Genomic DNA, 56,038 nt, shown 5'->3' with positions numbered 1-56,038 from the left:
AGGCAAACTCCTCCAACTGCTTCTCGCTCATCGATTTTTCCATTTCCTTCGAAGCGCCCTTGAGGTCGCTTTTCTTCGTTTCGCCACGCTTTGCCGAAAGGGCTGCGCCCGCGGCTTTCTGCTGTGCTCGTGATTTTGCCGGCATGTCAGCCTCTCAACTTTGATTGCTCTTATTCCGAACATCGAGGGGACGATTTTCGTTCCATTCGACAAGCGCGGAACCTCTGCATCGGCCAAGGGTTTTCACCGGAAGCCCGCTGCATTTGCGCAGGCGAAAACCCGACGGGAAGGAAATGGCAATGAACGCCGCGAATCCGAACAAGCCTGACATCACCGATATCGAGCGCGAACAACTCGACACGACCAATCCGGAAGCGCTGAAGGAGGCGGCCCGGCTTGGCAACAAAGACGCCTATCTTGTCGAGGCTGACCTTCAGGATGCCGATCAGCGCGAGGACGGCGACCAGCCGGACGGCCGCCCCAGCCCCATGGCCAACGCCGACAATCCCGAAGCCGACTGACGGCACCGACGGAACTTCTCCGGCACCTTCCGTGTTGGCTTTCAACCAGTAAAGCACTGGGAGAAATGGAGACACGCCATGGACGCCGACACGATACCGACGAAGAATTCGGAGCCGACGACCACACAGGGCCTCGCAGGCACCGAGACTGAACGCAGCAGCCATCCCCTGCACCTGATGCCGGGGATGGAGGTAAAGGCTGCTCCGACGCTTGCCGATCCCGATGCGGAAGCCTTCGTTTCCGAAGCACTGGAAGACCTGGTCGCCTGCCACATCCCGTTTCTGCTCGCGGGCACATTCGCGATCAGCGCCTATACCGGCATCACGAGGCCGACCAAGGATCTCGATATTTTCTGCAAGGCTGGCGACTACACCCGCATCCTCGCTCACTTCAAAGAGAAGGGTTACGAGATCGAGGTGGAGGACGACCGCTGGCTTGGCAAGATCAAGAAGGGCCGGCATTTCTGCGATGTCATCTTCGCTGCCTCCAACGGCACGATGCCGATCAGCGACAGCTGGTTCGAAAACGCCCGCCAGATCGAGATGAATGGCCACAAGGTGCGCATCATCGCCCCGACGGAGCTGATCTGGTCGAAATGTTTCGTCCAGCTTCGCCACCGTTACGACGGCGGCGACGTGGTCCACATGATCCTGCGCGCCCATGACCAGATCGATTGGCAAAAGCTGCTCAACTACATGGAAGTGCATTGGGAGGTTCTGCTCATTCACCTCCTGAACTTCCGCTGGATCTACCCGACCGAGCGCGACAAGGTGCCGGACTGGCTGCTCGATGAACTACTGGACCGCCTGAAAGCCCAGCGCGAATTGCCCCTGCCGCAGATGAAGATCTGCCGCGGCCGCATGTTCAGCCGCGTCGATTTCGAGATCGACGTCAAGGAATGGGGCTTTGCCGATGTCGGCGGCGAAGGCGACCTGCGCGACGGCGTGGACGAGGAAACCAGAGAAGGAGGCCCAGCATGAGCAAGGCGCCCGAGAAAAAGCCCAACGGCAAACAGCGCATCGCCGCCGTCGGCGACCTTCACGTCAAGGAACACGGATCGACTTCCTACAAGGAGCTGTTCGCCGAGATCTCGCAAGAGGCTGACATTCTCGTGCTGACCGGCGACCTCACCGATCTCGGCAAGCCGGTGGAGGCCGAATTGCTCGCCGCCGACCTCCGCTCCTGCTCCATCCCGATGGTCGGCGTTCTCGGCAATCACGATTACGAATGCGGCCATGTCGATGAGGTGAAGGCGATCATCAAGGATGCCGGCGTGCATCTGCTCGAAGGCTCCGCGACCGAGATCAACGGCGTCGGTTTCGCTGGCGTCAAAGGCTTTGCCGGCGGCTTCGGCCGCTACATGCTCGGCTCCTTCGGCGAACCGGCGATCAAGGCGATGGTGGCCGAAAGCGTCGAAGAAACGATGCGGCTCGAAAACGCCCTGCGACAGGTGAAATCCGAACGCGCCATGGTGGTGCTGCACTATGCGCCGATCCAGCAGACGGTCGAAGGCGAACCGCCGGAAATCTTTCCGTTCCTCGGCTCCTCGCGCCTTGCCGAAACCATCGATCGCTTCCCGGTCAAGGCCGTCGTCCACGGCCACGCCCATCGCGGCACCTATGAAGGCAAAACGCCGGGCGGCGCGCCGGTCTACAACGTAGCCTCCCATATCGAAAAGCCGACTGGCAAGGCTTACGCGCTGCTGGAATTGTGACGGTACGTCTCCACCTCCAAATAACGCGCCCGGAATGGAACAACCGGGCGCGTTTTCCGTTTGCCGGTCTCGTTCACCAGCGAGGGACCGGATCGCATGACGGGCTTGCATTCCGCCGAGGAGTTTCGCGTTTTTCCAAAGACTTGGGGAGCGGAATATGTCGCTCTCGGCGAGGTGCGTTTCCGGCTGTGGGCACCGGGCGAGAAGGCGGTAAGCCTGCGCCTTGATGGCGAAGACACGGAGATGAGCGCAAGCCGCGACGGCTGGTTCGAAATTCTGGCAACCGGTGTTTCTGCCGGCACCGAATATAACTTCGTCCTCTCCGATGGCACCGTAGTTCCCGACCCCGCCTCCCGCGCCCAAAAGGATGACGTCAACGGCCCGTCGCTCGTCATCGACCCGACCAATTACGATTGGCAGGACACCGACTGGACAGGCCGCCCCTGGGAAGAAGCGGTCGTCTACGAACTGCATTTCGGCACATTCACGCCAGAGGGCACATTCCGCGCCGCGATCGAAAAGCTGCCCTATCTCGCCGATCTCGGCGTCACCATGGTCGAGGTCATGCCGCTCTCCCAGTTCGGCGGCAAGCGTGGCTGGGGTTATGACGGGGTGCTGCTCTACGCCCCCCATTCGGCTTACGGCCCGCCCGAGGACTTCAAGGCCTTCGTCGATGCCGCCCACGGCCAAGGCATTTCCGTCGTGCTCGATATCGTCCTCAACCACTTTGGGCCCGAGGGCAATTATCTGCCGCTTCTGGCGCCCGACTTCTTCCACAAGGAGCGCATGACACCCTGGGGCGCGGGCATCGCCTATGATGCCGATGCCGCCCGCCGCTACATCGCGGAGGCTCCGCTCTACTGGCTGGAAGAGTACCATCTCGACGGCCTGCGTTTCGACGCCATCGACCAGATCGAGGATCCGTCCGACAAACATATCCTGATCGAGATCGCCGAACGCATCCGCGCCGAGATCACCGATAGGCCGATCCACCTGACGACCGAAGACTGCCGCAACGTCACCTTTCTGCACCCCCGCGACGAGGATGGCTCCGTGCCGCTTTTCACCGGCGAATGGAACGATGATTTTCACAATGCCGTCCACGTCTTCGCCACCGGCGAGACCCATGCCTATTACCAGGATTTTGCGCAGAACCCGGAAAAGCTTGTCGCCCGATGCCTGGCGGAAGGCTTTGCCTATCAGGGCGAGGTCTCACCGCAATCGGGCGAGAAACGTGGCACCGACAGCACCGGCCAGCCACCCGTCGCCTTCGTCGATTTCATCCAGAACCACGACCAGACCGGCAACCGCGCCCAAGGCGAGCGCCTTATCTCGCTGGCCGGCGATACACGAACGAAAATTCTGCTCGCCACCCTGCTTCTGTCGCCGCATATCCCGCTGATTTTCATGGGCGAGGAATATGGCGAGACCAACCCGTTCCTGTTCTTCACCGATTTCCACGGCGATCTGGCCAGGGCGGTGCGCGAGGGCCGCGCGAAGGAATTCGAAGGCCATGCCGGCCATGGCGAGAAGGTGCCGGATCCAAATGCGAAAAAGACCTTCGAAGCCTCCAGGCTGGATTGGGGAAAGCTTCAAACGCCGGAAGGGCGGGATTGGCTTGAGTTCACTCGAGATCTGCTGAAACTGAGGCAAGAGATCGTGGTCCCTCTTCTGGCAACGGCAAAAGGCGGTACCGGCCGAGTAATCGAAACCGACACCGGATATCTCGCCGTCTCATGGGATTTCCCGAAGGGTCGCCTCGCGATCGCGCTCAACATCGGCAGTGATGCAAGACCGCTGCCGAATATGCCAAGCAAGGCGGTTTATGCGTATCCGAAGAAGGACCATCCGGAACGGATGAGCGAACTGCCCCCCAACTCCATCCTCTTCAGCTTTGAGAAGGCATGAGCCGCCGCATGATCCCGACCGCGACCTACCGTATCCAGTTCCGCAACGGCATGACCTTCGACCGCGCCGCCGGTCTCCTGCCCTATCTGAAACGGCTCGGCATCAGCCATCTCTACGCCTCGCCGATCTTCACCGCCACGACCGGATCGACTCACGGTTATGACGTCACCGATGCCAACGAGATCGATCCTGCTATCGGCGGCCGCGAGGGTTTCGATCGCATGGTCGCGGCGCTGAAGGCGGAAGGCCTCGGCCTGATCCTCGACATCGTGCCGAACCACATGGCGGCCTCGCTGGAAAACCCGTGGTGGCGTGATGTCATAGAGCAGGGCGAAAAAAGCCTCTATGCCAGCCATTTCGATATCGACTGGTCGCGCCGCCTCACCCTGCCCTTCCTTGGCGATACGTTCGAAAAGGTGCTGGAGGCCGGAGAAATATCGGTGAAGCCGGATCCGGCAACCGGCAAACCGGCCCTCGCCTATTACGATACCTTCTACCCGCTGAACCCGGATAGCTATGCCGAACGTGAAGCGGACATTCTGCAGCTCACCGACAAGACCGCGATCGCCGATCTGCACGCGCAGCAGCCCTATCGGCTGATGTCCTGGCGGGATGCGCCGCGTGACCTCTCCTATCGCCGCTTCTTCGAGATCACCGGCCTTGCAGGTGTCCGGGTGGAAGACGATGGCGTCTTTGACGACACCCATCGCCTTATCCTTGAGCTTGTCCGCTCCGGCGCGGTGGACGGATTGCGCGTCGATCATGTCGATGGCCTTGCCGATCCCAAATCCTATCTCGAACGTCTGCGGCAGGAGACTGGTCCCGATTGTTACATCACAGTCGAGAAGATCCTTGGTGAAGGCGAGGATATATCGCCCGACTGGCCGGTCTCAGGAACAACCGGTTACGAATTCATCGCAGCCATCAGCGACGCGCTGGTCGATGGCGATAGGTTGAGCAAGCTTCATGAGGCCTATGCATCGGCAACCGGAACCTCCCCGGATATGCACAAGGAGCTGCGCAGCGCCAAATTGCTGATGGCGGACAATAACTTCGCCGGTGAAGTTGCAACCCTCGTCAAGCTTGCTGAATCGATACATGAAGAGCTTCAGAGCACATCCCCCCTTTCATCCGGGTCGATCGCATCCGGCCTTAGGGACCTGCTCGTCGCCTTCCCCGTCTACCGCACCTATGGCACCGCTGGCGGCATGCCACCCGAAGGCAGGCAGATGCTGGAAAAGGTCATGGGCGATATCCGGCGCAACCAGCCGGCAGCCGACCTAACTGCATTGCCATTCCTGGCGCGGATCATGAACGGCGACGTTCCGGCTCCGTTGTCTGACAAGGCCTCGACATTTCCTACCCGCTTCCAGCAACTGACCGGTCCCCTGATGGCAAAGTCAGTGGAGGACACGCTCTTCTTCCGCCATCACGCCCTGCTTGCCCTGAATGAAGTCGGCGCCGAGCCTCTGCCTCGAGAGTTTCGCCTGGACCACTTCCATTCGCAAATGACCGAGCGGCAGAAACGCCAGCCGGATGGCCTGTCAGGCACTTCCACCCATGACACAAAACGAGGTGAAGACGCCCGTGCGCGCCTTTATGCGCTGAGCGAAGCACCGCAGATCTGGGCGGATGCAGTCGCGCGTTGGCGGCGGATGAACAGTGCCGCCGTGGCCCGGCTTGACGATGGCCCCGCTCCGGAGCCGGCTGTGGAATGGATGCTGTATCAGGCGCTTGCCGGTGTCTGGCCGCCCGAGCTGTTGCCAGACGACGCAGATGGCCTTGCGGAACTGGAAGAACGTTTCCAGGCCTATGCCGAAAAGGCCATTCGCGAGGCGAAGCTACGGACGAACTGGGCTGACGGAAACACAGCCTACGAGACCGCCGTAAGGGAATACGTCCATGCGATGCTCTCGCCCGAAAATCAGGCTTTTCTCGGTGATTTCGTCGCCACCCTTCGCCCCTTTATCCGAGCCGGCAGTGTCAATTCCATCACCCAAACGATCATCAAGCTGACAGCACCCGGCGTGCCGGACATCTATCAGGGCAGCGAGACCTGCGATCTGTCGCTTGTCGATCCCGACAACCGCCGCGAACCGGATTTCGAAATGCTGATGGAACGGTTTTCAGAACAGGAAAGGCTGAACTCCACCGAGGAAGAGGACTGGCTGAGCGGCCACCTGAAACAACAGGTCATCGGCAAATTGCTGAAGCTTCGCAACAACCTGCCGGACCTTTTCCGCAATGGCCGATATCTTCCTCTCGAAGCCACCGGCATAAGAGCCGGAAACATCGTTGCTTTCGCGCGGAGTGACGATCGAGACGCGGTGCTGGTCATCGCTCCACGGCTTGTGCTGGAGGCGCTGCAGGATCTGGCCTCAGCTCGCTCCGCGCACTGGGCTGAAACGCGTGTCGCCCTACCGCCAGTGCTTGCCGGGCGGCGCTGCCGGGACATTTTTACGGATAGGGCCTTCGACTTCGGTGAGGACGCGTCGGTCAACTGGGCCTTCGCCGATCACCCTTTCGCTGTCCTCGTCGCGGAGTAACTTAAGGCAGCTGAATAAAAGAAACCGCCGGACGTCTTAAGCCCAGCGGTTTTCTGTGTCGCCGTCTCCGGTCTTCGCGTTCAACGAAGCCCGAAGAAGGAAAGGATGGCAAGGACGATAACAACGGCTCCGACGAGCCAGATTATGCTGTTCATGATACTCTCCTGAAAGGTTTGACACCGTAAGGCGGGTCGGCCTCGGTCATGCAAAACCGACAAGATTGAGAACCGCGATAACGATCACGACTGCTCCGACCAACCAGATGATGCTGTTCATGACGTTCTCCTTTTGATGTCGCAAAAGTGAACGGCCGCAACCTCAAAAGGTTCCCGGATTGACACGCTGTTTGGCGATCATTTTCAGAAGCGTAGAACCAGCCGGAAAGACCTCAAGGTCCGTCCCGTCTCAAGCCCGAGTTGCGATCGAGCTTTCCGTGTTCCGCCTTGTAGAAATACTGGTTCGACAACAGCCAGCCCTTGAGCGGTCTGAGCGGAAGGATGCAGGTCAAAAGCAGAAATGGCAGCGATGTGAAGAAATGCATCCAGAACGGAGGCTGGTAGACGATCTCGATCAGCACGGCGAGCGCCACGCTCGGCACGCAGGCGAAACAGACGACGAAGAAGGCAGGCCCATCGGCGGGATCGGCAAAACCGTAATCCAGCCCGCAAACCTCGCAACTCGGCTTCATATCAAGAAAGCCGTCGAACAGATGGCCCTGCCCACAGCGGGGGCAACGACCGCGCAATCCGGTGGTAGACGGCGAAAGTGTCGGCCAATGTGCATCATGTCCCATGGATCCGGCTTCCTCTCGAAGTTCATCTGGAGAATGCCTAACCCCGAACATTAGCAATCATCAAGGCAACAAGATGTAGCGCGTCAATCTGCCCATCCCGAAAGATGCATTCGTCAAAACCGCAACTTTAGTTGGAGATTAGTCCCAGAAACGCTCCCGCTTCACATAGCGGTCGACGATTTTCAGGCTGCGATCCGGTTCGATCATGTAGGTTTCATGCACCTCCCGGCCCAGCTGGTTGGTGAATTCATGCGAAAACGTGCTGCCGACAGGCGATCTGGTTAGCTTGGTGCGCGGCTGACCACCATAGGTGATGCTGCCTGGTATGGGTGCAAGACCCGGCCCGCTGTTGAAACTGTAGCCGACGGTAGTGGCCGAGGCCGAGCAGCCCGCGAGAGCGAGCGCCAGGATGGATAAGACAAGAGCCGGTTTCATGGCATCATCCTTGAACGGAAGGATCGGCGAGGCGACCCCTATCTGTGTTTCTGACGATGAAATAGGGCTCTGCGGATAATTCCGCTACCCTTGCCGGAGATATCGGCTACATCTTTGAGCCAGCCATTCCAATGAAGCCAATCCGTTTAAGGAAGCATTCGTGAGAAGACCTGTTTCCGGCATGTCCGTTGCCGAGTTGTCGATGTTGATCCACTCGGGCGTCATGAGCCCCGTCGAGGTAACCGAAGCGGTCTTCGACGCCATCGACCGCCACGCCGACAAATCCATATTTATATCGCTCCTGAAAGACCGCGCGATGGACGAAGCAGCGGCCGCTGCCAAGCGTGTCGCAGACGGCCGTTCACTCGGCTTGCTGGATGGTATCCCGATCGCCTGGAAGGATCTGTTCGACATCGAGGGACTGGCAACCACGGCAGGCTCCACCGTTCTGGCGAGCAATGCACCAGCGACGAAGGATGCCGCGGTGGTCGAATTCGTGCGGCAGTCCGGCATGGTCGCGATCGGCCGCACCAACATGAGCGAGTTCGCCTTCTCCGGCATCGGCATCAACCCGCATTACGGCACGCCGCACAATCCGAAAAGCACGGATGTCCCGCGCGTTTCCGGCGGTTCGTCGTCCGGTTCGGCGGTCGCTGTCGCGGCAGGCCTCGTTCCGGTCGCGATCGGCACCGATACCGGCGGCTCGATCCGCATCCCGGCCGCCTTCAACGGCATCGTCGGCTATAAGGCAAGCCGCGGCCGTTATGCGATGGATGGCGTCTTCCCCCTGGCAAAGAGCCTCGATTGTCTCGGCCCGCTCTGCCGCACAGTCCAGGACGCCATCTGGGTCGATGCCGCCATGCGCGGCGCAACCCGGCCGGAAATTACCCGCACAACGGACGCAAGGCTTGATATCGTCGTGCCTGAAAACGGTGTCTTCGACGGCGCCGAGCCGGGCGTCATCGAAGCTTTCGAAGCGGCTATTTCGCGTCTCGAAAAAGCCGGCGCCCGGATCGAGCGCATTCGTATCCCGGCATTCGATGCCATCACCGATCTCGTCAAGGCGCGCGGTGCGCTTGTTACAGCAGAAGCCTTTGCCCTTCATCGCGAACGACTGACAGGCGCCATTGCCGATCAGATCGACCCGCGCGTCGTCGCCCGTATCAAACTCGGTGAAAAGACAAGCATGGCGGATTACATCGACATACTCGATATCCGCCGCCGCCTGACCGAAGAAACAGAAGACCTGCTCGCCGGACGTCTGGTGGCCTTCCCTTCGGTCGCCCATGTCGCGCCTGCAATCGATCCACTGCTCGCCGATGACGACCTGTTCTTTGCCGTGAATGGCAAGACATTGCGCAACACCGGCTTCGGCAATTTCCTCGACTGGTGCGGCGTCTCCATTCCCTGCGGCACCGGCGATGCGGGAATGCCAGTCGGCTTGCTGCTCTCGGGCGTTGCCGGAGATGACGAAAAGCTGCTCACCGCAGCGCTTCGATACGAGGATGTCATAAGGGGATGATGACCGGCCTGGAGGGGTAAAGCCCCTCCGCCACAAGCCTTACGCCACATCTCCGGTCGCTTTCGCGGTCACGAAGACATCATACCGGGTGCTTTTTCCGATGATCTGATGGCTGGGTTTTCGAATGCCCGGCATCGGATCGGCACGCAGGGGCCATTTCAGAACCACTCTTTTCTGCGCGTTTTCCAGTGCGACCTGCATCAGCTCGAGTGAATCCGGATCGTCGCCGACGATCTCGCGGATCAATCGCATCTCCTTCTTCACCAAAGCCGTCTTGTCGCGCGGCGGGTGCATGGGATCGATCAAGATGATCTGAGGTTTCAGCTGCGGAATAAGCGCGCAGGAATCGCCATGCAACAGCGTCATCCGCGCAACCGTCTCCGCATGACGCCCGCCTTCCGCTTCAGCCCGCTTCAGCCCTTCGGCAAGCAGAGCATGCATCGTCTCGGAACGCTCGATCAGCGTCACGTTTGCGCCAAGCGATGCAAGCAGAAACGCATCGCGGCCAAGCCCTGCCGTCGCATCGACGACTTGCGGCGCCGTATTGCCGGAAAATCCGACAGCCTTCGCCAGTCCCTGCTTGCGTCCCTCGTTGGAGCGAAACCGGTGACCAACCGCCCCACCGACGAAATCGACAGCCAGATCGGATTTTTCGAATTTCTGCACGATGGACCGATCTCAGAAAGGGGTTGGCGCTGTAAACGTCACGTCCGAACCGTCGGGCTTGCGGAAGCTCAGTTCCTCGGCATGGAGCAGCAGGCGGTCGCTAGCTGCCAGTGCCTCGCCATCCGCGTAAAACTCGTCGCCGAGAATAACATGTCCGAGCGCTTTCATATGCACCCGCAACTGATGGGTCCGACCGGTCATCGGAAACAGCCGAAGCCGCGTCCGGTTCTCAGCCCGGCCGAGAACCTGCCAGCGGGTCAGCGCAGGCTTGCCATGCTCGTAATCGACCCGGTGACGAGGCTTGTTGTCGGGGTCGATGGCAAGCGGCAGATCGATTATCCCCTCCTCGCCCTCAACCCTGCCCCATACTTCCGCGACATAGGACTTTTTCGTCTCCCGCGCCTCAAACTGCGCAGCCACGAACGCATGCGCCTTGCGGTTCAGCGACATCAGCACGATGCCGGACGTATCCTTGTCGAGCCGGTGGACGATCAGCGCCTTCGGAAACTCTTTCTGCACCCGCGTCAGCAAACTATCGCTCAGCGCCGGATGCCGGCCCGGAACAGAAAGAAGGCCGCTCGGCTTGTCGCAGACCAGAAAATCCCGGTCACGGTGCAGAATGGTCAGATAGGGATCGAGCGGCGGATGATAGATCGGAGAAACATCGGAAAGCACAGTCGTCACGATGGAGCCATCCGGGAAATGCGAGCCGTAAAATCCGAAATTTACAGCTTGGAGAAAATTGGTAGCGGGGGGCGGAATTGAACCGCCGACCTCAGGGTTATGAATCCTGCGCTCTCACCAACTGAGCTACCCAGCCACACCAACGAAGCTGCTTTTAAAGCGTCCGCTCCGAGGAATGAGCGGCTTATAAAGGCAGGCCGCGAACCTTGTCAAGCATATGACAGGAGAAAAACTGAGGAGTTTCAAACCTCCGTTTTCGTCCAGTTCCCTGCCCTTGAAAAGCAGGGAACTCAGAGAGCTCAAGCCGCAACCGGCTGTGCAAGAAGCTGCTTCAGCGAAGCTTCCGCCTCTTCCGCACGCTCCGAGCGCTCGATGAAACCACCGCCATAAACGCGCGCATCAGCACCGGGCGCCGAATAGAGCACGCAGGCCTGGCCCGGTGCGACACCCGCTTCACCGATCGACAGATCGACATAGACGCCGCGCTCGTCCACATGCAGCGTGGCCGGCGTCGGCGGGCGGGTGGAGCGAACCTTGGCAAAACAGGCAAAGCCCCCGCGCACATCGTTTTCCAGCGACGAATCGCCGAGCCAGTTCATATCGCGCAGATAGACGCGATGCGTATCGAGCGCTTCCTTCGGCCCGACGATGACACGGCGCGAGCGTGCATCGAGATAGACGACGTAAAGCGGCTCGCCTGTGGCAACACCCAGCCCCTTGCGCTGGCCGATCGTGTAGTGAACGATCCCTTCGTGACGGCCGAGCACGCGCCCGTCCATATGCACGATATCGCCGGCAAGCGCCGCGTTCGGCTTCACCTTGTTGATGATGTCTGCATATTTGCCGGCAGGCACGAAGCAGATATCCTGGCTGTCGGCCTTCTTGGCAACGACGAGGCCCATCTCTTCGGCAAGCTCGCGCACCTGTGCCTTCGACATACCGCCGAGCGGAAAGCGCAGATAATCGATCTGCTCCTGCGTCGTCGCAAACAGGAACCAGCTCTGGTCACGGTCGCTGTCGATCGGGCGATAGAGCGCGCGGCGGTTCGGGTTTTCGTCCGTCGGGTTGGCGGCCGAGCGGATATAGTGGCCGGTTGCCAGCGCATCGGCACCGAGTTCCTGAGCGGTTGCCAGAAGATCGGCAAACTTGACCGTCTGGTTGCAGGCAACGCAGGGAACCGGCGTCTCGCCCATCGCATAGGCTTCGGCAAACGGATTGATCACCGTCTCGCGAAAACGCTTTTCGTAATCGAGCACGTAATGCGGAATGCCGAGGGTTTCGCAGACGCGGCGCGCATCGTCGATATCCTGGCCGGCACAGCACGAACCGGCGCGGTGAACCGCAGCGCCATGATCGTAAAGCTGCAGCGTGATGCCTAAAACATCATAGCCCTGTTGTTTCAGAAGCCCGGCCACGACAGACGAATCCACGCCGCCCGACATGGCGACGACCACGCGTGTATCTTCCGGCTTCTTGTCAAAATCCAGCGTATTCACGGGACAACTCTCGCTGCAATATCTTATGCACCGCATCCATCAGCGGCACGTTGCGCCCGAGGCGGGATCGGCCGCCTGCCGGGCAATGTCGAGCGGATATAGAAACTATTCCGACCGCATGCAAGCTCCAGCGAATCACGACTGCAATGCAGCCTGATGCGCGGCATGCACCGAAGCAACCCCATTGCCGTCGAGCGGCCGGTCTGTACGAACCTTCGGCAGCGCCTGCGGATATTCCCGCTGGACGAAATCGACCAGCTTCTCGCGCACCTCACAGCGGATATCGAACACCTTTGGCGCACTGCTGGAAGAGGCGAGAATGCGGATCTCCATAACGCTCTCGCGAAAATCCGTCACCTGCACCGCGACCACCTTTTTATCCCAGAGTTTAGAGGCCGCGACGATATCCTCGACCTTGGAACGGACGACCGAGACCGGGATCGAATAGTCGAGATAGATCATCACTGTCCCGATCAGCGCCGAGCTTTCGCGCGTCCAGTTCTGGAAAGGGTTCTCGATAAAATAGGAAAGCGGCAGGATCATCCGCCGCCAGTCCCAGAGCTTGACCACCACATAGGTCGATGTGATCTCCTCGACATTGCCCCACTCCCCTTCGACGATCAGCGCGTCATCGATGCGGATCGGCTGGGTGATGGCGAGCTGAATGCCGGCAAAGATGTTCTTCAGCATCGGCTGCAGCGCCAGGCCGAGCACGATACCGGCAACGCCCGCCGAGGCGAGTACGCTGACGCCATATTGCTGTACGGCCGGAAACGTCATCAGCATGGCGGCAACGGTCAGCACAACGATCATCGCACCGGCGATGCGTTCAGCAATCCGCGATTGGGTCACATGGGTGCGCGCAAGCAGATTGTCTTCCGCATCCAGCTTGAAGCGACGCAGGTAGACGGTCATCCAGATATGCAGCGCCGCCTTTGCCGACCATCCGAGAAGGAGGATGAAGGCGATCAGCAGCACATGCCGGATGATCTCCGCCGGGCGCGCTGCAAGCGGCGCAACGGTGACGCCAAAGGAGAGCGTGAATGTCAGAATTGCGAGCTTGAGCGGTCGCTTGCCTCTCGATACGAGAGAGCGCCAGAAGAGGTCCTTATTTTCGACCACCCGCGTGAGGATACGGAAAGTCAGACGATGGATGGCAAGGCCGATCACGATGGCGGCGGCCAAGACCCCGAGGCTCACCATCCAGTTCGGCAGCCAATCTGTATATTGGCGAAACTCTGCGATAAACTGGTCCATCCGCGCTCAGTTAGGGTGCAGCGCAGCATAGGAAAGTGCGGCCGCAAAAATATCATCTTTCTCCGACTTCATGCCGCAATTGGGGTGAGGAGCGATTCATGAACGAACAGTTTTTACCTTTCGATCTCACTCGCTTCGTCGAGGCACAGGCATCCATCTACAATCAGGTGGTTGCCGAACTGCGTGACGGGCAGAAGCAAAGCCATTGGATGTGGTACATATTTCCGCAATTCCACGGGCTGGGCGCCTCGGCCATGTCGCAGCGTTTCGCAATCCGCTCAAAGGCGGAGGCTGTCGCCTATCTTCAACATCCCCTGCTCGGCTGGCGGCTTGGAGAATGCACGGCGGTCATGCTCGGGCATGAAGGGCGAAGCGCAGGTGATATTCTGGGCGCGACGGATGAGCTGAAATTCAGAAGCTCGATGACCCTCTTTCATCTGGTCAGCGAAAAGGGCTCGCCTTACGAGCGAGCCCTTCACATTTTCTACAAAGGGGAGCACGACGGGCGAACCGCCGAACTCCTTGGAATTTAGGCGCCTTATGCGGCGGACTGGATTGCCGAAAGCTTCCAGTCGTTGGCCGGCTTGCGCACGAAGGTCCAGACTTCCACCGTTTCAGTGATTTCGTTCGGATCACCTTCGGCAACTTCGCCGGTATTACGATCGCGCAGGAAGTCGATCGAGGAATAGCGCATGGCAACCGTCGCATATTCCTGGCCGTTTTCGCGCCATGCTTCTGCAAGGTCACCCTGCAGCAGCGTGACGTCGCGAACTTCGTTCTTCACACCATTGGTCGCGTTTTCACCCAGCTCTTCGGCAAGGTAGGACATTGCTTCCGGCGTCGTGAGATCACGAAGCTTGGCATAGTTTTCGTCCGCATAAGCACCCTGCACTTCGGTCAGCAGCTTTTCGAACTGACCAAGATCGCGGCTGGTGATGCCGATCTCGTCCGTATCCGGGCCAGCCTGACGCTGAACGGCCTGCTGCGCACCGCCGAAACCTGCGGCACCGGCGCCGGAGCCGATCTTCGGGATCTGGAAACCGCCCTGGTTCTGCTGCGGTGCCTCATAGGCGTTATTCTGCTGGCCGTAACCATCATTGCCATTGCCATTACCGCCATCGCCGTAAGCGCGGGCATTACCAGCCGGGCCTGCTGCCTGCTGCTGCTGGCGACGGGCGAAGAAACGGAAGGCGAGCATTGCGAGACCTGCGATTAGCGCGATCTGCAGAAGCATGCCGAAGAAACCGGCCATGCCGCCGAAACCACCGCCCATCAGCATGCCGAACAGACCGCCGAGTGCGAGACCGCCAAGAATGCCGCCGAACATACCACCGAACATGCCGGGACGACGCTGCTGCTGGGCTGCCTGGGCGCCCATGCCGTTGGCAGGGCTTGCTGCGTTCTGTTGTGTATTCGGGGTCATCGAGCGGTTGATGCCGCTGGCTGCACCCGGTGCCGTATTCGTCGTCGGCGGAGCCGCGAATGTACGGGTACCGCGGCTGCCGAAGCTGGAACCACCGCCGGCGCGACGCGCTTCCGCGAAATCGACGGCTGTTAGCGAAACTGCCATTCCGATCGCTGCGATCGCGAAGAGTTTCTGGAAACGCCGAAGCTTGAACAACATCAATTTCTCCTCTGGCCGCCCTATGCGGTCCGTGACCCTGATATGGGGAGCCGTGGCGCTGTTTTCAGTAGTCCGCCCACTTTTTCCCGCCTTAGTAGTTACAAAAGTTCAAGGCGGGAGCCAATTGACGGAAATACAACCAGCAGGCGTTTTTAACGGTAAAGCGATCACATAATCGTCAGACGCAACAAAACGGGCCTGGCGCTTGCCGCACCAGACCCGTTCTGCATCTTCCCTGGGAGGAAAAGGCGGGGTCAACAGACCCCACCGAATGAAGGCTTATTCGACGTTGAACACCAGCGGGCGGGCCTGGCGGATGGCCGGGTTTGCCGTCAGCTGGGCAAGCACATCTTCAGATACCGGTGCATCGACATAAAGCAGCGCAATCGCGTCACCGGCTTCCTTCTCGCGACCGAGCTGGAAGTTGGCGATGTTGACGCCGGCATTGCCGAGCGTCGTGCCCATGAAGCCGATCATGCCGGGAACGTCGGTGTTGGAGATGTAGACCATGTTGGCGCCGACATCGGCGTCCATGTTGATGCCCTTGATCTGGATGAAGCGCGGCTTGCCATCCGAGAACACGGTGCCGGCAACCGAACGAGTCTGCTTGTCGGTCTTGACCGTCAGCTTGATGTAACCGTCGTAAACGCCGGTCTTGTCACGCTTGACTTCGGAAAGGACGATTCCCTTTTCCTTGATCATGATCGGCGCCGAAACCATGTTGACGTCGGCCACCTGGTTGCGGATCAGGCCGGCCAGAAGTGCGGAGGTCAGCGCGCGGGTGTTCATGCTGGCCGTCTGGCCATCGAACAGGATTTCGATTTCTTTGATCGGATCATCAGAAACCTGACCGACGAATGCGCCGAGAACGTCGGCGAGACGAATGAACGGCTTCAGGATCGGCGCTTCTTCAGCGGTGATCGACGGCATGTTGATGGCGTTGGAGACGGCACCCTTGACGAGGTAATCCGACATCTGTTCGGCCACCTGCAGGGCAACGTTTTCCTGCGCTTCCGTGGTCGAAGCGCCAAGATGCGGCGTGCAGACGACGTTGGGAAGGCCGAAGAGCGGGCTCTCGGTCGCAGGCTCGACTTCGAACACGTCGAAACCGGCACCAGCAACGTGACCGGACTTGATGGCGTCAGCAAGTGCCGCCTCATCGACCAGACCACCGCGGGCGCAGTTGATGATGCGAACACCCGGCTTGGTCTTGGCGAGATTTTCTTTGCCGAGAATGCCGCGGGTCTTGTCGGTCATCGGAACGTGCAGGGTGATGAAGTCGGCACGTGGTAGAAGTTCTTCTAGCTCGACCTTTTCGACACCCATTTCCTGTGCACGCTCAGCCGACAGGAAGGGGTCATAGGCGATAACGTTCATGCCGAGACCGATGGCCTTCCTGCAGACGATGCCGCCGATATTGCCGGCACCGATGACGCCGAGCGTCTTGCCGGTGATTTCGACACCCATGAATTTCGACTTTTCCCACTTGCCGGCCTGGGTCGAGGCGTCAGCCTGTGGCAGCTGGCGGGCAACGGCGAACATCAGCGCGATGGCGTGTTCGGCAGTCGTGATCGAGTTGCCGAACGGGGTGTTCATGACGATGATACCGCGCTTGGAAGCAGCCGGAATATCGACATTGTCGACGCCGATACCGGCGCGACCGATGACCTTGAGATTGGTCGCGGCAGCGATCAGCTTCTCGGTCGCCTTGGTGGCGGAGCGGATGGCGAGGCCATCATAATTGCCGATGATTTCGGCAAGCTTGTCCTTGTCCTTGCCGAGCTTCGGCTGGAAATCGACTTCAACGCCGCGATCGCGGAAAATCTGGACGGCGGTTTCCGACAGTTCATCGGATACGAGTACGCGAGGTGCCATTGTCTGGGCTCCTGATAAAGGGTTCAGTCTCTGAATGCGGGATGAGAAGGTGCCGCCGTCAGCGGCACCGGAAATCAATCAGGCAGCAGCCTTGGAAAGCGTGGCTTTCTGCGTTTCGAACGCATAGGTCAGCCACGGCATCAGGGCTTTCATGTCTGCCTCTTCGATCGTGGCACCGGCCCAGATGCGCAGACCGGACGGAGCATCGCGATAAGCGCCGACATCGAGTGCAACGCCTTCCTTCTCGAGGATGGACGTTACGCCCTTGGCGAAAGCAGCCTGTGCATCCGCATCGAGAGCGACAACCTCGGCGTCGACGATCTTCAGGCAGACGGACGTGTTGGAACGCGTCTCATCGACCTGCGCCAGATTTGCGATCCAGTCGTTTGCGGCGACGAAATCGAAGATGACCTTGGCGTTGGCATCGGCGCGGGCGATCAAGCCCTTCAGGCCGCCGACCGTCTTTGCCCATTCGAGCGCATCGATATAGTCCTCGACGCAGAGCATCGACGGCGTATTGATCGTTTCGCCCTTGAAGATGCCTTCGGAAAGCTTTCCGCCCGAGGTCATGCGGAAAATCTTCGGCAGCGGCCAGGCCGGAACATAGGTCGTCAGGCGCTCGACGGCGCGCGGCGACAGAATGATCATGCCGTGACCGCCCTCACCGCCCAGAACCTTCTGCCAGGAGAAGGTGACGACGTCGAGTTTCGAAAAGTCCATGTCCTGCGCGAAAGCGGCCGAAGTCGCGTCGCAGATGGTCAGGCCCTTGCGGTCTGCCGGGATGAAATCGGCGTTCGGAACGCGAACGCCGGACGTGGTGCCGTTCCAGGTGAAGACGACGTCACGGTCGAAGTCGACTTCATTGAGGTTCGGAAGGAGGCCGTAATCGGCCTCGAACTTGCGAACATCCTTGAGCTTCAGCTGCTTTACCACATCCGTGACCCAGCCGGCACCAAAGCTTTCCCAGGCAAGCATATCGACACCGCGCTCGCCGAGCAGCGACCACAGCGCCATTTCGACAGCGCCCGTGTCGGACGCGGGAACGATACCGATGCGGTAATCCGCCGGGACGTTCAGAATTTCACGGGTAAGATTGATGGCCTGTGCCAACTTGTCCTTGCCAACCTTGGCGCGGTGCGAACGACCGAGCGGGGCATCGGAGAGAGCGTCGAGCGACCAACCGGGGCGCTTCGAGCAGGGGCCAGAAGAAAAATGAGCATTATTCGGACGTACGTCCGGCTTTGCGGCGGCGTTGGCCATATAGATACCCTTCCAGGTAATTAGCCTCTCGTTGGGGAGAGGTGTCCCGCCGTCGTGGATATGCTTGTCGCCAAAATCAGTCAAGCGGAATGTGTGGCCTCGTGAAAGAAGACGCCATTTACCTAATCAACTCCCCGGCAAACACCTCACAGATAACCTGTCGCCATAAGGGTCGAACCCAGGTGCATCTTAACGTTTTGACAATTATCAGCTTTCAGCACCGCCATCACGTTCCCGTGAAATCAGGAGTGACAAAGACCATAAGAATAGAGGCTGGAGAAATACTTTGCGCGAGATGCATTTATTGTTGCCGTTTTGCTACAGCTTTCTCTCAGGACTCTCTTTATGTCGCCCTCCATCATAAAGGAGTACGACATGTTCAAGACTATTGCTCTGGCTTCGGCCCTCGCCCTTTCCGCTTCCGTTTCGGCCATCGCTGCAGACGCCGTCGACCAGATCCCGGCTGCGCCGGTTGCCGTTGACGCACCTGCATTCAGCTGGAATGGCGTTTATGGCGGTATCCAGGGCGGCGCAGGCTGGCTCGACGGAGAGTTCAGCGCAACCGGCCTTGGTAGCGCAAAGCAGGACTTTGACGGCGGTGTTGTAGGCGGCTTCGTCGGCTACAACTGGCAGCTCAGCAACGGCTTCGTTGTCGGTCTCGAAGGTGACGTCGATTACAACTTCAACGAAGAGAGCGCTGCCGGCATTGATGTTGGCACCGACTGGTCGGGTTCTGTTCGTGGCCGCGTCGGTTACGCCTTTGACCGCGCCCTGGTTTACGGTGCAGCCGGCTGGACCTTCACCAACGGTTACGTCGACGGCGCTGGCGTCGACGAAAACGAAACCTTCCACGGCTGGACCGTTGGCGCAGGCGTCGATTTCGCTGTGATGGATAACGTATTCCTGCGCGGCGAATATCGCTACAACGACTTCGGCGACAAGGACATCCTGCCGGGCCTGAACGTCGATCTCGACCAGCACGTCGTGAAGGTCGGCGTTGGCGTAAAGTTCTGATCCTACGTGACAGCTTGAAAAAGGGGCTCGAAAGGGCCCCTTTTTTTATTGCCCGAACAATGCGAACGACCACCATTTCAACCGCCACAGACCGACCGGCTGAATGGTAGCCACGAAAAAGCCGCCCGAAGGCGGCTCTGATGCTGATAGAATGGCTTACTTGTAGACGATAGGCTGAGGCTCCGGCTCATAAGCCACCGGCGCATCGCAACCGCCGAACATATAGCGCGCACCGACGCGTGCCTCGTGGCTGTGAAAACCCTTGTCACGACCCTGAGCGCCACCACCGCCGGCAAAGCCGAACATGTTTCCGCCATCGATATACCGGTAGCGATAGCCGACGTCGGCTTTCAGATTGCAGGTTACGTCGATTGTCGTACCGACCATCAGCGCAGCGCTGGCGCGCCATTTGCTCTTGCCGCCATGGTCATCACCATAACATCCCGGTGCGCCCGGATCGTCGCAGATCTGGTTGCGCAGCTTGTTCCACTTCACGTAGGACGCACCAAGACCCGCGCCGACATAAGGCGTGAAATAGGAATATGTGCCGAGATCGACATAGACGTTCGCCATCAGCGAATAGGCGGTCATCGACGACCTGTCGGACGAGGTGCAGAAGGTGACGCCGTCAAGGCAGAGGCCGGTCGTGCTGCCGCGGAAGTCGGCCGAAGTCAGGCGATCGAATGTCAGATCGGTGCGCAGATAATTGTTGATCTGGTAACCTACACCGGCGCCGAACATCCAGCTGTCGTCAAGCTTGGCGGAGGTAAAATCCGTTTCGAATGTCTGGCCGCCCTGAAAATATTTCGCGCCGCGCATCTTGTTGAACGAATAACCCACATCGCCGCGAAGATACCAGCCGGTTGCTTCCTGCACCGTCACTTCGGGCGCGTCCATGAGCGGTTCAGGCTGGGGCTGATAAAGGTCTGCCGACTGGGCAACGCCGGCCGACAGCATTGCCACAGCAACCGTGGTCGCAAGGCGCATCTTCATGTTCGCTTCTCCAAGCTTCATCATGCATGGCGTGCCACATGCACCACCACCCTATTTGGCATGGAGAATGAAGGATAAAGGTTAAGCCCCACTTAACCATAGCCGTTTACCGTTCTGCCTCATTGCGGAACAGACGTTTACTTCGCGCTGAACTTGAGATCGGCAACATCGGACTACGGCGCATAAGAAAAAGCGCCGTCCGGAGCACGGACGGCGCCTTCGTGTAAAAATCACGCGATGGCGGCCTTAACCGCCATGAATATCAGGCAGCTTCCGAACGGACATTGCCGATCACGTCGATGAGACCGTTGACGATTTTCTCGACCTGCGCACGATCGTCACCCTCCGCCATCACCCGGATCAGAGGCTCGGTACCGGACGGGCGGATGACGAGACGGCCCTTGGAACCGAGTTCGGCTTCCGCGTCGGCAATAGCCTGACGGACTATACCGTCTTCCAGCGGCTTGCCGCCGGAGAAGCGGACATTCTTCAAAAGCTGCGGCACAGGTTCGAAACGGCGGCAGACTTCACTCACCGGGCGGCCGAGCTTCTTGACACAGGCAAGGATCTGCAGCGCGGCCACCAGACCGTCGCCGGTCGTGCCGAAATCGGAGAGAACGATATGGCCTGACTGCTCGCCACCAACATTGAAATCATGGTTGCGCATATGCTCGACAACATACCGGTCACCGACCTTGGTGCGGGCAAGCGTCAGCCCCTTGTCGCCGAGAAAACGTTCGAGGCCGAGATTGGACATGACGGTCGCAACGATGCCGCCGCCCGTCAGGCGCTGATCCTGCGCCCAGCTTTCGCCGATGACGGCCATCAGCTGGTCGCCATCGATGATCTCGCCGTTTTCGTCGACGATGATCACGCGGTCCGCATCGCCATCGAGCGCAATGCCGATATCGGCTCGAACTTCGTGCACCTTCTTCTGCAGTGCCTCTGGGCTTGTCGATCCGCAATCGAGATTGATGTTGGTGCCATTCGGCTCGTTGCCGATCGTCACCACCTCAGCGCCGAGCTCCCAAAGCGCCAGAGGTGCAACCTTGTAGGCCGCGCCATTGGCGCAATCGATCGCAACCCGAAGACCATGAAGCGTCACATCGCGCGGCAACGTGCGCTTGGCCTGCTCAATGTAACGGTAGATATCGCCCTCGACGCGCTTTGCCCGGCCGATATCGGCGGATTTGGCAAGCTGCGCGTGCAGATCGCTGTCGAGCAGATCCTCGATGCGCATCTCCAGCTCATCGGAAAGCTTGTAGCCATCGGGGCCGAACAGCTTGATTCCGTTGTCTTCAAAAGGATTGTGGGATGCAGAAATCATCACGCCGACATCAGCACGCAACGAGCGCGTCAGCATGGCGACGGCAGGTGTGGGGATCGGGCCAAGCAGGAAGACATCGAGGCCCGCAGCGGTGAAACCGGCCACCAGGGCATTTTCGAGCATGTAGCCCGACAGGCGGGTATCCTTGCCGATCACGACGCGGTGGCGATGGCTGCCGTTCCTGAAAATCGTCCCGACCGCGATGCCGACCCGCATGGCGAGGTCAGGGGTCATCGGGAAGACATTCGAATGTCCACGGATACCATCGGTACCGAAATAGCGGCGTGCCATGTAATCTCCTTCGTCATCGCGCGATCCGCGCGCTGCGGGTGGGTATCAACCAAGAGGCCCGCTGCCGCGTCATTTGGGATCGGCATTCATACGGCTATTGCCACAGTCGTGTGGCGCAAGCACGTCAATTAGCGTCAAAGCCGATCATATGCCGTGACCGGATAAGCCATCGTTAACATAAAAGACCGCCGCGGACGGGTCCACGGCGGTCCTTGTAACTCAGTAAAATTGCCTCAATGCGGCTGCGGCTCGAGACCCGCCTCGGGCTCTCCGCCCTTCGGCTCGTCCTTCTTGGCACCGGTCGAGGGTACGGCCGAACCACGGCTCGGGGTCGAATCGTCACCGAGATCGCGGGCGGGCTTTTCACCCTTCAGCAGCGCCTTGATCTCTTCACCGGTCAGCGTCTCATATTCCAGCAGACCTTCCGCGATCGCCACGAAACCATCGTGATGATCGGTGAGGATCTTGCGAGCTTCCTGATAGGCTTCGTCGATCAGGCGACGCACTTCCGTATCGATCTTCTGAGCTGTCGCTTCCGAAACATTCTTCGACTGCGACACCGAATGACCGAGGAAGACTTCCTGCTGGTTCTCACCGTATGCGACCTGACCGAGAACGTCGGAGAAGCCCCACTGGGTGACCATGGCGCGGGCAAGCTTCGTGGCCTGCTCGATATCCGAGGATGCACCGGAGGTGATATTTTCCTTGCCGAACGTGAGCTCTTCGGCAACGCGGCCGCCCATCATGATGACGAGGCGCGAGACCATCCACTTGTAGCTCATCGAATAGCGGTCGCCTTCCGGCAACTGCATGACCATGCCGAGGGCACGGCCGCGCGGAATGATCGTCGCCTTGTGCAACGGATCGGCAACCGGAACCTTGAGCGCCGTAATGGCATGGCCGGCTTCGTGATAGGCGGTAAGCTTCTTTTCGGCCTCGGTCATGGCGGACGAGCGGCGTTCCGCGCCCATCATGATCTTGTCCTTGGCGTCTTCGAATTCCTGCATGGTGACGAGGCGCTTGTTACGGCGCGCAGCCATCAGTGCAGCTTCGTTGACGAGGTTCATCAGATCCGCACCCGAGAAGCCGGGCGTACCGCGAGCCAGAACCTTGAGGTCGACATTCGGAGCCAAAGGCACGTTACGGGCATGCACCTTGAGGATGCGCTCGCGGCCGACGATATCCGGGTTCGGCACCACGACCTGACGGTCGAAACGGCCCGGACGCAGCAGCGCGGGGTCAAGTACGTCAGGACGGTTGGTGGCGGCGATCAGGATCACGCCTTCATTGGCTTCAAAGCCGTCCATCTCGACCAGCAACTGGTTGAGCGTCTGTTCGCGTTCGTCGTTACCGCCGCCAAGGCCGGCACCACGATGGCGGCCGACAGCGTCGATTTCGTCGATGAAGATGATGCAGGGCGCATTCTTCTTGGCCTGTTCGAACATGTCGCGGACACGGGACGCGCCCACACCGACGAACATTTCAACGAAGTCCGAACCGGAAATGGTGAAGAACGGAACATTGGCTTCGCCGGCAACCGAACGGGCGAGAAGCGTCTTACCCGTGCCAGGAGGGCCGACGAGCAGAACACCGCGCGGAATACGACCGCCGAGACGCTGGAACTTCTGCGGGTCGCGCAGGAATTCGACGATTTCTTCCAAGTCCTGCTTGGCTTCATCAACGCCGGCAACGTCTTCAAACGTCACGCGACCATGCGCTTCCGTCAGAAGCTTGGCCTTGGATTTGCCAAAGCCCATGGCGCCACGCGAACCGCCCTGCATCTGGCGCATGAAGAACAGCCAGACACCGAGGATCAGGAGCATCGGCAACAATGTACCGAGATAGCTCAGGAAACCGGACGAGCCGTCCGTTTCGGGACGCGCAACGATCGTGACGTTCTTTTCCTGCAGACGCGACATCAGCGAGTCGTCGATCACAGGCGAATAGGTCTGGAAGTTCTGGCCGTTCTCGGCATAGGTGCCCATGACACGGTTGCCCGTCACCACGACATCGCGAACACGGCCCGAATCCACATCCTTCAGGAACTGCGAATAGGGAACATCGCGGGAACTGGTTTGCGACGGCGCCGTCTGGAACATGCTGAACAAGGCGATCAGCAATAGGGCTATGATAGCCCAGAGGGCAAAATTACGAAAGTTTGGGTTCATCGAACTCCCCGGACTGCCATTGCGGCCGCTGAGGCGGCCACCTTTTCTGGTCCATAACATAAGGTTGCGTTACGCCCTTGCCAAGGCAAGGCGGCACCTCCGTTTAGCTTTTCCGCTCGAAAACCTTAATCGGAATAGCGGGAAGCGCGTCGCATCCGAACAAAAGCGCAAGCTCGTTGCCGAGATTAAGCTCAAACTGCGGCAAAAAACGGTCGTAGGGAGCAAGGACTGGCTCGACGATCACACTCGCTTTATCGATCGTGATCGATGACGCAAGGACAGGATGGATATCCGGCATCACGGTCATGGCCCGCATGGCGACAGCCGGCGGCGCATCGGGGAACATGATGGTGGCCATTCGGCGCTCGGCAGCAGTTGGGCCGATCTTGATGGCCACCTCGCTTCGATTTTCAATCCGATAGCGCTCATCCCAGCTTTGCGTTTGTCCTTTTGCAATCTCAATAGCCGTAAGGTCGCGATTTTCGCGATGCAGGAAGAGCCCTTCCCGCCTGACATCGAAAATGACGCGCCCTGCCGTCATGCGTCCCATCACGCGCCGATCGAGCATCGCCATGACGCGATCCATCGTCGCCGATGCAGGCAGGTACTGGCGTCCGCCCAGGATGGCCGCAAGATTTGCCAGCAAGTGGCGAAGGATCTCGGGCTCTTCGTTCATAACCTCGGGCGCGAGCTGGGCTAAAACACCATGGGTGACCCGCAAATAGCGGCGAGCAAGATCTGCCGCGTTATCCGCAAGCTGGCACCGCCGCCGCGCGGCCAACCGAATAGTCTCGGTCGGCATGTCGGATCGATCCGCAAGCCCTTCCCTCACACGGACACGTTCATAGTGGAGATCACAATTGCTGGGATCGTCGATCCACCCCCTGCCCGACTGCCGCAGAGTATCTCGAATGGCTTCACACCGCGTCGCAAGAAACGGACGCATCAGCCAGCAACTGCGATCGAGCAACACCGCCTCCGCCATGCCGGCCAGGCCGAGATTGGCATCTGCTTCGCTGCGGCTGGCCCGCATAGCCACCGTCTCGATCTGGTCATCGAGCGTATGGCCGGTAACGATGACATCCGCACCGAACCTGTCGGCAGCCTCCATCAGCAGCCGGTAGCGCGCCTCCCTAGAGGCCGCCGAAATGCCCGAATTGGGCTTCTCGCCAGACCAGCGGAGGATGACATGAGGGATCGACAGCTCTCGGCATTGCCGTGAAACCGTCTCGGCTTCACCGGCGGCCTCCGCCCTGAGTTCGTGATCAATGGTTGCGGCAACAAGCGTGTGTCCCATCGCCTCAAGCGCGGCAGGCGCACCATGGAGGCTGAGAAGCAGGCCAATCGAATCACTCCCGCCAGAAACCGCGACGAGGATACGACATGGCCTTGTCAGCCTTTCGAGAAACGATTTCACCGCCTCCTGCGGAGACAGTGACAAGTCTTGGAGCACAGCCACGATAGACCCGCTTAGCAGCCGAGGCGCTTCTGCTCGCTGCTCACCTTGGAAAGCACGGCCTTGGCCGCACTCGGATAGCGGCGCGGCACTTCCTTGAGTGTGGCGCAGGCGGTCTCATTGTTGTCGAGCGCGGCAAGCGACATGCCGAGCTTCAGAAGCATTTCAGGAGCCTTCGGCGATTTGCCATAGGTCTGGTGGGCATTGAGGAAGGTCTTGGCCGCTTCGTTATATTTGGCCTGCGAATATTGTGCCTCGCCGAGCCAGAAATTGGCGTCAGGCAGACGGCTGCTCTTGGGGTAAGCCGCAATGTAGCTGGTGAACTCGGTTTCGGCGAGCTTGTAGTCGCCTGTCAGCACATGGTCGTAGGCGATCTTGTAGGCATCGCTCTCGCTGCCGAGCGACGCAGTCTGCTGCGGATCGCGGCCAGCGCGGGGAGATCCTGTATCGACGCCGGGAAGAGCTGACGAATTGCGGGCACTGTCGTTGCGGCTCGCACCGATCGGGTTGCCGTTCTGATCGAATTCCATCGAACCGAGCGTGGTCGGTGCCGGCGCGGAATTGCTCTGGGAAGCACCATTGTCGGATGGCGTCTCGATGATGCGGGAAATATCGTCGCCACCTGCAGGGGCGGCCTGAGAGGAAGACGAGGAGGAAGGGCGGCTGGACGCCACGGCCGGTTGCCCGCCCGTGTCGCCCAAGTCGCTTCTCTTCTTCTTTTCCAGCTCCTGGAAGCGGAATTCGTTATCTTCCTGCGTCTTGCGCAGTTGTTCCTGCATCTGCAGCAACTGATAGCTCATTTCCTCGATCCGGCCATTGAGCTGCCGGATTTCTTCCTGGAGCTGCTGGTTACGAACGGCATCATTGTTCTGCGCCAGGATGATTTCGCCCTGTTCGGGCTTTGCCTGTTGCTGAACGCTCTGCTCGCCCTGGAAGAGTTTCGGCAATGTAAGTTGGAAGGCGCCAGCTGGGCCTGCCATTGCCGCCAGCCCCAGCATTGCTGCCAAGACAATTTTCTTCATGTCGTTCGTCCTGCTTCTCTGATTTGCGTCGGGATGACGCGAGACGGATTTTTCTTACCTGCCGCCAAAAAGCAACCAAGCCGTCATTCAAAATCTAGGGAATCGGGGCCAAACTAAGGAAAAACAAAAAAGGTGGCCGAAAGACCACCTTTTCTAACGTAATTGTCATCTTCGCCGAGGCAAAAGCCGCGGCCAGGATTACATGCCGGCGCCACCGAGAACGGTAACGGCGCGGCGATTCTGCGACCAGCAGGAGATGTCGTCGCAAACGGCGACCGGACGTTCCTTGCCGTAGGAAATCGTCTTGATGCGGTTGGCCGGTACGCCGCGCGAAGCAAGATATTCCTTGGTGGAGGCTGCACGGCGTGCGCCGAGCGCCAGGTTGTATTCGCGGGTACCGCGTTCGTCGGCATGGCCTTCAACGGTGATCGCGTAGTTCGGGTAACGGGCAAGCCACTGAGCCTGACGATCGAGCGTCTGCTGTGCGTCCGCGCGGATCGAGGTCGAATCGGTGTCGAAGAAGATACGGTCGCCGACATTGACGGTGAAGTCCTGCGTCGAGCCCGGCGTGGCCGAACCTGCACCGCCGAGACCAAGTTCGCCTGCGCTGTTGGGCAGGTTCTTCTTGTTGGCGCAGCCGGCGAGCGCCAGCGCAAGCGTGAGCGCGATGACGGCTGGATTGCGAGCGAGGTTCTGCATGCGGCTCATCGCCTGGGTATCAGTGCGGCTCATGGCCGGTCTCTCCTTGGATCATGAAATTCAGAGTTGCCAGACTCTAACCTAATTGAGTTAACCATGTTCAAATGCGTATGGTTAACCAAACCTTCCGGTGTCCCGTATCTGCCCCATTCCCGCGAGATTGGGGCAGGAAAGAGGCAAGCTTGCCTCACTCTTGATTGCAGTCGTTCACACAACAGCACCGTGTGCTGCCGACTATTCGAGCAGCGGCGACCAAGCCGGGTCCGAACCGTAGGACGGTGTCTTGACCATCTGCTCGTTGTAACCGGTCAGGTCGATCGAATAGAGCTGCGGACCGCCGGCACCGGCGCCCTGACGGAAGAACATCAGCACGCGGCCGTTCGGCGCCCAGGTCGGGCCTTCGTTGTGGAAGCCCGAGGTCAGGATACGCTCGCCCGAACCGTCCGGCTTCATCACGCCGATCGAGAACTTGCCGCCCGACTGCTTGGTAAACGCGATCAGATCGCCGCGCGGAGACCAGACCGGTGTCGAATAGGAACCGTCACCGAAGGAAATACGGTTCTGGCCCGAGCCGTCGGCATTCATCACATAAATCTGCTGACGTCCGCCGCGGTCGCTCTCGAAGGCAATCCGTTGACCGTCAGGCGCATAGGACGGTGCCGTATCGATCGCAGCCGTCGAGGTCAGACGGGTCGTCGTGCGCGAGCGCAGGTCCATCGTGTAGATATTGGCATTGCCTTCCTGCTGCAGGCTCATGATGACCTTCTGGCCATCGGGAGAGAAGCGTGGCGAAAACGTCATGCCCGGGAAGTTGCCGACCACTTCGCGCTGTCCGGTTTCCAGCTGCAGCAGATAGACGCGCGGCTGGTTGCCTTCGAACGACATATAGGTGACTTCCTGACGGCTCGGCGAGAAGCGCGGCGTCAGAACGATGTCCTTGGCGTTGGTCAGCATGCGGACGTTGAAACCGTCCTGGTCCATGATCGCAAGCTGGCGCTGGCGGGCAGTCTTCGGGCCGTTTTCGGAGACAAAGACAACGCGGGTGTCGAAATAGCCCTTTTCACCGGTAATGCGCTCGTAGATCGCATCGGCGATGATATGCGCCAGACGCCGCCAGTTGTCCGGCTGGGTAAAGAACTGCTGGCCGGTCATCTGCTGGCCGGCATAGGTGTCCCACAGGCGGAATTCTGCGCGAAGACGGCCGTCTCCCTCACGGGTCACGCGGCCGACGACCAGCGCCTGTGCGTTGATCGCCGTCCAGTCCTGGAAGCGCGGAGCCTTGTTCGGATCGGAAATCTTCTCGATGAACGCCGCCTTGTTCACCGGAGCGAACAGGCCGGAGCGCTGCAGGTCGGCAGCAACCACCTGGGCGATCTGCGCGCCGAGATCATTGTTGGACTGGAAGTCCGTGATCGCGATCGGCAACGGCTGGACATTGCCCTTGTTGATGTTGATTTCCACCGCCGCATGGGCCGGAGCGGAAACCGTCATCGCCATTCCGGCAATCGCCATCATGATACCGATGAGGGAACGTTTGATCATATCGCTAAAGCCTCTCAGCTATTTGATTCTCTAGAGCCCCAACTCACTGGGGTCGAAATTGACGGCGACTTCGCTCCAGGCGTCGTATTTTTCGGCCGGCAACCCCTTGAAGGGCTGCGACTTCAAGACTGCGCGCAGCGCACCACCTTCCATCGTCCGGCGCGCCATGGACGAACCGCCGGTCGAGGTCACCTCCGGTTCACCGATAATCATGCCCGACCTGTCGAGCTGAAACGTCACGCGGATCACCATGCCCTGCAATCCTTCGATACCGGCAATGGTCGACCAGTTGTTCTGGATCTGGCCGCGCAACGCATCCATCTCGCTAAGGCTCAGCTTCGCGCCGGTGGAAGGCTTGGTGCTACCGGTGGATGCCGGTGAGGTAGAGCGCTTCGCACCGCCGCCGGACGATTCCTGCTTGTTGAGCAGCGAAGCGATCTCGTCTGCGTTGAAATCGCTCTTCTGCGAAGAGGAAGATTTTGCCGTTTCCTGCTTCTTGCCTTCCTTCTTGTCGGTCGGCTTTGCAGTCTCGGCAGGCTTCGTCTCCGGCTTTTTCTCGACAGGTTTTTCAACCGGTTTTGCCTGTTCCTTCGGCGGTTCCGGCTTCGGCTTGGCAGCCGGCAGAGGAATGGAAGACGGAAGCGGCATTTCCTCCGCCTGGGTCGGTGCGGGCGCAGGTGTCGGTTCCGGCGCCGGAGTGGGTTCCGGTTTCGGCGGCGTCGGCTCGGGCTTCGGCTGCGGAAGTGCTGCCATCTCTGTCGGCTTCGGCGCGGTCTCTTCCGGCGCGATGTCCTTGACTTCGTTCTGCTCTGGCGTCGGCGTCGGTGTCGGGCGCTCAGCCGGCTTCGGTGCAGCCGCAGCCTCCACCTGCACCGGCCTCTTGGCGGGTGTCGGCGGTGTCTTCAGATCGACGTCGTTCTCGCCGGCATTTTCAGCGCCTTCGACGATCTTCTGATTAGTGGTCGGCTTGGCAGCAGGCTTTTCGAGCATGGGCGCCGTTTTGTCGCCCTGCATCATCATCGTCATATCTTCGATCGGCACGATGTCGACGGGCAACGCCTCGACGTCGGCCACGGTCATCGGCGCCGGCGCACTGAGCGAAACCATCGCCCAGGTCAGAACCAGCGTATGAAGAACCAGCGATGTGCCGAGACTTCCCTTCATGGCAGCCGATTACCTGTCCTGTTCCTGAAGGGTAACGAGGCCGATATTCTTGTAACCGGCAGCAGAAATACGGGCCATGACCTTCATCACGACGCCATAGGCGGCAGCCGTATCGCCACGCACATAGATGCGCTCGTTGTAACCGGTCGTGGCAATCGCCTCGAGCTTCGGCACGACTTCGTCGATCGCGATCGGGGTTTCCTGCAGATAGATTTCGCCCGTCGGATTGACGGAGATGGTGATCGGCTGGGTATCGGAATTCATCGCCTTCGCCTGCGTTTCCGGCAGGTCGATCGGCACGCCAACAGTCATCATCGGTGCTGCGACCATGAAGATGATCAGAAGCACCAGCATGACGTCGACAAGCGGCGTCACGTTGATTTCGCTGATGGCACCGCCACGACGGCGACCGCGACGTCCGCGGCGACCGCCACCCGATGCATTCGCTCCTCCAGCTGACATGCCCATGATCTAGCTCTCCTTCGTCGCGCGGCTTATTGCGCGGCCTGGCGCGGCTGCAGCTTCTCGTCGATCTGACGAGACAGGATGGCCGAGAATTCGTCGGCAAAGCCTTCCATGCGGGAATTGAGCTTGCCCGCTTCGGCCATAAACTTGTTGTAGGCGATAACGGCCGGAATAGCGGCAACAAGGCCGATAGCGGTGGCAAGCAGCGCTTCCGCGATACCCGGAGCAACGACCGCAAGGTTGGTCGACTTGGAACCGGCAATCGCCTGGAACGAGGTCATGATACCGACAACCGTACCGAAGAGGCCGATGAACGGACCGGCGGAACCGATCGTGGCGAGCGAACCCAGACGCGCCTCATAGGCTTCGCCTTCGCGTGCCATCGTCACGTCCATTGCACGGTCGATACGCATCTGCAGGCCGATCGGCGAACGGGCGCCGCGCTCGAAACTCTTTTTCCACTCGCGCATGGCGGCGACGAAGATGGCGGCAAGGCCGTTGTTCTGGCGCTCACCGAGCGTGCGGTAAAGCTCTTCCAGCGACTGTCCCGACCAGAAGACCTGTTCGAACTGGTCGAACTGCTTGCGTGCTTTGTTGAAGCTCACATACTTGTCGAGCACGATCGCCCAGGTCCAGACCGACGCACCGATCAGACCGATCATGACCAGCTTGACGATAAGTCCTGCCTGCATGAAAAGCGCCCACAGACTGACGTCATGCGTCGCGGCTTCCAAAGCTACCTGTTCCATCAACTATCCCCGAATCCAAACGCCCGGCATGGTGACCGGGCGGGTTCCAAAGCGCATGCTCGCGAATATCTGTCTGACCACCGAGAGCGCAGCCCTAACCCCAAGATGTCCTGAGTTTTCTGCTTGGCTTCTCGCCTTCAAATTTGGTCAAAGGAAGGCGTGCGTTGTACAAATTCCTCAGGTCTGAGTAAGACAACATTATCGTTAATAATGCGTTACAGCACCGCACCCCATCCCTCTGAAACGACTCGACAATTGACCAGAGTTCGCGCCGGCCATTCGAGTGGTGTTTGCGCGAGATATGCCGACGCACAACCACCGGCAGGTTGAGCGCGCCAACTGCTTTGGCTATCGATCGCGATATTACCGCCCCGCCTTCTGGCGGCCTCGCGCAACTTGGCGCCGAATATTTTCAAAGAGGAATAAATGCTTGTTTTCAAACGCGCCCTTGCCGGCGCCGCTCTCCTATCCGCATTCCTGATTTCGCCCGCCGCGGCCAAGGATATCCCGCCGAGAACAGCCGGCCTCTGGCTCCTCAAGGCCGAAGACAACCCGTTCGCGGATTGGTCGATGTGCATCGACGAGACCCGAAACGACTTTCTGGATACCGATGTCTGGGATAATTTCGCCAATGAGTGCAAGGTAACGGGTTCCAGCACCCGCAAATCATCTGGAAAGATCGACGCCACCTGCAAGCTGACCGATAAAACTGACGCCAAATTGCAGGTCACGTTTTCGGGAGATTTCAAGACCGGCTACCGCTTCGAATCAGTCACCCGGTTCGTCAATGCGCTCGGCAAGACCAATACGCTTCATGCCAATGCCAAGGTCACCTATGCCGGAAAATGCCCGACTGAGCTCAAGCCGGGCATGAAGAAGATGACCAAGAGCGGCCTGATTCTCCGTCCCTGAACAGCAGGCCCCATATGCGAGGCGTGGCGCTTAAGCGCCATGCCCCAGAAACTTCTCGGCGATCGTCTCCGGCAGCCGCCGCGGTCGCCCATGTTTGTTGATCACAGCGATCACCACCTTTGCCGCGATCAGCAGCGTGTCGCCACGACGGATTTCCTGGATCAGCACCATCTTGGCGCCACCGGCCCTTTCCGTCGCGGTGATGATTGTCAGGACATCATCCATCCGTGCCGGCTGCTTGAAGTCGATTTCCATCCGGTGGACGACGAACACGAGCCCCTCCTCGTCGGCGGCCAGAAGCGCGCTCTGCTCGCAACCCAGGCAACGCAGATAGTCGGTCCGACCTCTTTCGAGGAAGTGAAGGTAGCGAGCATGATAGACGACGCCGGAAAAGTCAGTGTCCTCGTAATAGACCCGCTGCACGAGGCGATGGCCGTGGTCGGTCAATTCGCCGGAAAGGAGAAAATTATCACTATGCATGGGGCTTGCCTTGGAAAAACCTTATCGTCCTCTGGATATTGGCAGCATACCGCCCCACTATCCAACGGGCGTCATATTTCCTCCCTAACAGGAAAAAATCAGAACACCACTGGAGATTTTTTATGAAGATTGCAGTCATGGGCGGCGACGGTTTCATCGGATGGCCTACATCCCTTCACCTGTCCCATGCGGGCCATGAGGTCCATATTCTCGACAATCTTTCCCGTCGCTGGATCGATACCGAACTCGGCGTGCAGTCGCTGACCCCGATGGATTCGATACAGGAACGCACCCGTATCTGGCATGCAGAGACCGGCCGCCGCATCCATTTCAACCTCATCGATCTCGCCAAGGATTATGAGCTTCTGAAGAACTGGCTGGCGGAACACCGCCCGGACGCGATCGTGCATTTCGCCGAACAGCGCGCCGCCCCCTATTCGATGAAGAGCGATCGCCACAAGAACTACACGGTCAACAACAACGTCAACGCCACGCACAACCTGCTGAACGCGCTGGTCGAACTCGATCTCGACACTCACCTCGTCCATCTCGGCACGATGGGCGTCTATGGCTATTCGACCGTCGGCGCTGCCATCCCCGAAGGGTATCTGCCGGTCGGCATCGAGACGATGAGCGGCGAGACGGTCTCCCAGGAAATTCTCTACCCGTCCAATCCCGGCTCGATCTACCACATGACCAAATGCCTGGATCAGCTTCTCTTCGCCTTCTACGCGAAGAACGACCGCCTGCGGATCACCGATCTGCATCAGGGCATCGTCTGGGGCACCCATACGGCAGAGACTCGCATCCATGAGCAACTGATAAATCGCTTTGATTATGATGGGGATTACGGGACGGTCTTGAATCGTTTTCTCATCCAGGCGGCAATCGGGTATCCGCTTACCGTACATGGCACCGGCGGCCAGACGCGCGCCTTCATCCACGTGCAGGATTCGGTTCGCTGCATCGAGATCGCGCTCAACAATCCCCCTGCCCGCGGTGGCCGCGTCGAGATCTTCAACCAGATGACCGAGACGCACCGTGTCCGTGATCTGGCCGAGATGATATCGAAGATGACCGGCGCCAAGATCGCCTGGCTGCCCAACCCGCGCAAGGAAGCACCGGAGAACGATCTCGTGGTGAAGAACGAGAAGTTCATCGAACTCGGCCTCAAGCCGACAACGCTTGGTGAAGGCCTGCTTGCCGAGATCGTCGACGTTGCGAAGAAATACGCCTACCGCGTTGATCGCAGCCGCGTCCCCGCCGTCTCCGCCTGGACCAAGGACATCGCCGCCACCGTCGAACGCGATCCGGAAGGCAAGCGGCTGAAGTCGGTTTCGTAAGACCTCCGAAACGTCATCCTCGGGCTTGTCCCGAGGATCTGCCGACGTGGAATCAGGCCATGACGATTGCCGCGCGCAAATGGACTCACCCCATGAAAAACGCCTTCGTAACCCTCGTCACGAACTCGGACTACGTGAAAGGCGCCACCGCCCTCGTCCGCTCGTTACGTCACACTGGCACATCAGCAGACATCGTCATTCTCCACACCGGCGCCGTCGACACAGAAACGCTCAGCGCCCTCCAGTCACTCGGCTGTCGGCTCGTCCCCGTCGAGCACCTCCCCCTGTCCGACGCCTTCAACCAACGCCATGCGCGAAAAAACCTGCATGGCGCGGCTCCGTTCACAAAGGGCCGCAAACCCGACTTCCACACCCCGCTCGACAATTTCTGCAAGCTGCGCCTCTGGCAGCTCACCGAATATCGCACCATCGTCTTCCTCGATGCCGACGTGATCGTGCTGAAGAATATCGACAAGCTGTTCGATTACCCGGAATTTTCCGCAGCCCCGAATGTCTATGAGAGCCTTGCAGATTTCCACCGGCTGAATTCCGGCGTCTTCGTTGCAAAGCCCTCGCTCGACACGTTCGAGCGGATGCTGACAGTGCTGGATCAGCCAGATACCTTCTGGCGGCGCACCGACCAGACGTTTCTGGAGACCTTCTTTCCCGACTGGCATGGCCTGCCGGTCACCATGAACATGCTGCAATATGTCTGGTTCAACATGCCCGCCCTATGGGATTGGAAAAGCATCGCAATCCTGCATTACCAATATGAAAAGCCGTGGGAGACGGACCACGCCAAGACGGAAATTCTCCGCCCGCTGATAGACCTCTGGCATGCCTTCCATGAGGGCCGCAACATCCCGGAGATCTCCACCCTTTCCGGCCCGCAACGTCCAGAACCCGGAGATGCAGCGTGAAAGTGCTGGTCTCCGGTGGAACGGGGCTTGTCGGCCGCTACATCGTCAACGGCTTGCTGGATGCCGGGCACACGGTCGTGGTCGGCGCCCGAAAGCCGCAACCGCACGGTTTTTTCGCGCAGCCGCTCGAATTCCGGTCTTTGCAGCTTGATCCAAAGCTCGACCAGATCGGCGCATTCGAAGGCATCGAAGCCTTCATCCACGCCGCCTTCGATCACCTGCCCGGAAGATATCGGGGTGGCGAAGGCCAGAACCCAAAGCGCTTTCAGCGGCTGAATCTCGATGGCTCGGCAAAACTCTTCGAAACCGCGAAAAGCGCAGACGTCAAGCGGGTCGTCTTCCTCTCAAGCCGAGCGGTTTACGACGGGCTCCCTCCCGGCACCAGGCTCACGGAAGATCTGCCTCTCTGCCCCACCTCTCTTTACGGCGAGATCAAGCTCGCCTGCGAAAAGGCGCTCAGCGCCCTCACCGGTCCAGATTTCATCACGGCATCCTTGCGCGCTACGGGCATCTATGGAGAACTTCGCCCCAACAAATGGGACGATCTCATTGCGGACGCACTGGCCGGCAGGCCGATTGCGCCACGCGCCGGCACCGAGGTTCACGGAGCGGATGTGGCTCAGGCTGTGCAGCTGATGCTGGAATTGCCGCCCTCATCCGTCACCGGACAAAACTTCAATCTTTCCGACGTCACCGTCGACACCCGAACGATCCTCGAGAAACTCGGTCTATCAGCCCAGATGGTGGCTTTCACAGCGCTTTCCGCAAACGTGATGGATACCGAAAAAATCCGCCGCATCGGCTGGCAGCCCGGTAAAATGCGACGGCTCGAGGAAACTATGGCGATATTGGCTCGCCAGTATGACAGCGATCACTGATGATGTGAGGCGTGTCGCTGAACGTTGCCGTCGCCTCCATGCCGGCTCGCCTGCCGCTTATCCTTCTTCCGGGCCTCAATGACCTTCGCCTGTTGTTCAGCCCATTTCTGCCCGGCGTCACCGCCCCATAAAAGCCAGGCGATATAGCCGGTCGAAGGCTCGTCATCATTGCCGAAATTCTCGGCGCGCTTGTCGACCTTGTGCCGGGCGAAATAGCTTACCATTCTTTTCACGGTAAGATCGGAAAGCGGCTTGCGGTGCTGCAGGTCACGGGCACGGGCGATACCGACAGTCGTTCCTCCGCGCCGGAATTTCGCCCTGAATTTCAGCCCCTTTTCTGCGGCAGATGCCACCTCTGCTGGTGGACGATTATCAAGATCATTGTCAGCCATGAGTCTTTTTCACCTCCGACTGACTTTTCAGAACTTTCGCGCCGCTTTCCTGTTCGATCAGGAACGCCGGCTCCTTGCTATCCGCCTTGCGCTTGATCGTTTTCCCCTTGATGCGGCGCTCGATATCCTGCGTGAATTTCCGGGTAACCTTGCCTTCCGCCTTTGAGCGCCCCCACCTCCATTCGACTTCGTTTCCGACATGGATCTTCTGCATGCATGGCTCCTTTCATTCCAAGGGGAACTCAAGGAGCCGGATGATGTTCCAAAATCAGTCTTTCAGATCAAGGTCGCCATCCCGCTGAACGACATGACGCGGATAAGTTGGCAAGTTTTCGATCTCGTCTGCGATGAAATAAGGCGGGATATCGAGTTCCCTGAGCGAAGCCGTTGTCGCCGGCACCCATTTGAACTCGAGTTCATGGGTATCGACCACGCGGTGCACGATGTCGGTCGGATGGAATGGAAAGCTCTCAGGCAGTTCCATGCGGTAATAGAAACCCAGTTCGTGCCAGTCCTTTTCCTCGTAATGGAAAAAGTTCTCGACCACCCAGAGAAGCGGACCGATCTTGGCGGTGACGCCGAGTTCCTCGACCATTTCCCGGGCAAGCGTTTCTTCGGAAGTCTCGCCCATCTCGGCGCGCCCACCCGGAAACGTCCAGAAAGCCTCGTGAACCGCACGATGCACGAGAACATGCCCATCCCGAAACGCCAGTCCGGCAATGCGCATCTGAAAGATACGCTTCGGCTTGAACTTCATCCGGATGCGTAGATCCTGCGGTTTTTCCTTCTTACTCATCTTCGAGGCTCATGCGGAACTGCGCCGCTTCCATGTCCTTCGGCGGTTGCAAGCCGAGATGTTTCCAGGCAACGGCAGTGAGAACACGCCCACGCGGCGTGCGCTGGATAAAACCCTGCTGGATCATGTAGGGCTCGATAATATCCTCGATCGCATCCCGCGGCTCGGAAAGGCCTGCGGCAATCGTCTCGATCCCGACCGGCCCGCCGGCGAAATTCACTGCGATCATGTTGAGATAACGTTTGTCGAGCTGGTCGAAACCGGCATGGTCAACATTGAGGCGGACAAGCGCCTCGTCGGCGATTTCCTTCGTCACCGCTTCCGCACGCGCCACTTCGGCAAAATCGCGCACGCGGCGCAGAAGACGTCCGGCAATACGCGGTGTACCACGGGCACGGCGTGCGATTTCACGAGCGCCGTCATCCGTCATCTTCAGCCCCATCAACCGCGCCCCGCGGCGCACGATGCCTTCCAGCTCCTCGACCGTATAGAAGGAGAGACGAACTGGAATGCCGAAACGATCGCGCAGCGGCGTAGTCAGAAGGCCGATACGGGTTGTGGCGGCAACCAGCGTGAATTTCGACAGATCGATCTTCACCGACCGCGCCGCCGGCCCTTCACCGATGATCAAATCGAGCTGAAAATCCTCCATGGCAGGATAGAGAATTTCCTCGACCGCCGGATTGAGCCGGTGGATTTCATCGATGAACAGCACGTCACGTTCTTCGAGATTGGTCAGAAGTGCGGCAAGATCCCCCGCCTTGGCGATGACCGGACCGGAGGTCGAACGGAAATTGACCCCCAGTTCCTTCGCCATGATCTGCGCCAGTGTCGTCTTGCCCAATCCCGGCGGGCCGACGAAGAGAACGTGATCCAGCGCCTCGCCGCGGTTCTTCGCCGCCTCAATGAAGATCTTCAGATTGGCGCGCGCTTCCGCCTGTCCGGTAAACTCGTCCAACGATTGAGGACGCAGAGCCGTATCGAGATCTTCGCCCCGCTTTTCCGGCGAGATGAGGCGGGTTTCATCAGTCATGAGGTATTTCCGTTCGAACCAGTTAACCAGTCAATACACGACATGGGCAGAATACGCAGCCGCGAACGCAGTCAGCGTGCCAACTCCTTCAACCCCAACCGGATCAGCTTGGCGCTATCAGCCCCCTCACCCGCGGTCTTCAGCGCCGCGGCAACGGCATTTGCCGCCTGATCGCGCGAATAACCGAGATTGGTCAGTGCCGAAACGGCATCGGAAACAGGTGCAGAGGCCACACCCTCGCCGATCTCCTGCTTCAGGCCGATATTAGCGGCAGCTTCACCGGCAAAGGCGGGCGCCTTGTTCTTCAACTCGGTGACGATGCGCACCGCCACCTTCGGCCCGACACCCGGTGCACGAGAAACCGCCGTCTTGTCCTGCAGCGCGATCGCATTGGCAAGCTCGCCCGGCGTCAGCGTCGAAAGCACCGCAAGCGCCACCTTTGAACCGACACCCTGCACGCTCTGCAGCAAACCGAACCATTCACGTTCCAGCGCCGAAACGAAGCCGAACAGCTTCAGCTGGTCTTCGCGCACATAGGTTTCGATGAACAGGATCGCCGCCTCGCCGACATTCAGCCGTGACAGCGTGCGCGACGAGCAGAAGGCTTCGTAACAGACACCATGCACATCGATGAGTACATGGTCCGTGCCGATCTCGTCGATAGTACCTTTAAGCTTGCCGATCATGAAATGTCCGCCGCGTGACTAGAGAGGATGAGTTTCGGGAGAGATAATTTGCAATGACGGAAAATAAGCACGGTAGCGCGCCGCATCCCGCGTCAGCAATCGATGCGATTTCAGCGACGCATGTGCCCCGATCAGGAAATCGGGCAACGTTCGCTCGCGAAGGCCACCAGCACGGCGATAAGAAGTATGAGCCAGACCGGCATGATATGCTGCGGAAAACGGTAGCGGTTCTCGAACCAGTTCCAACCGCGCCAGCATGAACATCAACTCGTCTTCGCTGGACGCCATCGTCGCCAGCTCTGCCCAGACAATTGGCGTCAGCACAAACTTCGCTTCGGATCTCAGCCTGATGATCACCTCGGAGGACCAGTGCGTGAAGCGAGTTTCCAGACCGAACACATCGATGAATATATTGGTGTCAACGAGGACCGAGGTCATCACGCGGCCCCCTCAGCCATTCCATGTATTCGTCCGCGGTCATTCCCTGGGTGTCAAACGTGCCCGACACATTCCGGACCCAAGTTGCGAAATCATCATGCGAAGACGACTTCTCGCCGGAGAGCACCACAAGCCGCGCGCCCTTCTCGTCGGCAACAAAATCCACCTCCGAACCAGGACCGATATTCAGCCGATCGCGGATATCCTTCGGGATTGTAACCTGGCCTTTTTCAGTGACACGCATGGTAATACCTCTGCGGTATTACCTACTACGCTCACGAGAACAAGTCAAGAACAAAGTCTTGACCAATCAGCCCGCCAGCGCCTGCCGCATCCGGTTTCCGCCGCGGTTATGCGCGTGGCAAATCGCAATGGCGAGTGCGTCGGCGGCATCGTCGCCCTTGAACTCCACCTTCGGCATCAGAATCTTCAGCATCATGTGGATCTGCTTCTTGTCGCCATGTCCGACACCGATCACCGCCTTTTTCACGGCATTCGGCGCATATTCCGAAACCGGCAATCCGGCACGGGCCGGCACCAGCATGACGACGCCGCGGGCCTGCCCTAGCTTCAGCGTCGCCACAGCATCCTTGTTGACGAAGGTCTGTTCGACCGCCGCCTCATCCGGCTTGTAGGCATGCACGACCTCGGCAAGCCCGTCATGCAGCTGGCACAAGCGAGAGGCGAGATCCATATCGCCATCAGAGGTCACCGTGCCTGAGGCAACGAACTTCAGGCTGTTGCCGATCGTGTCTATCACTCCCCAGCCCGTGCGCCGCAGTCCAGGATCGATGCCGATGATTCGAATGATGTCTGCCATGTCTCACCCTAGCTCCACCCGCCCTTGATAGCCATCGAAAAATGAACAAAACAGAAACATCGATCTTTCACTGGTTAACGCCCCGCTAACCATATGTCGCTCTACTAACATAGCCTTTGCAACGACGGCGGCTTTTCCGCGTTCTGGGTGTTCTCGAATGATACGAGAGGGAGAGAGGGCGATGTCTGAACGCCAGAGTTTGTTCATGAAGATCATGGTTCTGCTGCTGTTGCAGAATGGCCTGCTGGCTGTGATCGCATCCACTCTTTCTCCGGGCATGTCCCCCGCCATGACGGCAACCCTGGCAGCGGGCGTCATTCTATTCTCGATGGCGACGGCCATGATGGCCACCCGTATTGCCGGCAGTCACGCGCTGGGGCAGCCCCCAACCCGACGATCCTTCGGCTCAACAGCCGAAAACGGAGCCACATCCGGCTTGGGGTTATCGACGCGTTCCCATACACCGAAATCATCGCCGGAGTGCGTCAGTCCGGCAGGCCCGCGCCTCATTGGATTGAAGGGCGCGGATCTGGACAATGCGAAGGGAAGCGCGGATCGCCAGAAAGCGTCGGAAGAGGCGCTCAGCGCATTGGATGCCGGTTTGCGGCGATTGGCGACGGGCGACCTTTCCGTCAGTCTCGACACGCCGTTTTCCGACGGTTTCGAAGGGCTGCGTGGTGATTTCAACAAGGCCGCCAGCTCGCTCAACGAGAGCCTGACAACCATAATCACCTCGGCAGGAACGCTGCATGGCGAATGTGCCGAGGCGCGCATCCGGCTGGCGCAGGAGCGCTCGCTGATACCGGACGAAGTCCCGGCTCTCTCTGTCGCCGGCAATGGGCTGCGGGATATCGCCGATCTGTTGCGTGAACAGGATGCGGCGCTGAGAGAGATCGCAGCCATCGCCGCCAATGCCAAGGCATATTGGCAGCAAAGCTGCGAAACCGCGACAAAGGAGGCCAAGGCCTCCGAAAGCCTGCGCGGTTCCGAAAAACAGGTCGGAGAGATCGCGGCATTGATGCGCGATGTGGCTTTCCGCACCAACATGCTGTCCGTCAGCGCCAGCGTTGCGGCCGCAAACATGGCCGGCCCGCAGGAAACGCTGCCCGTCTTTGCTGCAGAACTGCGCGATATGGCAGAAACCAGTGCCGCGGCGGCAAAACAGGCTTCGCTTCTTGAGCGTGACGTTGCGCTCAGCCTCAAGCACACCCGCTCGCAGGCGGATCATCTCCTGCGACAGGAGCAGCATCTTCACGAAAGTTTCGAGACCATCGGCAACAAGCTCGCGGCAATCTCGCAAGCTTCCACGATGTCGTCCGATATGGTGGCCCGCAGCGGCGTCATTTTGGATGGAACCCTCAAATTTTCGGGCCAGCGCCGCGCGCTCGACCATGCGCTGGAGGCCGCACTTGAACGCATGTCGCAGGAGCTTGCCATCATCAACCGGCATTGCGGGCGCTTCATCCACATTACCGTGCTGCACGACGACCACACTCCGCCGGATACGCGTCCCCCACACCATCGTAGCCACCTGAGACTGGTGAAGAGCTGAAGGCGGAAAAGCCTCGCGATGCTTTTATCGGTTCAAGGGTCGCATCGGCGGTTGCGGCTTCCTAGATAGGAACCACAGAATTGTTCCTTTCCAAGGTAGATCCATGATTCCGTTTTCGATACTTGACCTTTCGCCGGTCGGCGAAGGCTACTCGGTGCGTGATGCACTCGACCAATCCCGCCAGATGGCAATCAAGGCCGAAGAGCAAGGATACAAGCGCGTCTGGCTGGCCGAGCACCACGGCATGCCCGGCATTGCCAGCGCCGCAACATCGATCGTCATCGCCCATGTAGGCGCAGCCACGAAGAAAATCCGCGTCGGATCCGGCGGCGTCATGCTGCCCAACCACTCCCCCCTCGTCATCGCCGAACAGTTCGGCACGCTGGAAGCGCTTCTGCCGGGCCGTGTCGATCTCGGCCTCGGCCGCGCTCCCGGCACCGACATGCGCACGGCGAGCGCGCTTCGCCGCAATATGGAAGCGGGTGCTGAAAACTTTCCGCAGGATATCGTCGAGCTGAAACACCTGCTCGGTACGCCGATCGAAAACCAGGCGATCATCGCAGTGCCCGGCACCGAGGCCAATGTGCCGCTCTGGCTGCTCGGCTCAAGCCTCTACAGCGCCCATCTCGCAGCAGCGCTAGGCCTCCCCTATGCCTTCGCTTCCCATTTCGCGCCCGACATGCTGATGGATGCGATTGCGATCTATCGCGAACGCTTCCAGCCGTCAGCGGAACTCGACAGGCCTTATGTCATGGTTGGCGTCATGGGCGTTGCAGCAGACACCGACGAGGAAGCCGAACGCTTGTTCACCTCGTCGCAGCAGCAATTCGTCAACCTGCGCAAAAATGTCCGCACCCGCTTCCCCAAGCCGCTGGACAGCATGGACGGTTTCTGGACGCCGATGGAAAAGATGAGCGTCGAGCATACGCTGCGCTACGCCGCCGTCGGCTCCGTGCCGACCATCGAGGCAAAGCTGAAGGATTTCTTGGAGGAAACCGGCGCGGACGAACTGATCGTCTCCATGCCAATCCATGACATCGACGCACGCCTGCATTCGGTCGAACTGTTCGCGTCACTGCCGATGATGGAAAAAGCCTGACGCACAACGAAAAACGGGCCGGTAAAACCGGCCCGTTCCAATTTAAAGGTTATGACGATCAATTAGGCCGAAAGCTTGGCCAGAACTTCTTCGGAGACTTCGAAGTTCGAATAGACGTTCTGCACGTCGTCGTCGTCTTCCAGGTTGCCGATGAGCTTCATCAGCGACTGCGCCTTTTCCTCATCGACTTCAATCGTGTTCTGCGCCTTCCAGATCGCCTTGACGGTCTCGGCCTCGCCAAGCACCGCTTCCAGCGCCTTGGACACTTCGTTCATGTCTTCGAAGCCGCAATAGATGGTGTGGCCTTCTTCGTCGGTCTCGACATCATCGGCACCGGCTTCGATTGCCGCTTCCATCACCTTGTCCGCGTCACCGACGGAAAGCTTGTAGGTGATTTCGCCAACGTGATCGAAGGAGAAGGAAACCGAACCGGTTTCACCCAGGGCACCACCGGCCTTGGTGAAGATCGAACGGACGTTCGATGCGGTACGGTTGCGGTTGTCGGTCAGCGCCTCGACGATGACGGCAGTACCGCCCGGGCCGTAACCCTCGTAACGAACCGCATCATAGTTCTCGGCGTCGGCACCCGATGCCTTCTTGATTGCACGGTCGATATTGTCCTTCGGCATCGACTGTGCCTTGGCGTTCTGCACGGCAAGGCGCAGCGCAGCGTTCATCGTCGGGTCGGGAAGACCTGTCTTGGCAGCAACGGTGATTTCGCGCGCGAGCTTGGAGAACATCTTGGAACGGATGCCGTCCTGCTTGCCCTTGCGGTGCATGATGTTTTTGAACTGTGAATGGCCAGCCATGGCACCCCTGATACTTTTACCGGTTTTGGAATGGGCGCCTTATAATTTCGAAGCGCCCGCCATTCAAGGCATTTCGGTTACCCAAGCCTCGCCGCCTCAACGAAATGGGCCGGAACAAAGCCTTTGCAGCTCCGTTTGACCTATCGAGAACAACAAAAGGAGACGCAGAAGATGGCAAGCCTCACCGAAGCCCGCGAAGCACCGGAACGTCAACTGTGGGACGAGATCAACAGCGTCCACGCCGGCATGCTCGGCCTTGAAGGCGCCCATATGCATTTCCAGCCTATGGCGCCGAATGTCGACACGAAGACCAACACGATCTGGTTTTTCACCAAGATGGATACGGATCTCGTGCGCGCTATTGGCGCAGGTGGCCGCGCGCATTTCTGCGTCATTGGCAAGAACCACGATTACCACGCCTGCCTCTCCGGCCTCATCGAAGTCCGCCTCGACCCGGCCAAGCGCGACGAATACTGGAGTGCCGTGACCGCAGCCTGGTACGAGCAGGGCAAGGATGACCCGCTTCTCACCATGCTCGCCTTCAAGGTTGATGATGCCGAAATCTGGGCCTCGACCAACAGCACTCTGAAATTCGGCTGGGAAATCGCCAAGGCCAACATGACCGACGAGAAGATGCCGGAGGTGGGTGTCAAACAGCACCTCACCTTCTCCGCAGTACATTAATGATCTAAACCAACGGGCGTCACCCTCGGGCTTGTCCCGAGGGTCTGTCCAAAGTGATGGAGAGTGCGGGATCAGCGTGATCAGATGCTCGGGACAAGCCCGAGCATGACGTAGCTTTTGCAGCCATCAAAGCCCCTGCGGCACAAGAATGGTGGGCTTTTTCGGCAGCGACCGCATCGACACCCTCAGCGTTCTTTCCTTCGCATAGGCAATATCGAACTTCCCGTCGAACATGGCGAGGAACGTATCGAGCGGCGGCCCGAAGCGGTGCATCGGCAGGATCAGTGAAGATCGCAGCCTCTGCACGACGCGGCTCATGCTGTCCGCTCCCATCGTCAATCCGCCATCAACAGGCACCATCAGGATATCGAGCCTGCCGATCTCCGTGTATTGCGCCTCGTTTAATTCGAAATGCAGATGCCCCAGATGACCGATGCACAGGCCCGCGACTTCGAAGATGAAGATCGAATTGCCGTTTTCCTCGATACCGCCACCCCAGTTGCGGATATCGGAGACGACATTGCGGATATAGGCATCCCCGATCATCTCCTGATGTTTGGCCTTTTCACCCGGCACATCGCTCCAGCCGTGTAGTACCGTCTCGATCCCCGGATCGGGCGTCAGCGTGTAATGAGTGGAATGCGCCCGGTTCATCGTCACCACGTCGGGCAATCTGTCGGGCCTGTGGACGCCGCTGTAATCCGTCGCGATCCCGATCCCGCCCGGCGTCTCGATGAAATAGGTGGAATGGCCGACAAAGGTGATCTTCACCTCTTCCCGCTCGGCAAGCGTAAGCGCCTTGCCCGCCTGCACAAACTGGACGTTGGGCGGGCTGAAACTCGCAAACCGCACATTCGGCAGTTTTTGGGCGATTGCCTGGCACTGGCTGATCGGAAGGCCTTCCTGTGCGTAGGCCGAAGAGAATGCTGAAAGAAGAAAGGCCGAAAAACCGAATGCGAGAGTTCGCAGCTTCATGCCACACCCCGGAAAACGCGTTCATGCTCATTCCGGGTGAAAGGATGGGCGAAGCATTCGGATGCGTCCAGCAGACAATGCAGATATACGCCTCACAATTCCGTCATTCGGACAGAGGCGGAGTTTGACTGGACACCAGGCGCTGCGGATTACAACGGCACTATCAAGCCGGATCAGATGATCAGTGTGCGATGCCCGAATGGCGTCTCGTCATCATAGTTGCGCGTGCCGATACGCTCGCTTTCACCCGACAATCTCGCGTCATCTGACTGCTCATCGGGGGCATCAGACGCAGTCGCCTCCTGCCGACGGTGCGGGTGGCGATCGTCGAGCGACGCGGAAGGCTCTTCTTCACCTGCGGCCTCGCCATCCTGCTCACGAAAACGCTTCATCGCCGCAAGGTCCGCATTGATCTGATCCTGCCGGTGGCCTGCCCAGACATTATCGGGTTCGGCGCGGCTGACCACACTGCTGTCGACCAAAGTCGCGGCGGATGCGGACGTCGAAGAAACGCGGGTAACCGGGTCAACCATTATATGCCCTCCAGCAGATGCCGCCCTGCCCGGCACAAGCGCCGGGCGAAAAGGTCACATGCAGAATGCTAACATGGGAACCGCGGTTGCCCAATCAACGCCAGAAGCTGGGAATGGTTTCCGCCAGCCGCGGTCCAACCCGGAGCGGCTCGATCTTTTCGGCAAGCCCGGTGGAATCCGAAATCTCGATGCCGAGACCACAAAGCGTCGCCGGTCCATGCGCTGCCTCGAAACGGCCCTTCGGCATTTTCGAGATGAAGCGATTGAGCGGCTCTTCCTTTTCCATGCCCAGCGACGAGTCGTAATCGCCGCACATGCCGGCATCCGACATGTAGCCCGTGCCGCCGTTCAAAATCTGGCAATCGGCCGTCGGCACATGGGTGTGGGTGCCGACGACAAGCGAAGCGCGGCCATCGACGAAATGCCCAAAGCACTGCTTCTCGCTGGTCGCTTCCGCATGGAAATCGAAAATGATCGCGTCCGCCTGGTCCTTCAGCGGTGCAGCTTCGAGAATGGCCTCCGCGCTTTTGAAGGGATCGTCGAGTTCCGGATGCATGAACACCCGGCCCATGATATTGGCGACGAGAATGCGCGCGCCGTTGCGGGCATAATAGAGGCCCGATCCCTTGCCCGGCGTGCCGGCGGGATAATTCGCAGGCCGCAGGAACTGGTCATGGCGACCGGCAAAACTGACGGCCTCCTTCTGATCCCAGACATGATTGCCGGTCGTCACGACATCGGCACCGGCATTGATCGTCTCGAGAAAGATATCTTCGGTAATGCCGAAGCCACCCGCCGCGTTCTCGCCGTTGACGATGACAAAATCGAGCTTCAGGTCCGAAATCAGGCCCGGCAGTTTTTCCCATACGGTCGTTCGGCCGGTCTTGCCGACCATGTCACCTAGAAAGAGAAGGCGCATTCCTATCCAATCTTTACAATGGCCTCATCGGACAGATCGCGAAAACCGCTTTCCGTCAGGATCCCGTGAAGCCTTATATCATGAGGTTCGTCGGGAACTGATGCCACTTCCTGGCAGTCGAATGCAATGCCGATCAGCCGTGGATTGCAGCCTTTTTGCTGCAAACGGTAAATCGCGCGATCATAATAGCCGCCGCCATAACCGATCCGGTGGCCTCTGCGGTCGAACGCCGCAAGCGGCACCAGCATGATATCGGGATCGAGTTCGGCCGCTTCCGGCCCCGGCCCGACAGTCCCGAAGACACCCGACACAAGTTCAGCGCCCGCAGCCAGTTCACGGAAAACGATGGTCTCCTTGTCGAGCACAACAGGCACGCAAATCCGCGCCCCGCGTTCACTGAGAAGATCCATCAGAGGACGGACATCCACCTCGGAGCGGATCGGCAGAAAGCCGGACACGATCGTCTGCTCGCTAAAAGCAATCGCCGCCATGCCATGGGATGCCAGCGACAGGCTCTTTTCCACGCGTTCGGCCGCATTGATCGCATCGCGCGCCGCGAGCCTTTCGGCTCGCAGCTTCGCCTTGATGGACGTCCCCGCCATCAAGCCTTTTCGCCTGCGCGGGAAACGAGCAGCTTGTCGATCCGGCGTCCGTCCAGATCGATAACCTCGAAGGTCCAGCCATGGGTGGTGAACTTCTCGCCGAGTTCCGGCAGGTGCTTCAACTCATCCAGCACGAAACCGGCAACCGTCTCGTAACCCGGATCTTCCTCGATCGAGATCCCCATCTGCGCGCCGAATTCGTCCACCGGCATCCAGCCGGCAATCAGGTAGGATCCGTCGTCGCGCGGTACGATCGCCGGTTCCTCCGTCTCATCTTCCTGGAACACGCCGGTGATTGCCTCAAGCACGTCACCCGAGCTGATGATCCCTTCGAAATGACCGTATTCGTCATAAACCAGCACCATATGCGCCGGCGCCTTCCTGAGCGCCTGGATTACGTCGAGTGCACCGGTCAGATCGGAAACGACGGGGGCTTCACGCATCACGAGCTGAACATCGAACTGCTTCCCGCCAGCCATGAAGTCATAGGCGTCCTTGACGAACAGAACGCCGATGATCTCGTCGGAACTGCCCCTGCGAACAGGGAGACGCGAACGCGTCGTGGCGCGAAGCTGGGCGCGGATTTCCTCCGGCTCGTCCTCGGTGTCGATCACCTCGACATCACGGCGTGGCGTCATCAGCCCGCGGGCCGTCCGGTCGGCAAGCCGCATGACGCCGGAAATCATTTCGGATTCGCCGCTTTCGATAACACCGGCGCTCTGCGCTTCGGCCAGAACCGTGCGGATTTCCTCATCCGTCACTTTTTCTTCCGACTCGCCCTTCTGGCCGAGAATGGTCAGAACGAAACGGCCGGAAATATCGAGGAACCAGACGATCGGCGCGCCGACCATCGCCACGAGCTTCATCGCCGGCGCAACGCGTGCAGCAACGTTTTCCGGCGCGCGCAGAGCGATCTGCTTCGGCACCAGTTCTCCGAGGATGAGCGACATATAGGTGATAACGACAACGACGCCGCCGACACCGAGCCAGTCGGCCAGGTTTTCAGCCATGCCCTGCGCTTCGAGCCAGCTGGTCAGACGTGTTCCAAGCGTCGCGCCTGAAAATGCGCCGGAAAGGACACCGACCAGCGTGATGCCGATCTGGACGGAGGAGAGAAAACGACCTGGATCTTCAGCAAGCTTGATCGCTGTGGCCGCACCGCGATTTCCCTGCTCGGCCATGACCTTGAGGCGGATGGGGCGGGATGAAACGACGGCAAGTTCCGACATCGCAAGAACACCATTCAATATGGTGAGTGCAACGACGATAAGGATTTCGGTTAACAAAAGGTGCTCTTAGGCTGGGACAATATCCTGCGCACAAAACGTTGACCGCTTGCGGCGGCTGCCGTTGATTTCCTGATGTGATCTCGCGCGCAGTTCGGAAAACCGTCGGCCGGTTCTCGGAACTGCGCACCTTCACGTATAGGCTGAAATCATAAGGTCGGCGTGGCCGTATTGCAATGGCTGGAACAATTGAACTACGCGGACGTCAGGCCGACAGATCGATCGTCATTTCCGCACGCGTCCCCACGGGCCGCTCGACATACTGAATGGCCGATCCGAGCGTGGATGCCATCGATTTCACGATCCGGCTTCCAAGACCGGTTCCCTTGACGATATCGCCCTCTTTCCAGCCGATCCCGTCATCCTCGACGGCAAGCAGCGCCTTACCGTCCGGCTGGCGCGTCAGAAAGACGCGAACCTCGCCCTCCGCCCCCGGCTCATAGGCATATTTCAGCGCATTGGTCAGAAGCTCGGTCACGATCATGCCGACAGAGACCGCACGATCCGATGTCAGCATGACCTCGTCTGCAGCAAGCCGGATAGACGGCCCCTGCCGATCGCTCACGGTCCCCTGGACCTCGTTGACGAGTGTCCCGAGATACTTGTCCATCTCCACGTGCCGCACGTCGTCGGATGTATAGAGGCTGCGGTGCATGCCCGCGATGGCGGTGATACGCGCCTGCGTTTCTGCAAGCGCTTCCTTCACGTCCTCGTTCTTGCTGCTTCCGGCCTGCAGGCGGATCAGCGCCGCGACAAGCGCCAGACTGTTGGCGACGCGGTGATTGACTTCCGCGAGCAAAATCTCGGCCCGCTCCTTGCCGATGCGGATCTCCTGATCGGCCTTTTCCTTCTCGCGACGAAGGTCGGCATTGGAAATAGCCTGGCCGATCGCATTCTGCATGAGCGGCCAGAACTCGTCGCCCACCGTCTTGATGACGTAATCCGCCGCTCCGTTTTTCATCGCCTCGATGGCGATCGTCGCGTCGCTGGAACCGGTGATGTAGATCACCGGAGCCGAGCAGCCGCATTCCTGCAGCCGATGGAAGATATCCATCCCGGTCTCAGTGCGAAGATAATGGTCGAGAACGATCGCATCGATCCCGCCCTTCTCGAACGCGACCATGGCGCTCGCCCCGTCGACGGCTGCGATCACATCGTAGCCGGCACGTCCGAGATGGCGTTCCGCGAGACGGGCCAGGGCGACATCGTCGTCAACATAAAGGATCGTTCGCGGCATATCTTCTCGTTATTGTCCGGGTATCTGCATTACCGAAAAGAACAGACCCAGCTGTCGAATGGCGTTTGCAAAACTGTCGTAGTCCACTGGTTTGGTAATATAGACATTCGCGCCAAGATCGTAACAGCGCTGAATTTCCCGCTCGTCGTCCGTCGTCGTGAGGATCACCACAGGCAGGCGTTTTGCATGAGGGTTGGACTTCACCTTCTCAAGGATGTCAATACCCGACATATCGGGCAGATTGAGATCGAGAAGGATCAGAAGATGCCGATCGCTGCTGACCATGCCCGAACGGTCGGCGCCGAGGATGAAATCGAGCGCATCGGTACCGTTGGTGAAAGGCACGATCTCGTTGTTGACGCCGGCACGGCGCACATTCTTCTCGATCAGACGGGCGTGCCCCTCGTCATCTTCGATCATGACGATGGTGACTTCCTTGCCGGCAGCTTTCATGGCCCGCTACTCCTAACATACTGGGACAAATCCATGGGCAATCGGATGACAAATGTCGAACCGCCGCCCAGCGTGGATGTCACTGTAATTTCGCCACCTAAATTTCTGACTAATGAGCGCACATGCGCAAGCCCGATCCCCTCGCCCGCCTTGTCCTGCACACCTGACCTGCGGAAAAGCTCGAAGACGCGCTCATGATCTTCCGGCGCAATACCGCGACCATTGTCCGCCACCTCGATCCGCACCGCACTGCGCCCCATCGGAAATGCCTTCACCGAAAGACTGAGCGGCCGCTCCGGATGTTTGTACTTGACCGCATTGTCGAACAGATTGCCGAAAATCTGCTCCATGGAGAAGCGGTCGGTCAAAAGGCCGCGGGTCGCACCGACCGAGATACTGACTTCACCGCCTGAATCGCTAACCTGATGATGAACGCTCGCAGCCGTCGTCTCCAGCAGTTCGCCGAGATCGATGCGCTCAGGTTTGAGTTCACGACGGCCATCGCGCGAAATTTTCAGGATAGCATTGATCAATGCATCCATCTTCTTTGTCGAAGAGCGAATAAAGCCGATCGCCTCCGGCAGATCTTCCTCCACGGCAAGACGCGCCTCGCGCACCTCATCCTCGCTCGGCCGCGCGCCATCCGCAAGCACATAAGCGCTGATCGACTTCAGTGACGCATCCAGCTCGCTTGTAAAGCCCATGATATTGACGAGCGGCGCTCTCAGGTCATGTGAGACGATATAGGCATATCGCTGAATTTCACGATTGGCCTGCATCAGGTCTTCGGTACGCTCGTTGACCCGTTCCTCAAGCCCGACATTAAGCTCCTCGACCTCGGCGCGTGCATGATCCAAAGCCCGAACATGCTGCATCACGACGGCAATCCCGCCGCCGACAACCAGGATAATCAACAGTCCGCCGCCAAGCGTCACATATTGCAGCGATACCGCACTTTCGCGGATCTCGCCGATACCGTTGATCAGATGCACGTCCAGTTCCTGCACGAGATCGCCGATCGTCTGCCTGAGCTGCTGCATGACGACGAAACCGGACTCATTACGCACGATGGCGACGGCATCTGCCACTCGACCCTCGCTCGCAAGATTGAGCGTCGACTGCATCTCCGTCACCTTTTCGGCGATCAGGCGACGGATGTCCTCCATCGGCACATTGACGGTGTTCTGGTTGGTGGCAACGCGCTCCAGCCGCTCGACCTGCCCTGGCAGCGCCTCGAGCGCCCTCTGGTAGGGTTCGAGAAACGCCTCGTTCTGCACCAGAAGATAACCGCGCTGACTGGATTCCGCCGAATTGAGCAAAACCAACATATCGCTGGCAACCGAGCGAACTGCCCGAAGCTTCGTCACTTCATCGAAATAGGTCCGGGTCATGCTTGCCAGAAAGAAGGACGACAAAACGATCGCAACGAGAAGTCCGGCACCGATCAGAAGCATGAGAAGCGAAGACCGGGCGAACTTGTTATTGGCAAAAAGCATGAAGAGGAACCGTCGGTTGAACTGGACGGAATGAACTTGGCCGCAACGCAATGATTGTCAATGCATATCCGGCAAGCGCCGGACTGCATCAACGACAATCTAAAGAAGGAAAGCGCGATCCACGGCGACCGATGGAGATTTACGATCCTGGGTGCCTACAAACGTAGGTGGGCGCCATATGTCCAAGCCCACGGGCCTGGTCAGGGACAGCTCCCTTTGGATCGAGTATGGCCCCAGGGATTGTGGTTCCTGTCGGGAAGCGCAGAACGCGACCGGAATATATGTGCGATCCTCAGGCAGCGCCAGTGGCTCCGGATCGAATTTTTCACACGGATCAATTCGCCTCGGCCGGCATGCGTCCGTTCAGCTTTGCAGCGAGCCCTTCGATCCGCGCGGCGAGTTCACCGATGGTCGAAACCAGCGCCTGCTCATTGCGCTGCTGCACTTCGAGCGAGCCATCACGGTTGGATCTGAGGGACGCCAGTTCGGCCTCCAGAGCGGACACCTTGCGCGTCATCTCGGACAATTCGTCCATGATCATGATGCCGGCCATGACGGTGATCCTCAGGTCACCGATCTCACCGAACTGACCCTTGAGGTGGCCGACATAGCGGTCAAGCCGGTCGGCGAGCTGGGTCAGGTGGTCTTCCTGCCCCTCCTCGCAGGCCATGCGATAGGCCTTGCCGTCAATCGTGACTGTAATCTGAGCCATCAAATTCTCCCGTCAGCGATCGAGCACGGCGCGGATTGTCTCCATGGCAGTCACCAGTCGACGAGACACTTCGCGATTGACTTCTTCCAGCCGATTGGCGCGAAATTGCGACTGATCTAGTTCCTGTGCCAGACGGGCACGATCAGCATGAACGCGACGGACCTCGTTATCGACGTCACGGTTTTCCCGTTGACGTTCGATACGGGCATCCACGGCGTTTTCGAGACTTCCCACTGCTGCGCGGAGTTCCGAAAGCGCCACCTCAACCGTCTTTTCTGCCGGCATCCATCATATCCCGTGAGAATGCAAGGCCAGGCCGAATCGTGCAGCCAAACCTCGCCATTAGGCAAAACAGATTAAGCACCGCTTGAAAGCCGGTCAACAAACCACCACTGTCTTGGCATCATCGACTTGTGGATCAACTGTCCTATATCGTTTTTGGACGCTTATGCTCAAACAAGCGGCAGCCTGTCGCAAACCTGCTCAATATATAATTGCAGTGCCCCATTTTGTTGACTTGCGCGCGCCACCTGATAAGGATCAGGCGCTCCCTCAAATGGCCCTCCAAACGGGCCTCTGACCGACACTCGGATACAGTGGATTAGCCATGACTTCTCGCGAACAAAACGACCGGATGGCAAATGCGATCCGTTTCCTTTCGATGGATGCCGTCGAAAAGGCGAATTCCGGCCACCCAGGCATGCCCATGGGCATGGCCGACGTTGCAACCGTCCTGTTTTCCAAATACCTGAAATTCGACCCGACGAAACCGCATTGGCCGGACCGTGACCGTTTCGTCCTGTCGGCCGGCCACGGCTCGATGCTGCTTTATTCGCTCCTGTATTTGACCGGTTATGAAGACATGACCGTCGAGGACCTGAAGCAGTTCCGCCAGCTCGGCTCCAAGACCGCCGGTCACCCGGAATACGGCCATGCCACCGGCATCGAAACGACCACCGGTCCACTCGGCCAGGGCATTGCCAATGCCGTCGGTATGGCGATCGCGGAACGCAAACTTCGCGAGGAATTCGGCGCCGACCTGCAGGATCACTATACTTATGTGATCAACGGCGACGGCTGCCTGATGGAAGGCATCTCCCACGAAGCCATCGCGCTTGCCGGCCACCTGAAGCTCAACAAGCTCATCCTTCTCTGGGACGATAACTCGATCACCATCGACGGCGCCGTCTCGCTGTCGGATTCGACCGACCAGATCGCCCGTTTCAAGGCTGTTCACTGGCACACGATCGAGATCGACGGCCACGACCAGGCAGCGATTGCAGCCGCAATCGAGGAAGCCCACAAGTCCGACAAGCCGACCTTCATCGCCTGCAAGACGACGATCGGCTTCGGCGCTCCGAACAAGGCCGGCAGCCACAAGGTTCACGGCTCGCCGCTCGGAGCGGAAGAAATCGCCGCAACCCGCAAGGCGCTGAACTGGGAATACGAACCCTTCGTCATCCCGAACGACGTTCTCTCCGACTGGCGCGCCGCCGGCACCCGCTCGGCCGATGCCGTCAAGGCATGGGAAGGCCGCCTCGAAAAGTCCGCCAAGAAGGCCGAGTTCGATCGCCGCTTCGCCGGTGATCTGCCGGCAGGCTTCGACGCTGCTATTCTCGACTACAAGAAGAAGCTCGCCGAAACCAAGCCGACGATCGCAACCCGCAAGGCGTCCGAAGACGCGCTTGAAGTCATCAACGGCTTCCTGCCGGAAACGCTGGGCGGCTCTGCCGACCTGACGCCGTCCAACAACACCAAGACCAGCCAGATGGTTTCGGTCACGCCGACGGACTTCTCCGGTCGCTACATGCACTGGGGCATCCGCGAACACGGCATGGCATCTGCCATGAACGGCATCGCGCTGCACGGCGGCCTGATCCCTTACGGCGGCGGCTTCATGATCTTTTCCGATTATTGCCGCCCGCCGATCCGCCTCGCATCGCTCATGGGCATCCGCGTTATCCACGTTCTGACGCATGATTCGATCGGCGTCGGCGAAGACGGCCCGACCCACCAGCCGGTCGAGCAGATGGCGTCGCTGCGCGCCATCCCGAACCTGATGATGTTCCGCCCGGCCGATGCCGTCGAAACTGCCGAATGCTGGCAGATCGCCGTCTCGACCAAGGATCGTCCGTCGGGTCTGGCCCTCACCCGCCAGAACCTGACTACGGTTCGCACCGAATATTCGGAAGAAAACCGTTCGGCCAAGGGCGCCTATGTCCTCTCCGGCAATGCCGATGCCAAGGTCACGATCTTTGCCTCCGGTTCGGAAGTCGAGCTTGCCGTGGCTGCGGCAAAAACGCTCGGCGAAAAGGGCACGAGCGTCCGCGTCGTCTCGGTTCCCTCGACCGAACTCTTCTTCGAACAGCCGGACGCCTACCGCGCCGAGATCATCGGCAAGTCGCCGGTCAAGATCGCCGTCGAAGCTGGCGTTCGCGAAGGCTGGGATGCGTTCATCGGCCCGGAAGGCACCTTCATCGGCATGAAGGGCTTTGGCGCTTCCGGCCCGGCCAAGGATGTGTTCAAGCATTTCGGCATCACGGCCAACGCCGTCGTCGCCGCTGCAGAAGCCAAAATTTAACCCAAAAGGCTGCCCTAGATCAAAGTGGGGCAGCCTATGCTTGCGTTAGAACGAAGCCCCATTATCAGGGAGTAAAGCTCATATGACTGTAAAGGTTGCCATTAACGGCTTCGGCCGTATCGGCCGCAACGTCCTCCGCGCCATCGTCGAATCGGGTCGCACCGATATCGAAGTCGTTGCCATCAACGACCTTGGCCCGGTTGAAACCAATGCCCACCTGCTTCGCTACGATTCGATCCACGGCAAGTTCCCGGCCGACGTGAAGGTCGAAGGCGACACTATCACCGTTGGCGGCGGCAAGCCGATCAAGGTTACCGCCATCAAGGATCCGGCAACCCTGCCGCACAAGGAACTCGGCGTCGACATCGCGCTTGAGTGCACCGGCATCTTCACCGCCCGCGACAAGGCTGCCCTGCACCTGACCGCCGGCGCAAAGCGCGTCATCGTTTCGGCTCCGGCCGACGGCGCCGACCTGACGGTCGTCTTCGGCGTCAACCACGATGCGCTGACCAAGGACCACCTGGTCATCTCCAACGCGTCCTGCACCACGAACTGCCTGGTTCCGGTCGTCAAGGCGCTGGATGACGCCGTCGGCATCGACCACGGCTTCATGACCACGATCCACTCCTACACGGGTGACCAGCCGACGCTCGACACCATGCACAAGGATCTGTACCGCGCCCGCGCCGCAGCCCTGTCCATGATCCCGACCTCGACCGGCGCTGCAAAGGCAGTCGGCCTTGTTCTGCCGCACCTCAAGGGCCGCCTCGACGGCACCTCGATCCGCGTTCCGACCCCGAACGTCTCGGTCGTCGACTTCAAGTTCGTCGCCAAGAAGAACACCACGGTTGCCGAAATCAACGAAGCCATCAAGGCTGCCGCCAACGGCAAGCTGAAGGGCATCCTCGGCTACACCGAAGAGCCGCTGGTTTCCCGCGACTTCAACCACGACAGCCATTCCTCGATCTTCGCGATCGACCAGACCAAGGTGCTCGAAGGCAATTTCGTCCGCGTCCTGTCCTGGTACGACAACGAATGGGGCTTCTCCAACCGCATGGCCGACACCTCGGTCGCGCTGGCAAAGCTCATCTGATCGAGCCGCATCGAATGATGAAAGGGGCGCCACCAGCGCCCCTTTTTTATTGTGAAGAGTGCAGCTTTCGCATGTGCGGATGGGTGCTTCTTCTCTTACAGGCGGCAGGGCTATGAC

The 56,038-nt window shown here is 59.3% G+C and carries 57 protein-coding genes, 1 tRNA gene and 1 other RNA gene (1 of these 59 cut by a window edge); 17 read left to right on the top strand and 42 right to left on the bottom strand.

Annotated elements, in window-relative coordinates; genetic code table 11:
• Positions 1-145, bottom strand: the 5' portion of a protein-coding gene (locus JNB91_RS00295) for a DUF3008 family protein (RefSeq protein ID WP_220323522.1). Its footprint begins 44 nt before the window's first position; 145 of the gene's 189 nt are visible here — the first part of the coding sequence; it begins with the start codon at positions 143-145; its stop codon lies off the left edge, out of view.
• Positions 146-299: 154 nt separating this feature from the next.
• Here JNB91_RS00295 and JNB91_RS00290 point away from each other — a divergent pair, with 154 nt between their 5' ends.
• From JNB91_RS00290 to treY, 5 genes are all read left to right on the top strand, one after another.
• The gene (locus JNB91_RS00290; RefSeq protein WP_220323521.1) at positions 300-521 is read left to right on the top strand and encodes a hypothetical protein; all 222 of its coding nucleotides are present in this window, start codon (positions 300-302) and stop codon (positions 519-521) included.
• Positions 522-707: 186 nt separating this feature from the next.
• Positions 708-1,502, top strand: coding sequence for a nucleotidyltransferase family protein (locus tag JNB91_RS00285; RefSeq protein WP_220323884.1), 795 nt, complete (start codon positions 708-710; stop codon positions 1,500-1,502).
• The gene (locus JNB91_RS00280; protein ID WP_220323520.1) at positions 1,499-2,236 is read left to right on the top strand and encodes a metallophosphoesterase family protein; all 738 of its coding nucleotides are present in this window, start codon (positions 1,499-1,501) and stop codon (positions 2,234-2,236) included. The genes JNB91_RS00285 and JNB91_RS00280 overlap by 4 nt, the downstream gene beginning before the upstream one ends.
• 96 nt (positions 2,237-2,332) lie before the next feature.
• A complete protein-coding gene (gene treZ, locus JNB91_RS00275) occupies positions 2,333-4,144 on the top strand; it encodes a malto-oligosyltrehalose trehalohydrolase (protein WP_220323519.1) in 1,812 nt (603 codons plus the stop codon).
• Positions 4,141-6,690, top strand: coding sequence for a malto-oligosyltrehalose synthase (treY, locus tag JNB91_RS00270; protein ID WP_223217993.1), 2,550 nt, complete (start codon positions 4,141-4,143; stop codon positions 6,688-6,690). The genes treZ and treY overlap by 4 nt, the downstream gene beginning before the upstream one ends.
• Before the next feature lie 388 nt (positions 6,691-7,078).
• Here the strand turns inward: treY and JNB91_RS00265 are convergent, their stop codons facing one another.
• The gene (locus tag JNB91_RS00265) at positions 7,079-7,483 is read right to left on the bottom strand and encodes a DUF983 domain-containing protein (protein WP_220323518.1); all 405 of its coding nucleotides are present in this window, start codon (positions 7,481-7,483) and stop codon (positions 7,079-7,081) included.
• A gap of 138 nt (positions 7,484-7,621) precedes the next feature.
• Positions 7,622-7,918: a putative periplasmic lipoprotein gene (locus JNB91_RS00260; RefSeq protein WP_220323517.1), complete on the bottom strand. Its 297-nt coding sequence runs from the start codon at positions 7,916-7,918 to the stop codon at positions 7,622-7,624.
• Between the two features lie 160 nt (positions 7,919-8,078).
• On the opposite strand from JNB91_RS00260, the gene JNB91_RS00255 reads away from it, so the two are divergent.
• Positions 8,079-9,440: an amidase gene (locus JNB91_RS00255; RefSeq protein ID WP_430736227.1), complete on the top strand. Its 1,362-nt coding sequence runs from the start codon at positions 8,079-8,081 to the stop codon at positions 9,438-9,440.
• A gap of 39 nt (positions 9,441-9,479) precedes the next feature.
• On the opposite strand, the gene JNB91_RS00250 is transcribed toward JNB91_RS00255, so the two are convergent.
• The 5 genes from JNB91_RS00250 to JNB91_RS00230 all read right to left on the bottom strand — a co-directional run bounded on the left by JNB91_RS00250 (position 9,480) and on the right by JNB91_RS00230 (position 13,543).
• Positions 9,480-10,106, bottom strand: coding sequence for a class I SAM-dependent methyltransferase (locus JNB91_RS00250; protein WP_430736226.1), 627 nt, complete (start codon positions 10,104-10,106; stop codon positions 9,480-9,482).
• A 12-nt stretch (positions 10,107-10,118) separates the two neighbouring features.
• Complete coding sequence (locus tag JNB91_RS00245) at positions 10,119-10,790, bottom strand: pseudouridine synthase (RefSeq protein ID WP_220323516.1); 672 nt, start codon at positions 10,788-10,790, stop codon at positions 10,119-10,121.
• Between the two features lie 59 nt (positions 10,791-10,849).
• Positions 10,850-10,926 (bottom strand) — tRNA-Met (locus tag JNB91_RS00240).
• 163 nt (positions 10,927-11,089) lie between these two features.
• Complete coding sequence (mnmA, locus tag JNB91_RS00235) at positions 11,090-12,286, bottom strand: tRNA 2-thiouridine(34) synthase MnmA (protein ID WP_220323515.1); 1,197 nt, start codon at positions 12,284-12,286, stop codon at positions 11,090-11,092.
• 135 nt (positions 12,287-12,421) lie between these two features.
• Positions 12,422-13,543 carry a mechanosensitive ion channel family protein gene (locus JNB91_RS00230; protein WP_220323514.1) on the bottom strand — a complete coding sequence of 374 codons (1,122 nt, stop codon included), beginning with the start codon at positions 13,541-13,543 and terminating at the stop codon, positions 12,422-12,424.
• Positions 13,544-13,641: 98 nt separating this feature from the next.
• On the opposite strand from JNB91_RS00230, the gene JNB91_RS00225 reads away from it, so the two are divergent.
• Positions 13,642-14,076 carry a DUF1810 domain-containing protein gene (locus JNB91_RS00225; protein ID WP_220323513.1) on the top strand — a complete coding sequence of 145 codons (435 nt, stop codon included), beginning with the start codon at positions 13,642-13,644 and terminating at the stop codon, positions 14,074-14,076.
• A 5-nt stretch (positions 14,077-14,081) separates the two neighbouring features.
• On the opposite strand, the gene JNB91_RS00220 is transcribed toward JNB91_RS00225, so the two are convergent.
• The 3 genes from JNB91_RS00220 to JNB91_RS00210 all read right to left on the bottom strand — a co-directional run bounded on the left by JNB91_RS00220 (position 14,082) and on the right by JNB91_RS00210 (position 18,302).
• Complete coding sequence (locus JNB91_RS00220; RefSeq protein WP_220323512.1) at positions 14,082-15,167, bottom strand: Tim44 domain-containing protein; 1,086 nt, start codon at positions 15,165-15,167, stop codon at positions 14,082-14,084.
• Positions 15,168-15,446: 279 nt separating this feature from the next.
• Complete coding sequence (gene serA / locus JNB91_RS00215; RefSeq protein WP_220323511.1) at positions 15,447-17,042, bottom strand: phosphoglycerate dehydrogenase; 1,596 nt, start codon at positions 17,040-17,042, stop codon at positions 15,447-15,449.
• 78 nt (positions 17,043-17,120) lie between these two features.
• A complete protein-coding gene (locus JNB91_RS00210; protein ID WP_220323510.1) occupies positions 17,121-18,302 on the bottom strand; it encodes a phosphoserine transaminase in 1,182 nt (393 codons plus the stop codon).
• A 375-nt stretch (positions 18,303-18,677) separates the two neighbouring features.
• Between JNB91_RS00210 and JNB91_RS00205 the strand changes: the two genes are divergently transcribed.
• Positions 18,678-19,316, top strand: coding sequence for an outer membrane protein (locus JNB91_RS00205; RefSeq protein ID WP_220323509.1), 639 nt, complete (start codon positions 18,678-18,680; stop codon positions 19,314-19,316).
• A gap of 156 nt (positions 19,317-19,472) precedes the next feature.
• On the opposite strand, the gene JNB91_RS00200 is transcribed toward JNB91_RS00205, so the two are convergent.
• The 10 genes from JNB91_RS00200 to tolQ all read right to left on the bottom strand — a co-directional run bounded on the left by JNB91_RS00200 (position 19,473) and on the right by tolQ (position 31,192).
• On the bottom strand, positions 19,473-20,309 hold the full coding sequence (locus tag JNB91_RS00200) for an outer membrane protein (protein ID WP_220323508.1): 837 nt from the start codon (positions 20,307-20,309) through the stop codon (positions 19,473-19,475).
• 262 nt (positions 20,310-20,571) lie between these two features.
• Entirely contained in the window at positions 20,572-21,927 is a 1,356-nt protein-coding gene (glmM, locus tag JNB91_RS00195; RefSeq protein ID WP_220323507.1) for a phosphoglucosamine mutase, read from the bottom strand.
• A gap of 233 nt (positions 21,928-22,160) precedes the next feature.
• Positions 22,161-24,095: an ATP-dependent zinc metalloprotease FtsH gene (gene ftsH / locus JNB91_RS00190; RefSeq protein ID WP_220323506.1), complete on the bottom strand. Its 1,935-nt coding sequence runs from the start codon at positions 24,093-24,095 to the stop codon at positions 22,161-22,163.
• Positions 24,096-24,198: 103 nt separating this feature from the next.
• Positions 24,199-25,512, bottom strand: a complete 1,314-nt coding sequence (gene tilS, locus JNB91_RS00185) for a tRNA lysidine(34) synthetase TilS (RefSeq protein ID WP_346269244.1) — start codon at positions 25,510-25,512, stop codon at positions 24,199-24,201.
• A gap of 53 nt (positions 25,513-25,565) precedes the next feature.
• Entirely contained in the window at positions 25,566-26,573 is a 1,008-nt protein-coding gene (gene ybgF, locus JNB91_RS00180; protein ID WP_220323504.1) for a tol-pal system protein YbgF, read from the bottom strand.
• 198 nt (positions 26,574-26,771) lie between these two features.
• Positions 26,772-27,305, bottom strand: coding sequence for a peptidoglycan-associated lipoprotein Pal (gene pal / locus JNB91_RS00175; protein ID WP_220323503.1), 534 nt, complete (start codon positions 27,303-27,305; stop codon positions 26,772-26,774).
• A gap of 201 nt (positions 27,306-27,506) precedes the next feature.
• Positions 27,507-28,814, bottom strand: coding sequence for a Tol-Pal system beta propeller repeat protein TolB (tolB, locus tag JNB91_RS00170; RefSeq protein ID WP_220323502.1), 1,308 nt, complete (start codon positions 28,812-28,814; stop codon positions 27,507-27,509).
• Between the two features lie 30 nt (positions 28,815-28,844).
• Positions 28,845-29,978, bottom strand: a complete 1,134-nt coding sequence (locus tag JNB91_RS00165) for an energy transducer TonB (protein ID WP_220323501.1) — start codon at positions 29,976-29,978, stop codon at positions 28,845-28,847.
• A 9-nt stretch (positions 29,979-29,987) separates the two neighbouring features.
• On the bottom strand, positions 29,988-30,446 hold the full coding sequence (gene tolR / locus JNB91_RS00160; protein ID WP_220323500.1) for a protein TolR: 459 nt from the start codon (positions 30,444-30,446) through the stop codon (positions 29,988-29,990).
• Positions 30,447-30,472: 26 nt separating this feature from the next.
• Positions 30,473-31,192, bottom strand: a complete 720-nt coding sequence (gene tolQ, locus JNB91_RS00155) for a protein TolQ (RefSeq protein ID WP_220323499.1) — start codon at positions 31,190-31,192, stop codon at positions 30,473-30,475.
• 426 nt (positions 31,193-31,618) lie between these two features.
• On the opposite strand from tolQ, the gene JNB91_RS00150 reads away from it, so the two are divergent.
• Positions 31,619-32,104 (top strand): hypothetical protein, encoded by a 486-nt coding sequence (locus tag JNB91_RS00150; RefSeq protein ID WP_220323498.1) that lies wholly within the window; start codon positions 31,619-31,621, stop codon positions 32,102-32,104.
• A gap of 30 nt (positions 32,105-32,134) precedes the next feature.
• On the opposite strand, the gene ybgC is transcribed toward JNB91_RS00150, so the two are convergent.
• Positions 32,135-32,584: a tol-pal system-associated acyl-CoA thioesterase gene (ybgC, locus tag JNB91_RS00145; RefSeq protein WP_220323497.1), complete on the bottom strand. Its 450-nt coding sequence runs from the start codon at positions 32,582-32,584 to the stop codon at positions 32,135-32,137.
• A 122-nt stretch (positions 32,585-32,706) separates the two neighbouring features.
• On the opposite strand from ybgC, the gene JNB91_RS00140 reads away from it, so the two are divergent.
• The 3 genes from JNB91_RS00140 to JNB91_RS00130 all read left to right on the top strand — a co-directional run bounded on the left by JNB91_RS00140 (position 32,707) and on the right by JNB91_RS00130 (position 35,725).
• Complete coding sequence (locus JNB91_RS00140) at positions 32,707-33,927, top strand: NAD-dependent epimerase/dehydratase family protein (RefSeq protein WP_220323496.1); 1,221 nt, start codon at positions 32,707-32,709, stop codon at positions 33,925-33,927.
• A gap of 92 nt (positions 33,928-34,019) precedes the next feature.
• The gene (locus JNB91_RS00135) at positions 34,020-34,847 is read left to right on the top strand and encodes a glycosyltransferase (RefSeq protein ID WP_223217992.1); all 828 of its coding nucleotides are present in this window, start codon (positions 34,020-34,022) and stop codon (positions 34,845-34,847) included.
• The gene (locus JNB91_RS00130) at positions 34,844-35,725 is read left to right on the top strand and encodes an NAD-dependent epimerase/dehydratase family protein (protein ID WP_220323494.1); all 882 of its coding nucleotides are present in this window, start codon (positions 34,844-34,846) and stop codon (positions 35,723-35,725) included. Before JNB91_RS00135 ends, JNB91_RS00130 begins: the two co-directional genes overlap by 4 nt.
• Here JNB91_RS00130 and JNB91_RS00125 read toward each other — a convergent pair.
• From JNB91_RS00125 to ruvC, 8 genes are all read right to left on the bottom strand, one after another.
• On the bottom strand, positions 35,719-36,117 hold the full coding sequence (locus tag JNB91_RS00125; protein WP_223217991.1) for a hypothetical protein: 399 nt from the start codon (positions 36,115-36,117) through the stop codon (positions 35,719-35,721). The two genes, JNB91_RS00130 and JNB91_RS00125, sit on opposite strands and share 7 nt — an antisense overlap.
• Positions 36,110-36,331, bottom strand: coding sequence for a hypervirulence associated TUDOR domain-containing protein (locus JNB91_RS00120; protein ID WP_220323493.1), 222 nt, complete (start codon positions 36,329-36,331; stop codon positions 36,110-36,112). Before JNB91_RS00120 ends, JNB91_RS00125 begins: the two co-directional genes overlap by 8 nt.
• Positions 36,332-36,385: 54 nt before the next feature.
• A complete protein-coding gene (locus JNB91_RS00115; protein WP_220323492.1) occupies positions 36,386-36,913 on the bottom strand; it encodes an NUDIX hydrolase in 528 nt (175 codons plus the stop codon).
• Positions 36,906-37,946, bottom strand: a complete 1,041-nt coding sequence (gene ruvB, locus JNB91_RS00110; RefSeq protein ID WP_183990370.1) for a Holliday junction branch migration DNA helicase RuvB — start codon at positions 37,944-37,946, stop codon at positions 36,906-36,908. Before ruvB ends, JNB91_RS00115 begins: the two co-directional genes overlap by 8 nt.
• Before the next feature lie 71 nt (positions 37,947-38,017).
• Positions 38,018-38,632: a Holliday junction branch migration protein RuvA gene (ruvA, locus tag JNB91_RS00105; RefSeq protein ID WP_220323491.1), complete on the bottom strand. Its 615-nt coding sequence runs from the start codon at positions 38,630-38,632 to the stop codon at positions 38,018-38,020.
• Positions 38,633-38,650: 18 nt separating this feature from the next.
• Positions 38,651-39,073: a type II toxin-antitoxin system VapC family toxin gene (locus tag JNB91_RS00100; protein WP_430736225.1), complete on the bottom strand. Its 423-nt coding sequence runs from the start codon at positions 39,071-39,073 to the stop codon at positions 38,651-38,653.
• Positions 39,051-39,314 carry an AbrB/MazE/SpoVT family DNA-binding domain-containing protein gene (locus JNB91_RS00095; RefSeq protein ID WP_220323489.1) on the bottom strand — a complete coding sequence of 88 codons (264 nt, stop codon included), beginning with the start codon at positions 39,312-39,314 and terminating at the stop codon, positions 39,051-39,053. Before JNB91_RS00095 ends, JNB91_RS00100 begins: the two co-directional genes overlap by 23 nt.
• Before the next feature lie 66 nt (positions 39,315-39,380).
• Positions 39,381-39,890 (bottom strand): crossover junction endodeoxyribonuclease RuvC, encoded by a 510-nt coding sequence (gene ruvC / locus JNB91_RS00090; RefSeq protein WP_220323488.1) that lies wholly within the window; start codon positions 39,888-39,890, stop codon positions 39,381-39,383.
• A 181-nt stretch (positions 39,891-40,071) separates the two neighbouring features.
• Here ruvC and JNB91_RS00085 point away from each other — a divergent pair, with 181 nt between their 5' ends.
• Together JNB91_RS00085 and JNB91_RS00080 are read left to right on the top strand one after the other, a co-directional pair.
• Positions 40,072-41,442 (top strand): methyl-accepting chemotaxis protein, encoded by a 1,371-nt coding sequence (locus JNB91_RS00085; RefSeq protein ID WP_220323487.1) that lies wholly within the window; start codon positions 40,072-40,074, stop codon positions 41,440-41,442.
• Positions 41,443-41,545: 103 nt separating this feature from the next.
• On the top strand, positions 41,546-42,541 hold the full coding sequence (locus JNB91_RS00080) for an LLM class flavin-dependent oxidoreductase (RefSeq protein ID WP_220323486.1): 996 nt from the start codon (positions 41,546-41,548) through the stop codon (positions 42,539-42,541).
• Positions 42,542-42,603: 62 nt separating this feature from the next.
• Here the strand turns inward: JNB91_RS00080 and JNB91_RS00075 are convergent, their stop codons facing one another.
• The gene (locus tag JNB91_RS00075) at positions 42,604-43,350 is read right to left on the bottom strand and encodes a YebC/PmpR family DNA-binding transcriptional regulator (protein WP_220323485.1); all 747 of its coding nucleotides are present in this window, start codon (positions 43,348-43,350) and stop codon (positions 42,604-42,606) included.
• 171 nt (positions 43,351-43,521) lie between these two features.
• Here JNB91_RS00075 and JNB91_RS00070 point away from each other — a divergent pair, with 171 nt between their 5' ends.
• A complete protein-coding gene (locus JNB91_RS00070) occupies positions 43,522-44,034 on the top strand; it encodes a pyridoxamine 5'-phosphate oxidase family protein (protein ID WP_220323484.1) in 513 nt (170 codons plus the stop codon).
• Between the two features lie 126 nt (positions 44,035-44,160).
• On the opposite strand, the gene JNB91_RS00065 is transcribed toward JNB91_RS00070, so the two are convergent.
• From JNB91_RS00065 to JNB91_RS00015, 11 genes are all read right to left on the bottom strand, one after another.
• Positions 44,161-45,009, bottom strand: coding sequence for an MBL fold metallo-hydrolase (locus JNB91_RS00065; protein WP_220323483.1), 849 nt, complete (start codon positions 45,007-45,009; stop codon positions 44,161-44,163).
• 173 nt (positions 45,010-45,182) lie between these two features.
• A complete protein-coding gene (locus tag JNB91_RS00060; protein WP_220323482.1) occupies positions 45,183-45,542 on the bottom strand; it encodes a hypothetical protein in 360 nt (119 codons plus the stop codon).
• Between the two features lie 94 nt (positions 45,543-45,636).
• Positions 45,637-46,461: a TIGR00282 family metallophosphoesterase gene (locus JNB91_RS00055; RefSeq protein WP_220323481.1), complete on the bottom strand. Its 825-nt coding sequence runs from the start codon at positions 46,459-46,461 to the stop codon at positions 45,637-45,639.
• A 2-nt stretch (positions 46,462-46,463) separates the two neighbouring features.
• On the bottom strand, positions 46,464-47,063 hold the full coding sequence (locus tag JNB91_RS00050) for a 5-formyltetrahydrofolate cyclo-ligase (protein ID WP_220323480.1): 600 nt from the start codon (positions 47,061-47,063) through the stop codon (positions 46,464-46,466).
• Complete coding sequence (locus JNB91_RS00045) at positions 47,063-48,349, bottom strand: hemolysin family protein (RefSeq protein WP_220323479.1); 1,287 nt, start codon at positions 48,347-48,349, stop codon at positions 47,063-47,065. The genes JNB91_RS00050 and JNB91_RS00045 overlap by 1 nt, the downstream gene beginning before the upstream one ends.
• Positions 48,350-48,554: 205 nt before the next feature.
• Positions 48,555-49,586: a sensor histidine kinase gene (locus JNB91_RS00040; protein WP_220323478.1), complete on the bottom strand. Its 1,032-nt coding sequence runs from the start codon at positions 49,584-49,586 to the stop codon at positions 48,555-48,557.
• Positions 49,587-49,595: 9 nt separating this feature from the next.
• Positions 49,596-50,039: a response regulator gene (locus JNB91_RS00035; protein ID WP_220323477.1), complete on the bottom strand. Its 444-nt coding sequence runs from the start codon at positions 50,037-50,039 to the stop codon at positions 49,596-49,598.
• On the bottom strand, positions 50,036-51,535 hold the full coding sequence (locus JNB91_RS00030) for a sensor histidine kinase (protein WP_220323476.1): 1,500 nt from the start codon (positions 51,533-51,535) through the stop codon (positions 50,036-50,038). The genes JNB91_RS00035 and JNB91_RS00030 overlap by 4 nt, the downstream gene beginning before the upstream one ends.
• A 112-nt stretch (positions 51,536-51,647) precedes the next feature.
• Positions 51,648-51,806, bottom strand: a non-coding RNA gene (ssrS, locus tag JNB91_RS00025) — 6S RNA.
• A 63-nt stretch (positions 51,807-51,869) separates the two neighbouring features.
• The gene (locus JNB91_RS00020) at positions 51,870-52,247 is read right to left on the bottom strand and encodes a cell division protein ZapA (protein WP_220323475.1); all 378 of its coding nucleotides are present in this window, start codon (positions 52,245-52,247) and stop codon (positions 51,870-51,872) included.
• Positions 52,248-52,259: 12 nt separating this feature from the next.
• A complete protein-coding gene (locus JNB91_RS00015) occupies positions 52,260-52,532 on the bottom strand; it encodes a DUF4164 domain-containing protein (RefSeq protein ID WP_220323474.1) in 273 nt (90 codons plus the stop codon).
• Positions 52,533-52,854: 322 nt separating this feature from the next.
• Between JNB91_RS00015 and tkt the strand changes: the two genes are divergently transcribed.
• Positions 52,855-54,828, top strand: a complete 1,974-nt coding sequence (gene tkt / locus JNB91_RS00010) for a transketolase (protein WP_220323473.1) — start codon at positions 52,855-52,857, stop codon at positions 54,826-54,828.
• A gap of 82 nt (positions 54,829-54,910) precedes the next feature.
• Entirely contained in the window at positions 54,911-55,921 is a 1,011-nt protein-coding gene (gene gap, locus JNB91_RS00005) for a type I glyceraldehyde-3-phosphate dehydrogenase (protein WP_220323472.1), read from the top strand.
• Positions 55,922-56,038 lie beyond the last annotated feature (117 nt).

It is taken from the genome of Aliirhizobium wenxiniae (assembly GCF_019511445.1).
In the GTDB taxonomy this organism is placed as follows: domain Bacteria; phylum Pseudomonadota; class Alphaproteobacteria; order Rhizobiales; family Rhizobiaceae; genus Neorhizobium; species Neorhizobium wenxiniae_A.
Note: the sequence above shows the minus strand (reverse complement) of the source record. Positions and strands in the feature narration are given on the sequence as shown.

Excerpts from the sequence above, each read along its gene's own strand:
- JNB91_RS00290 (WP_220323521.1), top strand. The coding sequence starts at position 300 with ATGAACGCCGCGAATCCGAACAAGCCTGACATCACCGATATCGAGCGC.
- JNB91_RS00285 (WP_220323884.1), top strand. The coding sequence starts at position 708 with ATGGAGGTAAAGGCTGCTCCGACGCTTGCCGATCCCGATGCGGAAGCC.
- JNB91_RS00280 (WP_220323520.1), top strand. The coding sequence starts at position 1,499 with ATGAGCAAGGCGCCCGAGAAAAAGCCCAACGGCAAACAGCGCATCGCC.
- treZ (WP_220323519.1), top strand. The coding sequence starts at position 2,333 with ATGACGGGCTTGCATTCCGCCGAGGAGTTTCGCGTTTTTCCAAAGACT.
- treY (WP_223217993.1), top strand. The coding sequence starts at position 4,141 with ATGAGCCGCCGCATGATCCCGACCGCGACCTACCGTATCCAGTTCCGC.
- JNB91_RS00265 (WP_220323518.1), bottom strand. The coding sequence starts at position 7,483 with ATGGGACATGATGCACATTGGCCGACACTTTCGCCGTCTACCACCGGA.
- JNB91_RS00260 (WP_220323517.1), bottom strand. The coding sequence starts at position 7,918 with ATGAAACCGGCTCTTGTCTTATCCATCCTGGCGCTCGCTCTCGCGGGC.
- JNB91_RS00230 (WP_220323514.1), bottom strand. The coding sequence starts at position 13,543 with ATGGACCAGTTTATCGCAGAGTTTCGCCAATATACAGATTGGCTGCCG.
- JNB91_RS00225 (WP_220323513.1), top strand. The coding sequence starts at position 13,642 with ATGAACGAACAGTTTTTACCTTTCGATCTCACTCGCTTCGTCGAGGCA.
- JNB91_RS00220 (WP_220323512.1), bottom strand. The coding sequence starts at position 15,167 with ATGTTGTTCAAGCTTCGGCGTTTCCAGAAACTCTTCGCGATCGCAGCG.
- serA (WP_220323511.1), bottom strand. The coding sequence starts at position 17,042 with ATGGCACCTCGCGTACTCGTATCCGATGAACTGTCGGAAACCGCCGTC.
- JNB91_RS00210 (WP_220323510.1), bottom strand. The coding sequence starts at position 18,302 with ATGGCCAACGCCGCCGCAAAGCCGGACGTACGTCCGAATAATGCTCAT.
- JNB91_RS00205 (WP_220323509.1), top strand. The coding sequence starts at position 18,678 with ATGTTCAAGACTATTGCTCTGGCTTCGGCCCTCGCCCTTTCCGCTTCC.
- JNB91_RS00200 (WP_220323508.1), bottom strand. The coding sequence starts at position 20,309 with ATGAAGATGCGCCTTGCGACCACGGTTGCTGTGGCAATGCTGTCGGCC.
- glmM (WP_220323507.1), bottom strand. The coding sequence starts at position 21,927 with ATGGCACGCCGCTATTTCGGTACCGATGGTATCCGTGGACATTCGAAT.
- ftsH (WP_220323506.1), bottom strand. The coding sequence starts at position 24,095 with ATGAACCCAAACTTTCGTAATTTTGCCCTCTGGGCTATCATAGCCCTA.
- ybgF (WP_220323504.1), bottom strand. The coding sequence starts at position 26,573 with ATGAAGAAAATTGTCTTGGCAGCAATGCTGGGGCTGGCGGCAATGGCA.
- pal (WP_220323503.1), bottom strand. The coding sequence starts at position 27,305 with ATGAGCCGCACTGATACCCAGGCGATGAGCCGCATGCAGAACCTCGCT.
- tolB (WP_220323502.1), bottom strand. The coding sequence starts at position 28,814 with ATGATCAAACGTTCCCTCATCGGTATCATGATGGCGATTGCCGGAATG.
- JNB91_RS00165 (WP_220323501.1), bottom strand. The coding sequence starts at position 29,978 with ATGAAGGGAAGTCTCGGCACATCGCTGGTTCTTCATACGCTGGTTCTG.
- tolR (WP_220323500.1), bottom strand. The coding sequence starts at position 30,446 with ATGGGCATGTCAGCTGGAGGAGCGAATGCATCGGGTGGCGGTCGCCGC.
- tolQ (WP_220323499.1), bottom strand. The coding sequence starts at position 31,192 with ATGGAACAGGTAGCTTTGGAAGCCGCGACGCATGACGTCAGTCTGTGG.
- JNB91_RS00150 (WP_220323498.1), top strand. The coding sequence starts at position 31,619 with ATGCTTGTTTTCAAACGCGCCCTTGCCGGCGCCGCTCTCCTATCCGCA.
- ybgC (WP_220323497.1), bottom strand. The coding sequence starts at position 32,584 with ATGCATAGTGATAATTTTCTCCTTTCCGGCGAATTGACCGACCACGGC.
- JNB91_RS00140 (WP_220323496.1), top strand. The coding sequence starts at position 32,707 with ATGAAGATTGCAGTCATGGGCGGCGACGGTTTCATCGGATGGCCTACA.
- JNB91_RS00135 (WP_223217992.1), top strand. The coding sequence starts at position 34,020 with ATGAAAAACGCCTTCGTAACCCTCGTCACGAACTCGGACTACGTGAAA.
- JNB91_RS00125 (WP_223217991.1), bottom strand. The coding sequence starts at position 36,117 with ATGGCTGACAATGATCTTGATAATCGTCCACCAGCAGAGGTGGCATCT.
- JNB91_RS00120 (WP_220323493.1), bottom strand. The coding sequence starts at position 36,331 with ATGCAGAAGATCCATGTCGGAAACGAAGTCGAATGGAGGTGGGGGCGC.
- JNB91_RS00115 (WP_220323492.1), bottom strand. The coding sequence starts at position 36,913 with ATGAGTAAGAAGGAAAAACCGCAGGATCTACGCATCCGGATGAAGTTC.
- ruvB (WP_183990370.1), bottom strand. The coding sequence starts at position 37,946 with ATGACTGATGAAACCCGCCTCATCTCGCCGGAAAAGCGGGGCGAAGAT.
- ruvA (WP_220323491.1), bottom strand. The coding sequence starts at position 38,632 with ATGATCGGCAAGCTTAAAGGTACTATCGACGAGATCGGCACGGACCAT.
- JNB91_RS00095 (WP_220323489.1), bottom strand. The coding sequence starts at position 39,314 with ATGCGTGTCACTGAAAAAGGCCAGGTTACAATCCCGAAGGATATCCGC.
- ruvC (WP_220323488.1), bottom strand. The coding sequence starts at position 39,890 with ATGGCAGACATCATTCGAATCATCGGCATCGATCCTGGACTGCGGCGC.
- JNB91_RS00085 (WP_220323487.1), top strand. The coding sequence starts at position 40,072 with ATGTCTGAACGCCAGAGTTTGTTCATGAAGATCATGGTTCTGCTGCTG.
- JNB91_RS00080 (WP_220323486.1), top strand. The coding sequence starts at position 41,546 with ATGATTCCGTTTTCGATACTTGACCTTTCGCCGGTCGGCGAAGGCTAC.
- JNB91_RS00075 (WP_220323485.1), bottom strand. The coding sequence starts at position 43,350 with ATGGCTGGCCATTCACAGTTCAAAAACATCATGCACCGCAAGGGCAAG.
- JNB91_RS00070 (WP_220323484.1), top strand. The coding sequence starts at position 43,522 with ATGGCAAGCCTCACCGAAGCCCGCGAAGCACCGGAACGTCAACTGTGG.
- JNB91_RS00065 (WP_220323483.1), bottom strand. The coding sequence starts at position 45,009 with ATGAAGCTGCGAACTCTCGCATTCGGTTTTTCGGCCTTTCTTCTTTCA.
- JNB91_RS00060 (WP_220323482.1), bottom strand. The coding sequence starts at position 45,542 with ATGGTTGACCCGGTTACCCGCGTTTCTTCGACGTCCGCATCCGCCGCG.
- JNB91_RS00055 (WP_220323481.1), bottom strand. The coding sequence starts at position 46,461 with ATGCGCCTTCTCTTTCTAGGTGACATGGTCGGCAAGACCGGCCGAACG.
- JNB91_RS00050 (WP_220323480.1), bottom strand. The coding sequence starts at position 47,063 with ATGGCGGGGACGTCCATCAAGGCGAAGCTGCGAGCCGAAAGGCTCGCG.
- JNB91_RS00040 (WP_220323478.1), bottom strand. The coding sequence starts at position 49,586 with ATGCCGCGAACGATCCTTTATGTTGACGACGATGTCGCCCTGGCCCGT.
- JNB91_RS00035 (WP_220323477.1), bottom strand. The coding sequence starts at position 50,039 with ATGAAAGCTGCCGGCAAGGAAGTCACCATCGTCATGATCGAAGATGAC.
- JNB91_RS00030 (WP_220323476.1), bottom strand. The coding sequence starts at position 51,535 with ATGCTTTTTGCCAATAACAAGTTCGCCCGGTCTTCGCTTCTCATGCTT.
- JNB91_RS00020 (WP_220323475.1), bottom strand. The coding sequence starts at position 52,247 with ATGGCTCAGATTACAGTCACGATTGACGGCAAGGCCTATCGCATGGCC.
- JNB91_RS00015 (WP_220323474.1), bottom strand. The coding sequence starts at position 52,532 with ATGCCGGCAGAAAAGACGGTTGAGGTGGCGCTTTCGGAACTCCGCGCA.
- tkt (WP_220323473.1), top strand. The coding sequence starts at position 52,855 with ATGACTTCTCGCGAACAAAACGACCGGATGGCAAATGCGATCCGTTTC.
- gap (WP_220323472.1), top strand. The coding sequence starts at position 54,911 with ATGACTGTAAAGGTTGCCATTAACGGCTTCGGCCGTATCGGCCGCAAC.